The organism is Youhaiella tibetensis (assembly GCF_008000755.1).
Classification (GTDB): Bacteria; Pseudomonadota; Alphaproteobacteria; order Rhizobiales; family Devosiaceae; genus Paradevosia; species Paradevosia tibetensis.
In genome coordinates, this window is the sequence record NZ_CP041690.1 from 1 (window position 1) to 56853 (window position 56853).

At 66.7% G+C, this 56853-nt stretch carries 51 protein-coding genes (1 of these 51 only partly in view); 31 read left to right on the forward strand and 20 right to left on the reverse strand.

The annotated features are described in order from the left end of the window. Nucleotides 1-124: 124 nt before the first annotated feature. The 4 genes from dnaA (at nt 125) to gyrB (ending at nt 6541) form a co-directional block, all read left to right on the forward strand. Complete coding sequence (gene dnaA, locus FNA67_RS00005; RefSeq protein WP_049707141.1) at nt 125-1600, forward strand: chromosomal replication initiator protein DnaA; 1476 nt, start codon at nt 125-127, stop codon at nt 1598-1600. A gap of 135 nt (nt 1601-1735) precedes the next feature. Beyond that, a complete protein-coding gene (gene dnaN, locus FNA67_RS00010; protein WP_049707142.1) occupies nt 1736-2854 on the forward strand; it encodes a DNA polymerase III subunit beta in 1119 nt (372 codons plus the stop codon). 18 nt (nt 2855-2872) lie between these two features. Then, nucleotides 2873-3988 (forward strand): DNA replication/repair protein RecF, encoded by a 1116-nt coding sequence (gene recF, locus FNA67_RS00015; RefSeq protein ID WP_049707143.1) that lies wholly within the window; start codon nt 2873-2875, stop codon nt 3986-3988. Between the two features lie 99 nt (nt 3989-4087). After that, complete coding sequence (gene gyrB, locus FNA67_RS00020; RefSeq protein ID WP_049707144.1) at nt 4088-6541, forward strand: DNA topoisomerase (ATP-hydrolyzing) subunit B; 2454 nt, start codon at nt 4088-4090, stop codon at nt 6539-6541. Between the two features lie 705 nt (nt 6542-7246). Here the strand turns inward: gyrB and FNA67_RS00025 are convergent. Continuing rightward, on the reverse strand, nt 7247-7621 hold the full coding sequence (locus FNA67_RS00025) for a YybH family protein (protein WP_244616421.1): 375 nt from the start codon (nt 7619-7621) through the stop codon (nt 7247-7249). 233 nt (nt 7622-7854) lie between these two features. Between FNA67_RS00025 and FNA67_RS00030 the strand changes: the two genes are divergently transcribed. After that, on the forward strand, nt 7855-10239 hold the full coding sequence (locus tag FNA67_RS00030; protein ID WP_145976830.1) for a transglycosylase domain-containing protein: 2385 nt from the start codon (nt 7855-7857) through the stop codon (nt 10237-10239). Between the two features lie 23 nt (nt 10240-10262). On the opposite strand, the gene FNA67_RS00035 is transcribed toward FNA67_RS00030, so the two are convergent. Both FNA67_RS00035 and FNA67_RS00040 read right to left on the reverse strand, forming a co-directional pair. Further along, complete coding sequence (locus FNA67_RS00035; protein ID WP_049707145.1) at nt 10263-10991, reverse strand: M48 family metallopeptidase; 729 nt, start codon at nt 10989-10991, stop codon at nt 10263-10265. Between the two features lie 113 nt (nt 10992-11104). Continuing rightward, a complete protein-coding gene (locus tag FNA67_RS00040) occupies nt 11105-11557 on the reverse strand; it encodes a DUF2852 domain-containing protein (protein WP_147654630.1) in 453 nt (150 codons plus the stop codon). Nucleotides 11558-11696: 139 nt separating this feature from the next. On the opposite strand from FNA67_RS00040, the gene FNA67_RS00045 reads away from it, so the two are divergent. Genes FNA67_RS00045 through FNA67_RS00055 form a run of 3 tightly spaced genes read left to right on the forward strand, consistent with a single transcriptional unit; the run spans nt 11697 to nt 15299 of the window. Continuing rightward, the gene (locus FNA67_RS00045; RefSeq protein ID WP_082202322.1) at nt 11697-12998 is read left to right on the forward strand and encodes an ActS/PrrB/RegB family redox-sensitive histidine kinase; all 1302 of its coding nucleotides are present in this window, start codon (nt 11697-11699) and stop codon (nt 12996-12998) included. 46 nt (nt 12999-13044) lie between these two features. Next, a complete protein-coding gene (locus FNA67_RS00050; RefSeq protein ID WP_049707147.1) occupies nt 13045-13596 on the forward strand; it encodes an ActR/PrrA/RegA family redox response regulator transcription factor in 552 nt (183 codons plus the stop codon). A 44-nt stretch (nt 13597-13640) separates the two neighbouring features. Next, on the forward strand, nt 13641-15299 hold the full coding sequence (locus tag FNA67_RS00055) for an MBL fold metallo-hydrolase RNA specificity domain-containing protein (RefSeq protein WP_082202323.1): 1659 nt from the start codon (nt 13641-13643) through the stop codon (nt 15297-15299). 11 nt (nt 15300-15310) lie between these two features. On the opposite strand, the gene FNA67_RS00060 is transcribed toward FNA67_RS00055, so the two are convergent. The 4 genes from FNA67_RS00060 to FNA67_RS00075 all read right to left on the reverse strand — a co-directional run bounded on the left by FNA67_RS00060 (nt 15311) and on the right by FNA67_RS00075 (nt 19138). After that, entirely contained in the window at nt 15311-15772 is a 462-nt protein-coding gene (locus tag FNA67_RS00060) for an MmcB family DNA repair protein (RefSeq protein ID WP_049707148.1), read from the reverse strand. Nucleotides 15773-15774: 2 nt separating this feature from the next. After that, on the reverse strand, nt 15775-16968 hold the full coding sequence (locus FNA67_RS00065) for an MFS transporter (protein WP_147654631.1): 1194 nt from the start codon (nt 16966-16968) through the stop codon (nt 15775-15777). A 42-nt stretch (nt 16969-17010) separates the two neighbouring features. Then, the gene (locus tag FNA67_RS00070; RefSeq protein WP_147654632.1) at nt 17011-18180 is read right to left on the reverse strand and encodes an MFS transporter; all 1170 of its coding nucleotides are present in this window, start codon (nt 18178-18180) and stop codon (nt 17011-17013) included. An 88-nt stretch (nt 18181-18268) separates the two neighbouring features. Beyond that, nucleotides 18269-19138, reverse strand: coding sequence for a LysR family transcriptional regulator (locus FNA67_RS00075; RefSeq protein WP_147654633.1), 870 nt, complete (start codon nt 19136-19138; stop codon nt 18269-18271). 146 nt (nt 19139-19284) lie between these two features. Here FNA67_RS00075 and FNA67_RS00080 point away from each other — a divergent pair, with 146 nt between their 5' ends. The 4 genes from FNA67_RS00080 (at nt 19285) to FNA67_RS00095 (ending at nt 22554) form a co-directional block, all read left to right on the forward strand. Continuing rightward, nucleotides 19285-19443 (forward strand): DUF1127 domain-containing protein, encoded by a 159-nt coding sequence (locus FNA67_RS00080; RefSeq protein ID WP_147654634.1) that lies wholly within the window; start codon nt 19285-19287, stop codon nt 19441-19443. Nucleotides 19444-19452: 9 nt separating this feature from the next. Further along, nucleotides 19453-20475, forward strand: coding sequence for an aldo/keto reductase (locus FNA67_RS00085; protein WP_147654635.1), 1023 nt, complete (start codon nt 19453-19455; stop codon nt 20473-20475). 58 nt (nt 20476-20533) lie between these two features. Continuing rightward, nucleotides 20534-21253 (forward strand): helix-turn-helix transcriptional regulator, encoded by a 720-nt coding sequence (locus FNA67_RS00090; RefSeq protein ID WP_049707152.1) that lies wholly within the window; start codon nt 20534-20536, stop codon nt 21251-21253. Nucleotides 21254-21330: 77 nt separating this feature from the next. Further along, on the forward strand, nt 21331-22554 hold the full coding sequence (locus FNA67_RS00095; RefSeq protein WP_210246413.1) for an epoxide hydrolase family protein: 1224 nt from the start codon (nt 21331-21333) through the stop codon (nt 22552-22554). Between the two features lie 38 nt (nt 22555-22592). On the opposite strand, the gene FNA67_RS00100 is transcribed toward FNA67_RS00095, so the two are convergent. Next, entirely contained in the window at nt 22593-24023 is a 1431-nt protein-coding gene (locus FNA67_RS00100) for an MFS transporter (RefSeq protein WP_049707153.1), read from the reverse strand. A 91-nt stretch (nt 24024-24114) separates the two neighbouring features. Between FNA67_RS00100 and FNA67_RS00105 the strand changes: the two genes are divergently transcribed. Beyond that, nucleotides 24115-24744, forward strand: a complete 630-nt coding sequence (locus tag FNA67_RS00105; RefSeq protein ID WP_174851662.1) for a helix-turn-helix transcriptional regulator — start codon at nt 24115-24117, stop codon at nt 24742-24744. Here the strand turns inward: FNA67_RS00105 and FNA67_RS00110 are convergent. Beyond that, nucleotides 24741-25082 (reverse strand): chlorophyllide reductase, encoded by a 342-nt coding sequence (locus FNA67_RS00110; protein WP_147654637.1) that lies wholly within the window; start codon nt 25080-25082, stop codon nt 24741-24743. The two genes, FNA67_RS00105 and FNA67_RS00110, sit on opposite strands and share 4 nt — an antisense overlap. 108 nt (nt 25083-25190) lie before the next feature. Here FNA67_RS00110 and FNA67_RS00115 point away from each other — a divergent pair, with 108 nt between their 5' ends. Beyond that, the gene (locus tag FNA67_RS00115) at nt 25191-25763 is read left to right on the forward strand and encodes a DUF2975 domain-containing protein (RefSeq protein WP_147654638.1); all 573 of its coding nucleotides are present in this window, start codon (nt 25191-25193) and stop codon (nt 25761-25763) included. A gap of 3 nt (nt 25764-25766) precedes the next feature. After that, nucleotides 25767-25988, forward strand: a complete 222-nt coding sequence (locus FNA67_RS00120; protein WP_147654639.1) for a helix-turn-helix domain-containing protein — start codon at nt 25767-25769, stop codon at nt 25986-25988. Here FNA67_RS00120 and FNA67_RS00125 read toward each other — a convergent pair. Further along, nucleotides 25958-27193: a GGDEF domain-containing protein gene (locus FNA67_RS00125; RefSeq protein WP_147654640.1), complete on the reverse strand. Its 1236-nt coding sequence runs from the start codon at nt 27191-27193 to the stop codon at nt 25958-25960. The two genes, FNA67_RS00120 and FNA67_RS00125, sit on opposite strands and share 31 nt — an antisense overlap. Before the next feature lie 369 nt (nt 27194-27562). Between FNA67_RS00125 and cfa the strand changes: the two genes are divergently transcribed. Continuing rightward, on the forward strand, nt 27563-28681 hold the full coding sequence (gene cfa, locus FNA67_RS00130) for a cyclopropane fatty acyl phospholipid synthase (protein WP_049707159.1): 1119 nt from the start codon (nt 27563-27565) through the stop codon (nt 28679-28681). Between the two features lie 48 nt (nt 28682-28729). Here the strand turns inward: cfa and FNA67_RS00135 are convergent, their stop codons facing one another. Then, nucleotides 28730-29299, reverse strand: a complete 570-nt coding sequence (locus FNA67_RS00135; protein ID WP_049707160.1) for a nucleoside 2-deoxyribosyltransferase — start codon at nt 29297-29299, stop codon at nt 28730-28732. A gap of 2 nt (nt 29300-29301) precedes the next feature. Next, the gene (locus FNA67_RS00140) at nt 29302-31164 is read right to left on the reverse strand and encodes an adenine deaminase (protein ID WP_147654641.1); all 1863 of its coding nucleotides are present in this window, start codon (nt 31162-31164) and stop codon (nt 29302-29304) included. Between the two features lie 144 nt (nt 31165-31308). On the opposite strand from FNA67_RS00140, the gene guaD reads away from it, so the two are divergent. Then, nucleotides 31309-32655 carry a guanine deaminase gene (gene guaD, locus FNA67_RS00145; protein ID WP_147654642.1) on the forward strand — a complete coding sequence of 449 codons (1347 nt, stop codon included), beginning with the start codon at nt 31309-31311 and terminating at the stop codon, nt 32653-32655. On the opposite strand, the gene FNA67_RS00150 is transcribed toward guaD, so the two are convergent. Continuing rightward, nucleotides 32652-33122 carry an NUDIX hydrolase gene (locus tag FNA67_RS00150; RefSeq protein ID WP_147654643.1) on the reverse strand — a complete coding sequence of 157 codons (471 nt, stop codon included), beginning with the start codon at nt 33120-33122 and terminating at the stop codon, nt 32652-32654. The genes guaD and FNA67_RS00150 overlap by 4 nt on opposite strands. 156 nt (nt 33123-33278) lie before the next feature. Here FNA67_RS00150 and FNA67_RS00155 point away from each other — a divergent pair, with 156 nt between their 5' ends. Both FNA67_RS00155 and FNA67_RS22135 read left to right on the forward strand, forming a co-directional pair. After that, the gene (locus FNA67_RS00155) at nt 33279-34538 is read left to right on the forward strand and encodes a D-amino acid dehydrogenase (RefSeq protein WP_147654644.1); all 1260 of its coding nucleotides are present in this window, start codon (nt 33279-33281) and stop codon (nt 34536-34538) included. 185 nt (nt 34539-34723) lie between these two features. Beyond that, nucleotides 34724-37141 (forward strand): methyl-accepting chemotaxis protein, encoded by a 2418-nt coding sequence (locus tag FNA67_RS22135; RefSeq protein WP_147654645.1) that lies wholly within the window; start codon nt 34724-34726, stop codon nt 37139-37141. A gap of 65 nt (nt 37142-37206) precedes the next feature. Here FNA67_RS22135 and FNA67_RS00165 read toward each other — a convergent pair whose 3' ends face one another. The 6 genes from FNA67_RS00165 to FNA67_RS00190 form a co-directional block, all read right to left on the reverse strand. Further along, entirely contained in the window at nt 37207-38616 is a 1410-nt protein-coding gene (locus FNA67_RS00165; RefSeq protein WP_147654646.1) for an aldehyde dehydrogenase family protein, read from the reverse strand. Between the two features lie 26 nt (nt 38617-38642). Then, nucleotides 38643-40235, reverse strand: coding sequence for an ABC transporter ATP-binding protein (locus FNA67_RS00170; RefSeq protein ID WP_147654647.1), 1593 nt, complete (start codon nt 40233-40235; stop codon nt 38643-38645). Next, a complete protein-coding gene (locus FNA67_RS00175; RefSeq protein WP_049707167.1) occupies nt 40232-41041 on the reverse strand; it encodes an ABC transporter permease in 810 nt (269 codons plus the stop codon). Before FNA67_RS00175 ends, FNA67_RS00170 begins: the two co-directional genes overlap by 4 nt. 3 nt (nt 41042-41044) lie before the next feature. Continuing rightward, complete coding sequence (locus tag FNA67_RS00180) at nt 41045-42025, reverse strand: ABC transporter permease (RefSeq protein ID WP_049707168.1); 981 nt, start codon at nt 42023-42025, stop codon at nt 41045-41047. Between the two features lie 21 nt (nt 42026-42046). Further along, the gene (locus FNA67_RS00185; protein ID WP_147654648.1) at nt 42047-43591 is read right to left on the reverse strand and encodes an ABC transporter substrate-binding protein; all 1545 of its coding nucleotides are present in this window, start codon (nt 43589-43591) and stop codon (nt 42047-42049) included. A gap of 151 nt (nt 43592-43742) precedes the next feature. Continuing rightward, nucleotides 43743-44513: a FadR/GntR family transcriptional regulator gene (locus FNA67_RS00190; RefSeq protein WP_049707170.1), complete on the reverse strand. Its 771-nt coding sequence runs from the start codon at nt 44511-44513 to the stop codon at nt 43743-43745. 169 nt (nt 44514-44682) lie between these two features. On the opposite strand from FNA67_RS00190, the gene FNA67_RS00195 reads away from it, so the two are divergent. From FNA67_RS00195 to FNA67_RS00245, 11 genes are read left to right on the forward strand one after another with little or no spacing between them, the layout of a single operon-like run. Next, nucleotides 44683-46122, forward strand: a complete 1440-nt coding sequence (locus FNA67_RS00195; RefSeq protein ID WP_371874369.1) for an NAD-dependent succinate-semialdehyde dehydrogenase — start codon at nt 44683-44685, stop codon at nt 46120-46122. Between the two features lie 11 nt (nt 46123-46133). Further along, the gene (locus FNA67_RS00200) at nt 46134-47387 is read left to right on the forward strand and encodes an amidohydrolase family protein (RefSeq protein WP_049707171.1); all 1254 of its coding nucleotides are present in this window, start codon (nt 46134-46136) and stop codon (nt 47385-47387) included. Between the two features lie 12 nt (nt 47388-47399). Next, nucleotides 47400-47699, forward strand: a complete 300-nt coding sequence (locus FNA67_RS00205) for a hypothetical protein (RefSeq protein ID WP_053168118.1) — start codon at nt 47400-47402, stop codon at nt 47697-47699. Beyond that, nucleotides 47696-48103 (forward strand): Rieske (2Fe-2S) protein, encoded by a 408-nt coding sequence (locus tag FNA67_RS00210; protein WP_210246414.1) that lies wholly within the window; start codon nt 47696-47698, stop codon nt 48101-48103. Before FNA67_RS00205 ends, FNA67_RS00210 begins: the two co-directional genes overlap by 4 nt. Continuing rightward, nucleotides 48100-49749 (forward strand): FAD-dependent oxidoreductase, encoded by a 1650-nt coding sequence (locus tag FNA67_RS00215; protein WP_147654649.1) that lies wholly within the window; start codon nt 48100-48102, stop codon nt 49747-49749. Before FNA67_RS00210 ends, FNA67_RS00215 begins: the two co-directional genes overlap by 4 nt. Nucleotides 49750-49792: 43 nt before the next feature. Then, on the forward strand, nt 49793-50818 hold the full coding sequence (locus FNA67_RS00220) for an amidohydrolase family protein (RefSeq protein WP_049707174.1): 1026 nt from the start codon (nt 49793-49795) through the stop codon (nt 50816-50818). Nucleotides 50819-50875: 57 nt separating this feature from the next. Next, the gene (locus tag FNA67_RS00225) at nt 50876-51889 is read left to right on the forward strand and encodes a DODA-type extradiol aromatic ring-opening family dioxygenase (protein WP_049707175.1); all 1014 of its coding nucleotides are present in this window, start codon (nt 50876-50878) and stop codon (nt 51887-51889) included. Beyond that, the gene (locus tag FNA67_RS00230; RefSeq protein WP_147654650.1) at nt 51886-52548 is read left to right on the forward strand and encodes an RraA family protein; all 663 of its coding nucleotides are present in this window, start codon (nt 51886-51888) and stop codon (nt 52546-52548) included. Before FNA67_RS00225 ends, FNA67_RS00230 begins: the two co-directional genes overlap by 4 nt. Next, nucleotides 52545-53201, forward strand: coding sequence for an RraA family protein (locus FNA67_RS00235; RefSeq protein WP_147654651.1), 657 nt, complete (start codon nt 52545-52547; stop codon nt 53199-53201). Before FNA67_RS00230 ends, FNA67_RS00235 begins: the two co-directional genes overlap by 4 nt. Then, nucleotides 53198-53869, forward strand: a complete 672-nt coding sequence (locus FNA67_RS00240) for a 4-carboxy-4-hydroxy-2-oxoadipate aldolase/oxaloacetate decarboxylase (protein WP_147654652.1) — start codon at nt 53198-53200, stop codon at nt 53867-53869. Before FNA67_RS00235 ends, FNA67_RS00240 begins: the two co-directional genes overlap by 4 nt. A gap of 42 nt (nt 53870-53911) precedes the next feature. Then, the gene (locus FNA67_RS00245; protein WP_147654653.1) at nt 53912-55087 is read left to right on the forward strand and encodes a 4-hydroxybenzoate 3-monooxygenase; all 1176 of its coding nucleotides are present in this window, start codon (nt 53912-53914) and stop codon (nt 55085-55087) included. 102 nt (nt 55088-55189) lie between these two features. Here the strand turns inward: FNA67_RS00245 and FNA67_RS00250 are convergent, their stop codons facing one another. After that, a complete protein-coding gene (locus tag FNA67_RS00250) occupies nt 55190-56374 on the reverse strand; it encodes an amino acid aminotransferase (protein ID WP_147654654.1) in 1185 nt (394 codons plus the stop codon). Nucleotides 56375-56591: 217 nt separating this feature from the next. Here FNA67_RS00250 and FNA67_RS00255 point away from each other — a divergent pair, with 217 nt between their 5' ends. Further along, on the forward strand, nt 56592-56853 hold the 5' portion of the coding sequence (locus FNA67_RS00255; RefSeq protein WP_147654655.1) for a thiamine pyrophosphate-binding protein. The gene runs 1421 nt beyond the window's last position; 262 of the gene's 1683 nt are visible here — the first part of the coding sequence; it begins with the start codon at nt 56592-56594; the stop codon falls past the right edge of the window.

Here is a 56853-nt window from a genome sequence, read left to right on the forward strand (position 1 = left end):
TCCGGGCAGGGCGGCGAAGAGGGCACCAAACATGAGCAACGAAGCGACAGTCGGGCGCGTAGTTTGGCGTGAGAACAACAACAGAGTTCCTGGCCATTGGGCAGGAAAGAACGAGGCGCACACGATGGCTGAAGACCAAGCTGGCAATTCCACCGAGCAACGCGAGCTTTTCGCGCGGGTGAGGGCCAGGTTGAGGGCAGCCGTAGGGGAGGATGTCTTCACCTCCTGGTTCGCGCGTCTGGAGCTTGAAGAGCTGGTCGATGACCTTGCGCACCTCTCGGTGCCGACCCGCTTCCTCTGCTCCTGGATCCAGTCCAATTATGCCGAGCGCATCCTCGAAGCCTTCCAGGGCGAGAGCCAGGCCATCGGCCGCCTGCACTTTACGGTGCGCGTCAACGGTCAGGCCCGTCCGCGCCTGGCCCCGGTGGTCGAGGCCAGTGCTCCCGAGCAATCGGCGAGCGCCGCGGCACCCAAACCGATCGAGGTCGTCCAGCCCGCCGCCCCGCGTCTCATTCGCGACACGCCGGCAGCAGCCGCAGCCAAGGCCGATGCCCTTTCCGGCAGCGCGCTCGATCCGCGCCAGACCTTTGAAACCTTCGTTCCGGGCTCGGCCAACGAGATCGCCCTTGGCGTCGCCAAGCAGGTGGCCCATGCCGTGGTCAACAACACGGTGAGCTTCAACCCGGTCTATATCCATTCCACCGTTGGCCTGGGCAAGTCGCACCTGCTCAATGCCATCGCCTGGGCGGCTGGCGCCAACGAGCCGGGCCGCAACATCGTCTATCTGACGGCCGACCATTTCATGTACCACTTCATCACCGCCGTGCAGCGCCAGTCCGCGCTCGGTTTCAAGGAGTGGCTCCGTCGCGTCGACCTGCTCCTGATCGATGACATGCAATTCCTTCAGGGCAAGTCCGCCACCGAATTCGGCCATACGCTCGGAGCGCTGCTGACCGGCGCCAAGCAGGTGGTCGTGGCCGGCGACGCCGCCCCACGCGACCTCGAAATGCTCGATGAGCGCGTCCGTTCGCGCCTCTCGGGTGGTCTGGTCGTTCCGATCATGACCTTCGATGGCGATCTGCGCCGCTCCATCGTCATGAAGCGCGCCGAACAGGCTGCGGCCCGCTTTGCCGGCGTCACCTTCCCGCCCGCCGTCATCGATTATGTCGCCCGCGTCGTCGTTTCCCATGGCCGCGACCTCGATGGCGCCGTCAACCGCCTCGTCGCTGCCAACCAGCTTACCGGCGAGCCCATCACGGTGGCTCTTGCCGAAAAGACGCTGGCCGACCTCATCCGGGCCCGCGAGGCCCGCCGGGTGCGCATCGAGGACATCCTGCGCATCGTCTCGCGTCACTATAAGGTGCCGCGCAACGACCTGCTTTCCTCGCGCCGCTCGCGCGACGTCGTCCGTCCGCGCCAGATCGCCATGTACCTGGCCAAGTCGCTCACCTCGCGCTCCCTGCCCGAGATTGGCCGCCGCTTTGGCGGGCGCGACCACACCACCGTCCTTCACTCGGTCCGCAAGGTCGAGCAGATGATGAAGGACGATGGTGATCTCTGCCAGGAAATCGAACTCTTGAAGCGCATGCTCGAAGAGTGAAGAACGGTGCAAGACGGGCCGGTTTTTCCGCCCCGACTCTTGCCTTTTCGCCCCCCTTGCGCAAAGGTTCGAGGCCCCGGTTCGCCGGGGCTTTTGCTGTCCCGCGAGAGGGCAGGTCAATAGGGGTATGGTGTCATGCTGGTAACGCTCGAACGCAATCATCTGCTTAAATCGCTCGGTCACGTGCACCGGGTGGTGGAGCGGCGCAACACCTATCCGATCTTGGCCAACGTCCTGCTCAAGGCCACGCCCGAAGGCCTCGACCTGCGCGCCACCGACCTCGATATCGAAGTCACCGAGACCGTGCCCGCCATGGTCGGCACGCCTGGCACCACCACGGTTCCGGCCCACACCCTTTACGAAATCGTCCGCAAGCTCGCCGACGGCGCTGAAGTGCGGCTCGAGACTTCGGGGGCCGAGCAGATGCTCCTGACCTCCGGTCGCTCGCGCTTCCATCTGGCCTGCATCTCGCCCGACAGCTTCCCCGACCTCAAGTCGGGCACTTTCGCCCATTCCTTCTCGATCCCTGCCGCGACCCTGCGCGAGTTGATCGAGCGCACCCAGTTCGCCATCTCCAACGAGGAGACGCGCTACTATCTCAACGGCATTTACCTCCACACGCTGGAGGTCAACGGCCACCCGACCCTGCGCGCCGTCGCCACCGACGGGCACCGCATGGCGCGCGCCGAGACCGATGCGCCGGCCGGCGCCGCCGGCATGCCGGGCGTCATCGTGCCCAAGAAGACCGTGGGTGAAGTCCAGAAGCTTCTCGACGGCGCCGAAGGCGACGTGGCCGTGGAAGTCTCGGACACCAAGATCCGCTTCACGCTCGGCGGCGTGGTGCTGCTCTCCAAGCTGATCGAGGGAACCTTCCCCGATTACGATCGCGTCACGCCTAAGAACAATGACAAGGAAATGAACGTCGACCGCGCCGCCTTCGCCACCGCCGTCGATCGCGTTTCCACCATCGCCTCCGAGCGCGGCGGCAAGGCCGTCAAGCTCTCGCTCAACCAGGGCCAGCTCGAGCTCTCGGTCACCAATCCCGACCACGGCACCGCTTCGGAGGAACTGCCGGTCGAGTTCGAGACCGACAATTTCGAGATCGGCTTCAACGCCCGCTATCTCCTCGACATCGTCGGCCAGATCCGCTCGGACAACGCCGTCTTCCTCTTCAACGATGCCGGCTCTCCGACGCTCGTGCGTGAGGAAGGCGAAGCCAAGGCGCTTTACGTCCTCATGCCGATGCGCGTCTAAGGGCAACGCGCCGGGTTCATGCGCTACATCTCCCGCCTTCGCCTCACCGCCTTCCGCAACTACGCGTCGGCGGCGCTGGACCTCGATTCGCGCCACGTGGTGCTGATCGGGCCGAACGGGGCCGGCAAGACGAACCTCCTCGAAGCCATATCGATGCTCTCGCCGGGCCGGGGCCTGCGGCGGGCGCCCTTCGAAAGCCTCGCCAGCCAGGGCAGCGACCTGCCCTGGGCGGTGGCGGCGACGGTCGAGACCGATAACGGTCCGGTCGATATCGGCACCGGCGCCAGTCCCGGCGATGGCCCGCGGCGCGTGCGCATCAATGGCGCCAACGCCCGCAGCGTCGAGGACATGAGCGCCTACCTGCGCCTCCTCTGGCTGACCCCGGCCATGGACGGCCTCTTCTCGGGTCCTGCCAGCGATCGCCGACGCTTCCTCGACCGGCTGGTCACCACTCTCATCCCTGGTCATTCGGCCGCCGTCTCCGACTTCGACAAGGCCATGCGCCAGCGTAACCGCCTTCTCGAAGAGAACGCCGATCCGCTCTGGATTGCAGCCGTCGAGGCGCAGATGGCCGAAGGCGCCGCGGCCATCCATTTCGCCCGCGCCGATAGTCTGGGGCACCTCCAGGCGCTGATCGGAGAAAGCGTCGACGACGGGTCCTTCCCCAAGGCGACGCTGGCGCTGACCCCGCTCTTCGAGGATGGCAGTGAGCCGGGGTCATCAAGCGCGCTCGAAGCCGCCCTCAAGGCGGCCTGGCAGCGCTCCCGCGCCCTTGATCGCGCCGCCGGACGCACCACATTAGGACCTCACCGCGTCGATCTCGAAGTCTTCCATGCGCAAAAGCAGATGCCAGCCGCTCTCGGCTCGACCGGCGAGCAGAAGGCGCTTCTCATCGGGCTGGTCCTGGCTCAGGCCAAGCTCGTCTCGCGCATGACCGGCATCACCCCGTTCCTGCTGCTCGACGAGATCGCCGCACATCTCGATTCCGGCCGTCGCGCCTCGCTTTTCGCCGCGTTCGACAGCCTCGGGACCCAGTGCTTCATGACGGGAACGGACCCGGTCCTCTTCGAAGCCCTCGGTCCTCGCGCCCAGGTCGTCGCCGTCAAGGACGGCAGGCTTGCACCCAGTCCGTAATCCCCTCCAAAACCGGCCAAAATCGGCCATTTTGCTTGGGGATAAGCACCCCATCCGCTAGAAACGGATAACTCCCAAAATTTCCTGATTCGGGATCCCATGACCGACGAAACCAACCACGATTCCTCCGAGTACGGCGCCGACTCCATCAAGGTCCTCAAGGGCCTGGATGCGGTGCGCAAGCGCCCGGGCATGTATATCGGGGATACCGACGACGGTTCGGGCCTGCATCACATGGTCTACGAGGCTGTCGATAACGCCATCGACGAGGCTCTGGCCGGTCACGCTGACCTGGTGACGGTGATCCTCAATGCCGATGGCTCGGCGTCCATCATCGACAATGGCCGCGGCATGCCCACCGGCATCCACAAGGAAGAGGGTGTCTCGGCGGCCGAGGTCATCATGACCCAGCTCCATGCCGGCGGTAAGTTCGACCAGAATTCCTATAAGGTTTCCGGTGGCCTGCACGGCGTCGGCATCTCGGTGGTGAACGCGCTTTCCACCTGGCTGCGCCTGAAAATCCGTCGCGATGGCGAGATTCACGAGATGGGCTTCACCCATGGCGAGCCCGATGCGCCGCTGGCCGTCACCGGCACCTACGAGCAGAACAAGACCCCGGGCACCTATGAGGGCCGCTCGGGCACCGAGGTCAGCTTCCTGCCCTCGCCGCAGACCTTCACCCAGGTCGAGTTCGACTTCAAGACGCTCGAACACCGCCTGCGCGAGCTGGCTTTCCTCAATTCGGGCGTGCGCATCATCCTCTCGGATCGCCGCCACCCCGAGCCGGTCGATGTCGAGCTGCACTATGAGGGCGGCCTCGAAGCCTTCGTGAAATATCTCGACAAGGCCAAGCAGCCGATCATGGAATCGCCCATCTCGTTCACGCACGAGAAAGACGGCATTACCGTCGAGGTCGCGCTGCAGTGGAACGACAGCTACCACGAGAACGTGCTCTGCTTTACCAACAACATCCCGCAGCGCGATGGCGGCACGCACCTGGCGGGCCTGCGCGCCGCGCTGACGCGCCAGATCACCAGCTATGCCGAGACCAGCGGCATCCTCAAGCGCGAGAAGGTGCAGCTTTCCGGTGAAGACGCCCGCGAGGGGCTGACCTGCGTGCTCTCGGTCAAGGTGCCGGACCCCAAATTCTCCTCCCAGACCAAGGACAAGCTGGTTTCCTCCGAGGTGCGCCCGGCCGTCGAGAATGTCGTCAACGACAAGCTCGGCCAATGGTTCGAGGAGCATCCCTCCGAGGCCAAGAACGTGGTCGGCAAGGTCGCCGAGGCCGCTGCTGCCCGCGAAGCGGCCCGCAAGGCGCGCGAACTCACCCGCCGCAAGTCGGCCCTTGAGATCTCCTCGCTCCCCGGCAAGCTCGCCGACTGCCAGGAGAAGGATCCGGCCAAGTCCGAGATCTTCCTGGTGGAGGGTGACTCCGCTGGTGGCTCGGCCAAGCAGGGGCGCGATCGCGCCACCCAGGCGGTGCTGCCGCTCAAGGGCAAGATCCTCAATGTCGAGCGCGCGCGCTTCGACCGCATGATTTCGTCCGAGCAGGTGGGCACGCTCATCACCGCGCTCGGCACCGGGATCGGGCGCGAGGAATTCAACGCCGACAAGCTCCGTTATCACAAGATCATCATCATGACGGACGCCGATGTCGACGGCGCCCACATCCGCACGCTGCTGCTGACGTTCTTCTACCGGCAGACCCCCGAACTGCTCGAGCGCGGCCACATCTATATCGCCCAGCCGCCGCTCTATAAGATCAAGCGCGGTTCCTCCGAGCAGTATCTCAAGGACGAGAAGGCCCTAGAGGACTACCTCATCTCTGGCGGTGTCGACGACGCGGTCTTCACCACGCGCAAGGGCACGACCCATGCGGGCGCCGATCTTCTCGACATCGTCAACCAGGCCCGTGACCTCGTGCATGGCATCGAGAGCCTCAACACCCGCTACAACCGCTCCATCGTCGAGCAGGCCGCCATCGTCGGCGGGCTGGATCCCGAGGCGGTGGCCGATCCTGCCCGCTCGGGCGAAGTCATGCAGCGCGTCGCCAACCGGCTCGATCGCATCACCGACGAGTACGAACGCGGCTGGAAAGGCGAGGTCACCGACGAGGACGGCCTCAATTTCAGCCGCACCGTGCGCGGCGTGACCGAGAGCCACCTCATCGACAAGGCCCTGCTCAACAGCGCCGACGCCCGCAAGCTGCGCCAGATCACCGGCAAGCTCGACGACCTGTACGGCGGCGTCGCCAAGCTGGTGCGCAAGGGCGAGGAAACCCCGATCTACGGCCCGTCCTCGCTGTTCAAGGCGATCACCGATGCCGGCCGCAAGGGCATTTCCCTCCAGCGCTACAAGGGCCTGGGCGAGATGAACCCCGAGCAGCTCTGGGAAACCACGCTCGATCCCAATGTGCGCACCCTGCTCAAGGTCGAGGTCAAGGAGAGCGACGAAGCCGACCTGACCTTCACCCAGCTCATGGGCGACCTGGTCGAGCCGCGCCGCGACTTCATCCAGGACAATGCCCTCAGCGTCGCCAATCTCGACGTCTAGCTGCTGATTTCGGCAAGGGGCCGCCTCCGGGCGGCCCTTTTCGTTTAGGCATCCCGAAACGCCGGCTCGGATCGCTCCGGTCGGTTGCGGGGTGGTTCATTGGCGGCTCGGGGCGAGGTTTGCCTCAAGTCGATGGATGCTAGCGATAGTGCGAGGCATCGCCTCGCCCCTTGAGCGTTTGGGGTTTCTACAAGCCCGTCCACGCAAGTTGCCCGCGAGCGCACTCCGGGCCGGTCACGTCACACTTAGGCCGTAAGCCCAGGCGCCCCCGGACTTCCCCCAACTCCCAGATCCTGGCGGCAGAGCAAGATGCAGGCTGTCGACTTTCCTGCACCCAGTCCTGACGCCAGCCGCCGCAGCACCGCGTACCGTGCCTCGCCGTTGGCGGAGGGATCGGGAAAGTATGCGGGAGGGGTGGTGTGCGGGGATAAGTGTTTTTGGAGCTTTGTCGAGATTGGGGTGGCACGCGCTCTCTCCGCCCATTCCCCGGCGCAGTTTCCCCGCTCTGGGGCGGGGATAGATTTCCTGGGCCCGACCACAAGGGGGAGGGAGGCGATGGGGTTGGGGCGGTGGAAACACGCGGGGCAGTGGTGGCGCGGTTGTCTGGAGTTGGTCACGCCTTCCGCGGGGGCCACTTCTGAGGCCGAAACGGTTGGAAAACACCGATCAGCCCGTCGGGGTGGCGCGCCGGCGATTCCCCGCTACCTACGCTTCCCGGCTCAAATGCTCGTGAACGATTTTCCAGCCGGCGGGTTCGCGGCGCAGGACCGTTGTGCCGCGGCCGTGGCCCTGGGTGGGGGCGCCGTTGATCTCGCCGCGCCAGTTGAAGCGGTAGATGCAGCTGGCGGCATCGGGGCCAAGCGCGATCCAGCGCAATTCGTCGAGCCAGTAATGCTCGTCGCGGACCAGATCCCAGGTGCGCTCGAAGGCCTGGCGGATGGTGGGGCCGGTAAACGAACCCTCCGAGAACCAGAAACTGGCCTCCTCCGAGATCAGCGGCGCCAGCTCGTCGAACCGGTGCCTGTTGATACGCTCGCCATAGAGCGCCATGACCGCCTCGGGCCCGTCGGTCGCGTCCAAAATCGTCCTCCCCGGCGCAAAAAGTGATGTTACCGGACGGCAACAACCCTTGGCAGGCCGGCCTCCGTCACATAAACCGGCCACATTTGCTGGCGATAGCGTAGCGTGCCGCCAAGCGCAGGGGAAAGGGTTTTGTCGCCCGACCCGTTAGCTGCTAAAGCTTGGCTTTCAAGGCATTGAATGGCTTGCGCCGCCAGGGCGCAAAGCTCGAGATTGGCCCCGGGGCTCGGTTCATGGAATTTCGCATCTCTCCTGAAGATCGGGTCGGCGCACAGCCGGCCGCCAAGCGTGGTCGCAAGACCGCTGCCAAGCGCACCGGTTGGGGAGCCAAGAAGGTAGAACCCTCCATGGGAGCGGCCGCCGTCGGCAGCTTCGTGGACGACGAACGCTCCGGTGGCGCCCCGCCGCCCAAGAAGCCGCAGCGCGGCAAGGCCAAGCCCGCCAAGGCCAAGCGGAGCCGCAAGCGCAACACCGCTGGCGGCTTCCTGATGCGGCTCTTCTACTGGGTCTTCATCCTCGCCATCTGGGGCGGCATCGCCGTAGCCGGCATCGTGGTCTATTTCGCCGCGCAACTGCCCGCGTCCGACACCTGGGCCGTGCCCGACCGGCCGCCCAATATCCGCATCCTCGCCGCCGATGGCCAGCTGATCTCCAACCGCGGCAAGACCGGCGGCGAAGCCGTCTCGATCCGCGAGCTGCCCTATTACGTGCCGGCCGCCTTCATCGCCATCGAAGACCGCCGCTTCATGAGCCATTTCGGCATCGATCCGATCGGCCTGGCTGCCGTGGCGCTCGAAAGCCTCAAGGCCGGCGGGGTTACCCGTGGCGCTTCGACCATCACCCAGCAGGTCGCCAAGAATCTCTTCCTCTCGCCGGACCAGACCCTGGGCCGCAAGGTGCAGGAAGCGGTGCTGGCCCTCTGGCTGGAGCGCAACTATTCCAAGGACCAGATCCTCGAGCTCTATCTCAACCGCATGTTCTTCGGCCACAATTCCTACGGCATCGAAGCGGCGGCGCAGACCTATTTCGGCGTCTCGGCGCGCAACCTGTCTCTGGCCCAGGCGGCCATGCTGGCGGGCGTGCTCAAGGCACCCTCGACCTACAATCCCAAGTCCAACCCCGAACGTGCCGCCCAGCGCCAGAAACTGGTGCTCCAGGCCATGGCCGAGGAAGGCTACATCACCCAGGACGAGGCCAAGGCGGCCGCGATCGATCCGGGTCAGCCCATCCGCACCAAGGTGGCCGGCGCCGAATCCTACGTCGCAGACTGGGTCGAAAGCCTCATGCAGGCCTATATCGGGGACATCAAGGAAGACGTGGTCGTGCAGACCACCATCAACTGGGATCTCCAGAAGCAGGCCGAGTTCATCGTCAAGGAAGCGGTCGCCAAGGAAGGGCCCAAGCGCGGCTTCTCCCAGGGCGCGCTGGTCGCCATGGAGCCCGACGGCACCGTGCGCGCCATGGTGGGCGGGGTGGACTACGCCAAGAGCCAGTACAACCGCGCCGTGACCGCGCGCCGCCAGCCCGGCTCGGCCTTCAAGCCCTTCGTCTACCTGGCAGCCATGGAAAAGGGCTATACGCCCGACACCGTGGCCGATGACGCCCCCTTCACCTATGAGGGCTGGAGCCCGGAAAACGCCTCGCGCAAGTATAATGGTCCGGTGACGCTTCGCACGGGCCTGGCCTATTCGCTCAATACCATCGCTGCGCGCCTGGCCATCGACGTCACCCCGCAAGTGGTGGTCGAGACAGCCATGCGCATGGGCATTTCCTCCCACATGGATGCGGTGCCCTCGATTGCGCTGGGCACCTCGGAAGTCTCCCTGCTCGAGCTGACCGCGGCCTATGCGCCCTTCGCCAATGGCGGCAACGGGGTCATTGCCAACGTCATCACCCATATCGAGACCGCCAGCGGCAAGACGCTCTATGACGCCGTGCCCGCCGGCCCCGGACAGGTGATTGCCCCGCCCATCCTCGCCGAGATGAACGACATGCTCCAGACCGCCGTCCAGGTCGGTACGGGCAAGGGCGCCCATCTCAACGGCTGGCCGATCGGCGGCAAGACCGGTACGTCCCAGAAGGCGCGCGACGCGCTCTTCGTGGGCTATACGTCCCACATGGTGACCGGCGTCTGGCTCGGGAACGACGACGAGAAGAAGACCTCGCTCTCGGGCGGCAACGTGCCGGCGCAGATCTGGACCGAGTTCATGAACAAGGCGCACCAGGGCCTGACGGTCGCCGCCATTCCGGGCGGGGTCACCCAGCCGACCACCGCCGACCTGCCCATGCAGCCCATGATGGATGCCAACGGCAACCCCGTGCTCACCCCCGATGGCGAGCAGGTCTACGAGGCCGTGCCCCAGCAATATCTCCAGCCCGCCCAGGAGGCGCCGGCCGGCGATGTGCTCGGCCAGCCCCAGACGCTGCCGCCGGAGGGCCAGCTCGGCGACATCAACGGCATCCAGCCGACCCAGCTCGAGCCCCAGGCCCAGCAGCAGGTCTACATGCAGCCGCCCGCCGACGTGCCCCAGCAGCAGCAACCGCAGCCGATCCAGCAGGTCGAGCCGCAGAAGAAGACCACGGTGGTCGACATCATCAACGGTATCTTCGGGAACTAGCGGCCCGGCGAGTTTCGCCGGGCTCAGGCCTCGATGCCATAGGCCATGAGCTCGCGCCCATGCGCCTTGAGCCAGGCCTTGCCGCGCTCCATGTCGGGCAGCGTGCGCCTGACCGTCGCCCAGAAGGCCGGGGAGTGGTTCATCTCGACCAGGTGCGCCACTTCGTGGGCCGCCACGTAGTCGAGCACGAAATCGGGCGCCAGCACCAGCCGCCAGTTGAAGTTGAGGCGTCCCGCGCTCGAGCACGAGCCCCAGCGCGTGGACTGGCTGCGCATGCTGATCGACTTGACCTTGACGTTCAGATTGGCGGCGTGGATCGCCACGCGTGCCTCGAGGTCGCGCTGCGCCTCGGCCTTGAACCAGTCGGTGAGGCGTCGGGAATGGTGCTGCGGCTCTCCCGGCACGAAGAGCGATGGCCCCTCGGCCACCAGCAGCGCCTCGACCCGCCCGCGCACCTTGCCCGTGCCCACTATGCGGTGGCGCACGCCGCGCACCGGTACCTCGGCGCCTTCGGCGAAGGGCAGGGGCCCGGCGCTGCGCTTGAGGCGCGCCGCGAGCCAGGCCGTCTGCCGGTTGAGAAAGGCCTCGGCCTCCGACCAGCGCCCGTGCCGCGGCACCGTCAGCACCGGACCGCCCTGATGGGGAATCGAGAGCCGATAGCTGCGTGCACGCGCGCTCACCCGCACCGCGATCTGGACGGGCTGGCCGTCGACGCGGGCCTGGGTGGAAGCGGGAAACTTGGGTTCGAACAATCGCAGCATCCTGGCGATAAGAGCCGATTCGCCCGGTACAGTTCCACAGACAAAAGACGCCCCTTGCGGGGCGTCAGGTAGCAACTTCACTCAAAGTTGCGTCAGGAGGAGACCTAGACCTGTGTCGGGTTGTCGTCCGAGGACGGCTGGCCGTAATTGGGCCGGTTCCCGTTGCGGTTACGCATGAAGCGATCGAACTCTTCGCGATCCTTGGCCATGCGCAGGTTGCGCATGTACTCGTGGAACTCGTTGATCTCTTCGTCGAGCCGGCGGCGTTCCTCTTCGAGGCGCTTGAGCTGCTCGTCGCGATATTCGTCGAACGCGGCATTGCCGCTGCCGAAGCTGTTGCGGGCAAAGCCGCGCGGGCCGCAGCCCCAGCTCCGGTTGGCCCAGGCCTTCTGCTTGTTGACCCAGGCGTCGGCACGTTCGGCCGAACCGCCGAACTTCTCGCCCCAGATGATATAGGCCAGCATCGCCAGGCCGAGCGGCCAGAACACGATGAAGCCCAGCACCATCAGGGCGATGGTGAGCGGTGACCATTGCGGTTTGATAATGGCAGTGTGCATTGCGGTACTCCCAGTCACGAACAAGGCTGATTTGGTCCCGTCCAGCCGGCGATCAACGGGACGCATGGGGTTTTTTGCCCTTGAAAAGCCGGTTAACCCTACCTATCGCGGTACGATATCGGCGGGCGAGGAGACCCAAATGACTATCATGGAGCCATCCGGCGCCCTCCAGCAGGCGGCGACCTTCAGGCCTATAAGGCTTGAGACCCTGGTCTGGTTGCGCTGGCTGGCCGTCGGCGGCCAGACGGTCGCCGTGCTCTTCGTCGAATTCGTCCTCGGCTACCCCACTCCACTCGCCCCATGCCTCGCCCTTATCGGGCTTTCGGTGGTGATGAATCTGGTCTTCATCTTCCGCCACCGCGCCGGCGACCGCCTGCGCCCCGAAGTCGCCGCCGTCCAGCTCGCCTATGACTGCCTCCAGCTCGGCGCCCTGCTGGCGCTGACCGGCGGGCTGCAGAACCCGTTCTCGATCCTGCTTCTGGCTCCCATCTCGGTTTCGGCCACGACCCTTCCCCAGCGCGCCACCGTTTACCTCGTGCTGCTGGTGGCGGTCATCGCCTCGGGCCTGTCGGTCTGGCACATGCCGCTGCCCTGGAAGCCGGATACCCGGCTCGTCTTCGATCGCCTCTATGTGGTGGGAATCTGGGTTTCGCTGCTCTGCGGGGTGGTCTTCATCGCCACCTATATCAACCGCGTCGCCCACGAGGCGCGCCAGCTCGCCGACGCGCTCAACGCCACCGAGCTGGCGCTCTCGCGCCACGAGCAGCTCAACGCCCTCGATGGCCTGGCCGCCGCTGCCGCGCACGAACTGGGCACGCCCCTCTCGACCATCGCGCTCGTCGCCAAGGAGATGCGCAACGAAGTGCCGCCCGGTCCCCTGGCCGAGGACGTGGACCTGCTCATCGAGCAGTCCCAGCGCTGCGGCTCGATTCTGGCCAAGCTGCGCGACCTGGGGGCCGAGCGCGGCGATCCCTTCGCCGCCGCCCCCCTGGGCGATATCCTGGCCGAGGTTGCCAGCCCCCACCAGAAGCGCAGGACCATCCGCCTGCAATCGGAGGGCGATGCCGAAACCGCCCCGACCGTCCACCGCAATGCCGGCCTGCTCTATGGGCTGGGCAATCTTATCGAGAACGCCACCGAGTTCGCCCGCGAGGCGGTGACCGTGCGCGCCGCCTGGGACGCCTCGACGGTGACCGTGACCATTACCGATGACGGCCCGGGCTTCCCGCCCGAGCTCATGGCACGCCTGGGCGAGCCCTATCTCACCACCCGGGCCCGAGTCGCGGGCGCCGATTCCGGCGGGCTGGGACTGGGCATCTTCATCGCCAAGACGCTGCTCGAACGCACCGGGGCGCAACTGCGCTTCCAGAATGTGCATCCGGATCGCTTCGCCCAGGTACAGGTCACCTGGCCGCGCAAGGTCATCGAACAGTCCGTATAGGCCGAGTTCTTTTGACGTTTGGGCCGCAAGGTCTTATGTGAAGGCCATGAGTAACTTTGACGAACTTTTGCAGTCCGACCGGACTTTGCTGCTCGTTGACGACGACAAGGTCTTCCTGACGCGCCTCGAGCGCGCCATGGTCAAGCGGGGCTTTGAGGTGCGCATTGCCGACACGGTTGCCGACGGCGTCGCCGCCGTCAATGCCGAGCCTCCCGCCTTCGCGGTCGTCGATCTGCGCCTCGAGGACGGCAATGGCCTGCAGGTCCTCTCGACCCTGCACGAAAAACGCCCCGACGCCCGCGCCGTGGTCCTCACCGGCTATGGCAACATCGCCACCGCCGTGACCGCGGTCAAGTTGGGCGCCGTCGACTACCTGGCCAAGCCCGCCGATGCCGACGACGTCATCAACGCCCTCCTGGCCAATGGCGAGGAGCATCCCGAGCCGCCCGAGAACCCGATGTCGGCCGACCGCGTCCGTTGGGAACATATCCAGCGCGTCTACGAACTGTGCGACCGCAACGTCTCGGAAACGGCAAGGCGCCTCAACATGCACAGGCGCACCCTCCAGCGCATCCTGGCCAAGCGCGCGCCGCGCTAGCGGCCCCAAGGCTGCTCGTCCCCCCGGAACCACAAGGAGAAGACATGACCGTCACGCTTGAGTTCCACGGGGCGGCCGGCACCGTGACCGGCTCGTGCTACCGGGTGCTGCATCCGCACGGCCAGTTCCTGGTCGATTGCGGCCTCTTCCAGGGCAACAGGACGGTGCGCGAGCTCAACTACAAGCCGACCCCGTTCGATCCGAAAAAGATCGACTTCGTGCTGCTCACCCACGCCCATATCGACCATTGTGGCCTACTGCCCAAGCTCTACCACCAGGGCTTTTCCGGGCCGATGTGGATGACCGCCCCGACGGCGGGCCTGCTCGAATATCTCCTGCTCGATGCCGCCGGCATCCAGGAGAGCGAGACCGAGCAGGAAAACCGCAAGCTCGCGCGCAAGAACGAACCGCTCCTCCAGCCCCTCTACACCATCGAGGACGCCCAGGAGACCCTCAAGCACCGCCAGACCACCGACTACCAGGCCTGGATCTCGCCCGGTCCGGGCGTGCGTGCCCGCTTCTGGAATGCCGGCCATATCCTGGGTTCGGCCTCCATCGAGGTGGAAGTGGCCGACAATGACGGCTCGACCATCACCCTGCTGTTCTCGGGCGATATCGGCCCGGACGAGAAGGTCTTCTACAAGGAGCCCGAGGCCCCGGCCGGGTTCGACTACATCCTGTGCGAGAGCACCTATGGCGGGCGCGAGCGCGACGACTATACGCTGGTCCAGCGCCGCGAGGCCCTCAAGCACGAGATCAACGAAGCGCTCGGGCGCGGCGGCAACCTCGTGATCCCGGCCTTCGCGGTGGAGCGCAGCCAGGAACTGCTCCACGACATCGGCGTGCTCATCAAGGAGGGGCAGATCAACCCCACCCTGGTGTTCCTCGATAGTCCCCTGGCGAGCAAGGTTACCGGCGTCTACAAGAAATACGCCTCCATGTTCGAGGATACCGATCTCACGGCCGACGAACTCTTCAACGACCCGCGCTTCCGCATCGTGGAGTCGGTGGAGGAGAGCAAGGCGATCAATTCGATCCGCGGCGGCGCCATCATCCTTTCTGCCTCGGGCATGGCCGATGCCGGGCGTATCAAGCACCACCTGCGCAACAACCTGCCGCGCGCCAACGCCACCGTGCTGTTCGTGGGTTACCAGGCGCCCGGCACGCTCGGCCAGATCATCCAGTCCGGCGCGCGCGAAGTGCGCATCCACGGCGAAGTGGTGACGGTGCGCGCCCGGGTGCGCAGCCTCGGCAATTACTCCGCCCATGCCGACCATTCCGAGCTCATGGCCTGGATCCGCGAGCGCCTGCCCGCCCATGGCGCCATCTTCCTCACCCATGGCGAGGACGAGGAGCGCGCCGCCCTGCGGGCCGCGCTGGTCACGTCGGGGATCGGGGGCGATCAGGTGGTGCTGCCCATGCTCGACGACGCCTTCGAGTTGCGGGCCTCGGGCGTGGCGGGGGTGACGCGCCCGGAAGTGCAGCGCATCGATCCGGCCCAGCTTCATACCGACTGGCACATGGCCTATGCCCAGTTCCTGATCGGGCTGGGTGACATCATCAAGGGCGCCGACAGCGATGCGCGGCGGCTGGCGGTGATGAACGCCCTCCAAAAGCAATTAAACTCCCTCAACGCTCCCGTCACCACCCCGGTCATGCCCACGGTCACCGAAACCGTCCACGCCGAGCCGGGCGGGGAATAGGAGCCCGGGCGCTAGAGTTCGCCCGGATCCATCAGCGTATGGATGCGGTCGGCGCCCAGCCGCGCCAGCTTGAGCGTCAGCGCCTTGCGGCGCGCGCCGGGCAGGGGATCATCCTTGGCCGCGCGCAATATGGCTGCGTCATGGGCATCGGCCACGATCAGCCCCTCGTCCTGGGGAAAGATGTCCGGATCGAGCTCGGGCGGCTTGGCGAAATAGAAGCGGTCGCAGAATTCCTTGTAGTGGTGCCACTTGGCATCGACCTGGAAGTCGATGAGGCTCGACTTGATCTCGACGATCCAGATTTCGCCCCTGGGCCCCACCCCCAATATGTCGGCGCGTCGGCCGTTGGCCAGCGGCACCTCGGCAAAGCAGCAGACATCGTGCTGGCCGCGCAGGAACCGCATCACCCCGCGCTGGACGCGCAGGGCAGTGGGCGATTGGCGCAGGTCCACGATCTGGGGCAGGTCGGCCATTGCTATCCGTGCGGCGAAGTCGGAACGGGCGGCGTGGCGCCGGGGCGGGGCAGGCCGCGCCGTGCCGGCAGCGATCGTACCAAAGCCAGGGCGGCAAAGACCAGCGGCAGGCACACCAGGTAGGAATCGCGGATGCCCATGTACTGGGCCACGAAGCCGAGCAGTGGCGGGGCAAGGAAGAAGACCACGAACGTCACCTGCCCCATGGCCGCGACGTTGACCGCCGAGGGGCGGTCGGTGCGCTGGGCGGCCGCCGAGACCGCCAGCGGATAGACCGCGCTGGCGCCCAGCCCCAGCAGCGAGAACCCGAGCAGCGCCACCGCCGTCGAGGGCGCGAAGGCCACCGCGATCAACCCCGCCGCGCTCGCCGAAAGCAGGACGGTGGCCACCAGGCGCGCCCCAAGCCGATCGACCACCGGGTCGATGAAGAGGCGCGCCCCCGCCATGAAGGCGGTAAAGAGCGTCAGCCCCATGCCGCCGATGAAGGGCTCGGCCTCGAAGACGTCGCGCATGTAGATGGTCGACCAGTCAACGCCCGCGCCTTCCACCAGGAACGCCGCCATGCCGATGATGCAGAGCGGCAGCAGTCCCCAGGTGGGGAAGGCGATGCGGTGGATCTGGTCGTCGGCCGCCGTATGGACGCGCGTCGGGGCTTCCTCGAGCTGCCAGATGATCGCCGCGCCCGCCACCAGCACCAGGACGAGGACCGCCCCGACATGCACCTGGATGGAGACGCCCGCCTGCCGGATGGCGGCGCTGATGAGCGAGGTGACGAAAAAGCCCAGGCTCCAGAAGCCGTGGGCGCGGCTCATGATGCCGCGGCCCAGTTCGGCCTCGCGCCGGTCGAGCTGGACATTGAGGTTGATCTCGAGCGCCCCGGCGAGCAGGCCCGCCGCCACCAGGGCGCAGAAGGCCAGCGGCGCCCAGCCGATGAAGGCGACGCTGCAATAGAGCGCTGCTGTCCCCAGCACCGTCACCAGCGCCGTCCGGCGTGCGCCGAACCGCTCGATGATGGGACTGGCGAAGGTGAGCGAAATCAGCGAGCCGATGGCCATGCCGATAAGGGTGAGGCCGAGCTGGCTCTCGGTGACGCCCAGGTTGTGCTGCACGTCGGGCAGGCGCGACAGCACCGCCCCCGTGGCCACCGCGAACAGGAAGAAGCAGGAATAGAGACGGTGATGTTGCGCCAGGCGCATCGGAGACTCCGAGAGGCGCCTTTTCCGGGGCGCGTTGCGTACTTATTCTACCTCGTGCGGTATAGGCTTTTTGCCCAATGCGCCAGCCGTCAAAAGGCTGACGATCACCAGCGGAATGCCGATACCGAACGACCAGCGGATGCCGAAATGTTCGGCCACGAAGCCAAGGAGCGGCGGCCCGAGCAGGAAGGCCACGAACGAGATCTGGGCGAGGGCGGCCACGTTGACCGCCGAGTGGCGGTCGGTGCGCTGCGCCGCTGCCGACATGGCCAGCGGGAAGATGGCGCTGGTGCCCACGCCCATGAGCGCAAAGCCGAGCAGCGCCGCCCAGGGGGCGGGAGCGAAGAAGACGAGGACCGCCCCGACGCCCAGGATCGAGAGCAGCGTCCGGGCAACGGCGGTCGGGCTGAAACGCTCGACGAAATGGTCCGCGACAAGACGGGTCAGCGCCTGGGTGAGGGCGCCGATGGCGACCGCGAAGCCGGAAATGAAGGGCGAAACCGCGAATTCCTTGCGCATGTAGATGGCCGACCAGTCGGCTCCCGCGCCCTCGAGGATCATCGCCGACATGGTGACGGCGACGAGCACGAAGATGGCCAGGGTCGGGCGGGCGAAGCGCGGGGCCGGATCGGTGGAGGCGCCGGTGCGGTGCGGCGCCGGGTCGAACCGGCCGAGCACCAGCACCGTACCCACCGCGATCACCGGGATCATCAGCCAGAGATGGGTGCGGAAATCGATGCCCATCTGGGCAATGAAGGCGCCCAGCAGGCCCGACGAGAAGAAGCCCAGGCTCCAGAAGCCGTGCGCCCGGTTCATGATGCGGTGGCCGATGGCATGCTCGGTGCGGTCTGCCTCGAGATTGACGATGATCTCGATGGCCCCGATGCACAGGCCCACCGGGATGAGCATGATGAAGAGGAGCGCCGGCGCCGGGGCGAGCACCGCCACGGCATAGAACACCGAGAGCAGCGGGATCAGCACCAGGATGGCCCGGCGATAGCCGATGCGTTCGAGCAGTGGGCCGGCAAAGGTGAGCGAGATCAGCGTGCCCACGGCCGTGCCGATCAGGGCCAGGCCCAGCGCACCCTCGGCCACGCCCATGGCGTGCTGCAGGTCAGGCAGGCGCGGGAACAGGCTTCCCATGCAGAAGGAATAGAGCAGGAACGCGCCGTACACCCGCCATTGCGGGGGCAGCTCAAGGCCGAATCGCATCAATTTCGAAAGCTCGCAAACGAAGGTCAGGGACGTTACCCAAAGCGGTTTGGGTGCACAAGCGCCCGCGCGTGAATGCATTTTCGCGCTAGGAGCGCGGCGTCTCTCCGCGCATCAGGGCGCCGTTGCGGGCCATGAGCTCGGCCAGGCGCCCCGCCACAAGCCGGATGGGCGCGGCATGGCGCTCGTCCTGATGGGTGACGATCCATTGCTCGGCGAAGAGCTCGGGGATGGGCGGGGCGGTGCGCACCAGCCGCGCGTCGCTGTCCCCGATGAAGCAGGGCATGACCGACAGACCCGCCCCTGCCGCTACCAGGTCGACGACGGTGCGCGCATCGTTGCCGCGCACCCCGATCCGGTCGCCATGATGGGCATGGAGCCAGCGCGCCGACTGCGTGGAGGCCGCTTCCCCCGCTACCCCCACGAAGAGTCCGGCGGCAATGCCGTTGATGAGATGGCGCCCCGAATAGATGGCATAGGCCGTCCTCCCGGTGAGGCGACCGGCCAGCCACTGCTCTGTCGGGCGCTGGTTGCGGATGCCGATATCGGCGTTGCGCCGGCCGATATCGACCTTGGCATTGGCGGTGACAAGTTCGATCCGGATGCCATCCTCGACCCGCCAGATCTCCCCGATATGGGCGGCCAGGAATGCCGAGGTCCACGGTCCGGCCGAAATGCGCACCACCCGGTCCCCCACCGCGCCTTCGCGCCAGCGGTTGAGCGCCAGCATGGCCGCTTCCACGTCCTCGGCGCGCCCGAGCAGTTCCTCGCCGGCGTCGGTGAGCTTATAGCCGCTCTGCGAGCGTACGAAGAGCGGCTCGCCGATCTGCCGCTCGAGCGCCGCAACGCGTCGGCCGAGCGTGGCCGGGCTCAGCCCGGTCGTCTCGCGCGCCGCCGACAGTCCGCCCAGCCGCGCCACGTCGAGAAACAGCCGCAGATCGTCCCAGCTCAGGTTCATTTTTCATTCCTGAAAAGCCTCTTGCGAAGCTTGGTGTAGCGCCCGCCTGCTTTCCTGCGCAAGGATAGGGCATTCAGAAATTCCCGCTTCACCCAGTGCCGGCCGCCTGGCCGGAATGGTGTTTCATTTTCGAAAGGAGGCCGAAAATGCCGGTCACCCACACATTGAGCCAGCGCATCCATGCCTGGTGGCGCTATCGGCGCGCCCTCATGCGGCTCGAGGCGGTCGACGACCGCCTGCTCGAGGACATGGGCATCGAGCGCGACGCCCTGCGCCGGCGTCTCAAGAACGGATTTGAGGATTAGGAGGAAACCATGGATACCAGGGAACTCAACGCCACTCGCCACCCCGAGGCCAGCATCGCCCTGTGGGACGGCCGCCGCGCCGCCCGTATCGGGGTCGGCTGCTGGGCCATCGGGGGACCGTTCCTGCTCGATGGCAAGCCGGATGGCTGGGGCGATATCGACGACGCCCAGTCGGTGCGGGCTCTCGAGCTGGCAGCGGACCTCGGCGCCACCATCTTCGACACCGCCGACGTCTACGGCACGGGCCACAGCGAAACCGTTCTCGGACGCGCCTTTGCCGGCAAGCGCGACCGCGTGGTCATCGCCACCAAGTTCGGCTACCGGTACGAGGAGGCACGCAAAAGCGTTTCCGGCGCCGACGTCTCGCCCGCCTATATCCGCAGCGCCGTCGCCGCCTCGCTCAGGCGCCTGGGCACCGACTATATCGATCTCTACCAGATCCATGTCGGAGGTCTCGATGAGGATGCCGCCGAGGCGGCCGCCGGAGCGCTCGAGGAACTGGCCGAAGCCGGCGCCATCCGGGCCTGGGGCTGGAGCACCGACGATGCGCGCGCTGCCGCCCGTATGACCGTCTACCCGCACTTCGTGGCCGTCCAGCAGGAGCTGAGTGTCTTCTGCGACGGACCCGACATGCTCGCGCTCTGCCAAGGCAAGGGCCTCATCAGCCTCAATCGTTCGCCGCTCGCCATGGGGTTCCTCACCGGCAAGTTCGGCCCCAACACCCTTATGGCCGCCAGCGACGTGCGCGGCGCCGGCCACAGCTGGGTGCGCTTCTTCAAAGATGGCCGGCCGCTCCCCGAATTCCTCGCCCGGCTCGACGCGGTGCGCGAGGTGCTCCAGAGCGGCGGGCGCACCCTGGCCCAGGGCGCGCTCGGCTGGAACCTGGCCCGCTCTCCCACCACGATCCCCATTCCCGGCTTCAAGAGCGAGGCGCAGATCCGCAACAATTTGGGCGCGCTCCAGAAGGGACCGCTTTCCTCCGATGCCATGGCCGAGATCGACCGGCTGCTTTCGCTCGGCGAGGATGCCTGAACCCGTCACGCCATGATCGCCCATTGGCGCTTGTCGGGTCGCGCACTATGCTCGCCCGATGGACAAGACCGAGCGCCTCTTTTCGATCATGGACACCCTGCGCCGCCACCGCCAGCCGGTGACGGCCGCCGCCCTGGCCGAGGAGCAGGGCGTTTCGGTGCGCACGCTCTACCGGGACGTCCAGACCCTGATCGGCCTGGGCGCGCCCATCGATGGCGAGGCCGGGGTGGGCTACGTCCTGCGCCCCGGCTTCTTCCTGCCCCCGCTGATGTTCAGCCCCGAGGAACTGGAGGCGCTGGTGCTCGGCGCACGCTGGGTGCAGGGACGCCCCGACGAGAGCCTGTCGCTGGCCGCCACCAAGGCACTGGGCAAGATCGCCACCGCCAGTCCGGACGACCTGCGCGACCGCATCGAGACCACCGGCCTCTGGGCCGCCCAGGGCACCTGGAGCCAGGACAAGGAGCCGCTGCTCTCGGTCATCCGCCAGGCCATGCGGGCCGAAAAGGTCCTCACCATTTCCTATGCCGATGAGGCCGGGCGCGTCAGCGAGCGCCCGATCTGGCCGGTGACGCTCGCCTATTACGAGGAAAAGCAGATCGTGGGCGCCTGGTGCACGCTGCGCCAGGCTTTCCGCAATTTCCGCGTCGACCGCATCCGCGAGGCGGCGCAGGGCGAGGACCGCTTCGGCAAGCGCCGCGCCATCCTGCTCAAGGAGTGGGAGCGCGTCTGGGCAGCGGAGGCCGAGCAGCGCCGCGGGCTCGCCCCCTCACCGTCCTGACACAGGCTGTCAGCAGGCCTGATCCACTCTCCTTGTCACCGGCAGGGCAATGACGCCCGCCGCCCAAGGAGAGACAGATGACCATCGATCGCCGCAATTTTCTCGCCCTGGCGGGCGCCGCGGCCCTCTCCCCCCGCTTGCTCGACCAGGCCCAAGGAGAGGACCAGATGACCGACACCGCCATCACCCCGTTCAGGATCGCCATCACCGACGCCCAGATCGCCGACCTCAAGGAGCGCCTGACCATGGCGCGCTGGCCCGGATCGATCGCGGAGGACTGGAGCCACGGCCAGCCCGTCGCCTTCGTCAGGGAGCTGGCCGACCAGTGGCTGCACCATTTCGACTGGCGCATCCACGAGGCCCGGCTCAACGCCTACCCGCAGTTCACCACCGTCATCGACGGGCAGACCATCCATTTCCTGCACGTGAAATCGCCCGAGATGAACGCCTTCCCGCTGATCCTGACGCATGGCTGGCCCTCTTCGGTCGCCGAGTTCCTCGACGTCATCGGGCCACTGACCGATCCGCGCCGCCACGGGCTCGACCCGTCCCTGGCCTTCGACCTCGTGATCCCCTCGCTCCCCGGCTATGGCTGGTCGACCCCGCTTTCGGGGCCCGGCTGGGAGGCCAGCCGGGTTGCGGCGGCCTGGGACACGCTCATGAAGCGCCTCGGCTACCAGCGCTATGGCGCGCAGGGCGGCGACGGCGGCGCGCTGGTGGGGCGCGAACTGGGGATCCTGGCGCCCGAGGGGCTGGCCGGCACCCACCTCCAGCAGATCTTCGCCTTTCCCAGCGGCGCACCCGGCGAGATGGAAAAGGTGACGCCCTTCGAGATGGCCGGCTTCGCCAATCTCGAGAAGTTCCAGAAGTATTCGGGCTATGCCGATATCCAGTCCAAGCGCCCCGCGACCATGGGCTATGGCCTCGTCGATTCCCCGGTGGCGCTCCTGGCCTGGAACGCCGAACTCTTCTTCGGCTTCGAGGGCGACCAGGACTATGACCGCGATCGCTACCTGGCCCAGCTTTCCATCTACTGGTTCACCGCCACCGGCAGCTCGGCCGCCGAATTCTACTTCGAGAATGCCAGGACCGGGGCGGGCTATCGCGAACTGCCCAACACCGTACCCACGGCTGTGGCGGTCTTCCCCGACGACTTCCGCTCGGTACGCGCCTTCGCCGAGCGTTCGACGCCCAATATCGTGCAATGGACCGAAATGCCCCGGGGTGGGCATTTCGCGGCGACCGACGCGCCCGAGCTCCTGGTCGAGGACATGCGGCGCTTCTTCGCGCAGGTACGCTGAAAAGCGAAAGGGCGGGGTTGCTTCCCCGCCCTCTTTCTTCACTCGGCGGCCGCGAAGGCCGAGGTGTTGGTCGAGCGGGCCATCAGGCCCGTCATGCGCAGCGAAGCCAGGAACGCGCACCCGGCGATCACCGCCCCCAGGATGAAGACCGGCACGATGGCCTGGTGGATCTGGTCGGCGGTGGTGGCGCTGGCATAGCCGGCCGAATTGGCTGCCACGCCGGCCAGCGCCGCGCCGATCGCGTTGCCCGCCGATTGCGTGGTGGGCAGGAGCGCCGAGGTGCGGTCGCGTTCTTCGTCCGAGGCCGCTTCCATCATCGACAGGTTGAGATAGCCGTTCGAGATGCCGAAGCCGGCGCCGATGGCGAGCTGGGCCACGATCACGATGGCCAGCTGCTCGCTGAGCAGGCCGGCGAGAAGCCCGGCAAGCCCCAGCGTCACCAGCGCCGGGCCGGAGCGCATGAGATATTTGCGCGTGCCGCGCTGCACATTGGCCACGGTAATGGCCGAAGCGCTCCACGCCACCGCCATCACCGCCCCGATGCCGCCAGCCACCGTCGGGCCGTAACCCCAGAGCTGCTGCATGAGCAGGATGAGATAGACCGCGGCTCCCGCCTGGGCAACGGGCATGAGCAGGGCGACGATCAGCCCGCTCCCCACCACCGAACCGGGCCAATAAGCGCCCAAAGGCATCAGCCGGATGCGCGAGCGCCGGTCGAGCAGCACAGCGCCCACCAGCAGCACGGCGGCGCCGACCAGCAGGGCAGCGGCTTCGAGCGGCGGGGTGATGCCGGCGAGAGCCACCAGCATGATCCCTGCGCCGATGGCCAGCAGCCGGATGCCCGGAAATCCGACCGCGACCGGGGCCGCATCGCGGTTCTTGCCGGGCACGACGAAGAGTACGCCGGCCACGAAAATGGCCACCAGCGGCACGTTGACGAGGAAGGCGGCGCGCCAGGAGACGAGTTCGGTCAGAAGACCCGCTCCCACCGGTCCGCCAAAGGCGGCCACGGCCCAGACCACGGCCTGCATGCCGAAGACCTTGGGCACCAGCCGGGAGGGAAACAGCTCGGGAATGAGCGCAAAGCAGATGGCGGCCATGATGCCTTCGCCCAGGCCCTGGACGGCGCGGCCCACCAACACCTCGGCCATGCTCGAGGCAGTGGCGGCGATGAGGGTGCCGGCGATGAAGAGGCCCGCCGAGACCAGGAGCGCCGTGCGCGAACCCAGCCGCTGCTTGAGCAGCGCCGCGCCCGCCCCGCCCATGATGGCGAAGACCAGGTAAAGCGTGAGCGCCCAGGAAATGAGGGCGATGCCGCCCAGTTGCTGGACGGCTGTGGGCAGCGCCACCGAGGCCAGGAAGGCGTTGAAGGCGAACAGTGCCACGCCCAGGCACAGGATCAGGGTGACGGTCGCATAGCGAGGCGTGAAGATTTCCGCCCAGCTTCCGCCGCTGGAAGAATCAGACATTTACGAACCCATGCAATTAAATTAGGCTTGCCTTGTTATATCCGAGGAATTTAGAAAGCAATTGCTTTTCTTATTCGAAAGGACCGTAGGCTTGAACCAGGACCGTGCCGCCGATCGCTTGCTCTATGCGCTCAAATCCAGCGGACCGCAAACTGCAACCACCTTGGCCGAGCAATTGCAGGTCACCGCTGTTGCGGTTCGGCAAACGCTCGAGCGCCTCGAGGCGGATGGCCTGGTCGATTTCGAGGACAAGCGCGTCTCGGTGGGGCGCCCCAAGCGCCACTGGCGTCTGACCGGCGCCGGCCATGCCCGCTTCCCCGATCGCCACTCGGCGCTGTCGCTCGAGATCATCAACGCCACGATCGCCGTCTTCGGCGAGGAAGGGCTCGACAGGCTCATCGGCCATCGCGAGGCCCGCACCCAGGCCCAGTACGGCCAGGCGCTGGCTGGACTGAGCCTGGATCAGAAGGTGCGGCGGCTGGCCGAGCTGCGCAGCGCCGAGGGCTACATGGCCGAGGCGCGCGACGAGGACGGGGACCTGCTGCTGGTCGAGAACCACTGCCCCATCTGCATCGCTGCCACCCGCTGCCAGAATTTCTGCCGCTCCGAACTGGCCGTGTTTGAGGCCGCCCTCGGCCCGGGCGTCGCGGTAGAGCGCATTGACCATATCGTCTCGGGCGCCCGCCGCTGCGCCTACCGCATCACCCGCAAGGCCGCCTAGCGGCACCCTCCACGCGCCACGAGATCGGCCACGATAATGGGCGTGGCCGGCGTCTGCGACCAGCGCGAGGCATCGGGCGCGCCCGCCTCGAGGGCACTAGCCACCAGATCGATATCGAGGTTCAGGCTCTTGCTGCACTTTGCAAGCAGGCCCGCGGTTTCCCCCACGCCCGCCAGATAGGCCACCAGCAACTGGCGGGCCTGCGGCTTGCTCGGGGCCGCTTCGAGCATTTCACGTACCTGGGCGACCGAAATCTGCCCCCGATCCGTCGAGGGGGCGGCAAGGACCGACTGCGTCAAGCAGGCGGCGAGGGTAAGGCAGACAAAGAATCGGCGCATGGGATATCTCCGTGTTTTGCGACGAAGATGCATGTATAGCAGAAAATTATTATTGTAAAACAATAAGAATATGGGTATGCCTCAGTCATCGCAACGGAGATTTTCAAAATGAGCGTGGATGCCTTTCCCTCTCCAGAACCGGTGAGAGCAGACCGGGCCCGGCGGATCGCCCGCCTGAGCCGCCTGATGACGGTGGCCGTGCAGGCGACCACCGTTGTCTTGCCCATCGGCGTGGCGCTCTATTGGCTGGGAGCGCCTGTCGCCATGCTGGCGCGCGATGCGCGCATTCCCGTCGAATGGTTGGCCGAGTTCAGTCTGCCGCAGCGCCTGCTGGCCCTGATGGCGAGCCTGATCCCCGTGGCGGCGCTCCTGTGGGGCCTGGCCCAGGTCCGCGCTTGCCTTGCAGCCTTTTCGCGCGGCCAGCTCTTCGGGCATGAAGCCGCCCACGGCCTGCGCAAACTGGCACTGGCCATGGCCGGGACCGCCGCCATCGGCCCCATCGCGGGCGCGGCCATCAGCGTCATCCTGAGCTGGGGCGCGCCGGCAGGCCAGAAGCAGATCGCCCTCTCGCTCGGTTCGGATCAGCTCCTGATGCTGCTCTTCGCCGGCATGCTGGCGCTGGTCTCCTGGACCATGCTCGAGGCGGCCGAGATCGCCCAGGAAAATGCGGAGTTCGTCTGAGCGATGCCGATCAAGGTCACGCTCAACGTCGTCCTGGCCGAGCGCAACGTCAAATCCAAGGACCTGGCCAGCCACATCGGCATAACCGAGGCCAACCTGAGCCTGCTCAAGCAGGGCAAGGTCAAGGGCATGCGCTTTGAGACGCTCGATGCCATCTGCCGGTACCTGGAATGCCAGCCCGGCGATATCCTGCGCTACGCTCCCGAGGCGGACCTGGCCGAATAGCGCGGCTGGAGGGAGCGGCGGGGGCGGTCGCCCTGGCGCAGGCGCGGCCAAACCCGGTTGCGCCCGTCGCGCTTGGCGGCATAGAGCGCCGCATCGGCGGCTGCCACCAGGTCTTCCGGCTCGGTCTGCGGGTTGCCGAACGAACTCGCGGCCCCCAGGCTTGCCGTCACCACGCCCATCGGGATGGCCCGATGGGGGATGCGCGCCTTTTCGATGGCGGCGCGGATACGCTCGGCCACCAGCAGGGCGTTGGCCAGGTTCTCGCGCCGCATCAGCACCAGGAATTCCTCGCCTCCGAAGCGGAAGGCGGCATCGGTGCCGTCATGGAGTTCGGCCGAGATGATGTCGGCGATCTGCTTGAGGCAGGCGTCGCCCGCCTGGTGCCCCTGGCTGTCGTTGTAGATCTTGAAATGGTCGATATCGAGCAGCAGCACCGCCACCTCCGGTTCCCCGCGCAGTGCCTCGAACGCCTCATCGAGGCTGCGCCGGTTGCCCAGCCCGGTCAGCGGATCGCTGCGGCTGATGGTTTCGAGCTCGCTATTGGTGATGCGGTCGCGCAGGCCGAGGAGATAAGCCAGGCGCTGCTCGTGCTCGAGATTGTAGGAAGCCACCAGCGAGAAGATCACCCCGCCCGCGAACACCATGTTGTAGGAGAGCGCCGGTGGTGCGGCGATGCCGGGAAGGTTGGCCAGGGTCGCGATATAGATCCCTTCGATGGCGATCACCGCCACCAGCACGTACCAGAAGCGGATGCGCTGGATCATGGTGGCGAACATCACCACCAGCAGGATGCCGTGATGGCCGGCTTCGCGCCACGGGCGTTCGCTGGTGAGGATCAGCACCGGCGGGATCATCGAGGCCATGACCACGATCGCCGCCTGCACGCCCTCGCGGAAGACCGGCGGCGGATTGAGCGCGGTGATCACCAGCAGCATGAGGGCCAGCGGGGTGACGATCCCCAGCCGCATCAGCATGGCGCTGCCGAACGTATCGGGCATCAGCGCCCAGTCAGAAAGTAGGAAGACGTTAAAGAGCGCCAGCCCGAGGAGGCTGCGCACGATCAGTTCGCGGCTGCGGGCCGGGCCGGTATCGGCCTCGAAACGCCGTTCGAGCGAGCGGGGAAAGCGCATGAAACGAAACCCGCCCGCAATGGTGCGGTCGATCAGGCCGATGCTGCTATCGGTACCCGCCTCTGCTGGCTGCACAACGCTTTCCGCTTTGAACCCGATGCCCCCGCATCGTCCTGGCAGCCAACCTAGAGGTGAAATTTTAACAATAGGTTGGAAGCGTTTGCCTTGGGCGGCGACTCGGGCCTAGAAATAGCGTTCCAGGTCGGCCGAGCCGACCGCGAGACGACGATCGCCCGATCCCCCGCCTCTTTGCGCCGGGTCGCCGAGCGCCTGTCCCGAGCCACGATCTGGGCCGGTGATCCGGCCCGGCCGGGCGGAGGCATCCCCCGTCCGTATACGCATTTGTCCCAGGTTTTGCTGCCGGCCGCGAGGCCGACGCGGCGGCAATTACGTCGCCCCCCGCACACCGACCCTTTCAATGCATTGCTCGATAGACCCTCAAAAATGCCAAACACAAAATCAAAAGCCTTCGTGACCGACCTTTTGTCACGCTCCAATGTCTCCCTGGATGGTTCCAACCCCTGGGACATCCACGTCCATGACGACCGCTTCTACGACCGCGTGCTCAGCCAGGGCACGCTTGGGGTCGGCGAGGCCTACATGGACGGCTGGTGGGATGCCGACAATCTCGACGAGACCCTCTATCGGGGCCTGGTCGGAGACATCCCTTCCAGCCTCCCCCTCGATCCCGGCCTCATCTGGAGCATCGTGCGCGGCAAGCTCTTCAACATGCAGCGCGCCCGCGTCTCCGAAGTCGGCGAGAAGCACTACGACATCGGCAACGACCTTTATTCACGCATGCTCGACAAGCGCATGATCTATTCCTGCGCCTATTGGGAGCATGCCACCACGCTCGACGCCGCCCAGGAGGCCAAGCTCGATCTCATCTGCCGCAAGGTCGGGCTGATGCCGGGCATGCGCATCCTCGATATCGGCTCGGGCTGGGGCGGGTTCCTCAAGTTCGCCGCCGAACGCTATGGCGTGGAAGGGGTGGGTGTAACCGTCTCCAAGGAACAGGCCGCCTATGCCAACGCCAACCGCGACGGATTGCCGATCGAAACCAAGCTGATGGACTACCAGGCGCTCGAGGGCCAGTTCGACCGCATCATCTCGATCGGCATGTTCGAGCATGTCGGCTACAAGAACTACCGCCCGTTCATGGAAAAGGCCAAAAGCCTGCTGCGTCCGGGCGGCCTGCTGCTGCTCCACACCATCGGGGGCAACATCTCGACCACCCATGGCGACCCCTGGACCGAAAAGTACATCTTCCCCAACGGCATGCTGCCTTCGGCCAAGCAGATCGCGGCGGCCAGCGAGGGCCTGTTCGTGATGGAGGACTGGCACAATTTCGGCGCCTATTACGACAAGACGCTGATGGCTTGGCATGCCAATTTCGAGGCCGCCTGGCCCGAACTCGAGGACAAGTACGGCGAGCGCTTCCACCGCATGTGGCGCTATTACCTGCTCCTGTGCGCGGCCCTCTTCCGGTCCCGCAAGATCCAGCTCTGGCAGGTGGTGTTCTCGCCCAACGGCGTGCCGGGCGGCTATCGCAGCGTGCGCTGAGACGAACGGGGCTTCCCCGGCCGCTGCCGGGGAAGTCGGGCCTTGGGCCTAAAGCAGCTTGGCCGCCGCGATGGCCAGCACCTCCCTGAAACCGGTGAGATCGGTATAGAGCGCGTCCCCGGCGGCATCGTGAACCACCACCGCGCCGTCGCGGCGCTCGACCCCGCCATGGAGCATGAGGTTGTCGATCATCTCGAAATCTTCCACCGAAAGCCCGTCGGGCCCGCGGTGGCGGCCCTCGGCATCGGCGACCACGGCGCCCTCGTAATAGGTATGGATGCGCGCCCCGTGGTCCGCCGCCACGTTGGTATAGGCGAAGGCATGCTTGCCGCGTCCGCACATGAAGCCGAGCTCATAGGCCGTGCCCACATCGGCGGCGATGCCGCGGAAGGGCGTGAGATTGGCGATGATGGCGTCGGCCTCCAGCATCATCTGCTCGTCGATCTCGCTGATCGAAAGTCCCAACCCCTTCTTGGTCGGCGCCGGCGGGATTTCGAGGTCGCCCGGCGAGAGCGGCACGAACCCGGCCTGCCGGGCGAGCTCGGCCTTGGCGTCGAGGATTTCACGGGCATTGGCCAGGAACACTTCGGGCCCGGCCAGATAGACTTTGATGGACATGCTTACCAAACGACCTTGTGGGTTTCCCCGGTTTGAACGTTCACGAACCCTTCGGGCGCCAGCTCGGAAGGGGCCACCAGCACCCAGCGCCACGGCGAGCAGGTGAGGGTGGCAAAGATCAGGAACTCCGGAAAACCGGGTTTCCACAGATTGAGCGCGGAAGGCTTATACATCCAGGTGACCTTTTCGGCTGCCCGGTAAAACGCCTGCATTTCCGCATCGAGCGCTTGCGCCGTCCGCGCCGTCATGAGCCCGCCCACCTCGTAGCGCACTTCGCCCACCACTTCGCCGTGATGCACCAGCACCCAGCCGCCCCCGATCTCCTGGAGGCGATTGACGGCCATGGCCATGGCCGCGTCGTCCGAGCCGATGACCCACACATTGTGGCTGTCATGGGCCACCGAGCAGGCGAGCGCGGTCTCCTCGTCCTGCGGTCCGCACCCTGTCCAGAACATCCTGGCCACCGCCCCGTCGCCGCGATAGCGGTCGACCAGCGCCCATTTGGTGATGAAGCGGGCGGCGTCGCGCTGCACGAGCCCGTCGGCGACGGGCAGTTCCTCGACCAGAAAGTCCTCGTTCCAGTGGAAGGGGCGCAGCACCGCCGCGTTCATGCTGGTACGGCCGGGCAGGGCTGGGATGGCGAAATCGGCGGCCGAAAGCGTCCGTCCCACATTCATGGTCTGGGTCGCCCAGCCCGGCCAGGCGATGGCCGGCAATTCACCGACGAAGGTTTCCCCGTTCGAGACCAGGGCGCCATCGGCATAGACATGGGCGATCGCCAGGCTTTCCAGGTCCGAAAGCAGAACTATGTCGGCATAGCGCCCCGGCGTGATCGAGCCCACCCACTGGTCGATGCGCATGTGGCGGGCCGGATTGATGGTGGCGCACTGGATGGCGATCTCGGGCGCCAGACCATGCGCGATGGCGAAGCGGACGTTGTGGTCGCTCGCGCCCTTTTCGAGCGTCTCGGAGGCCGAGCGGTCATCGGTGGTGAAGGCGACATTGGACCAGTCGGCCAACCCGCGCTCGATGAGCCCGGGAATTATGACGTCATAGGAGAACGGGCGCAGCTCGACGAAGATGCCGCGCTGCAGGCGATCCCAGGCTTCGTCCAGCGCCCAGACCTCGTGGTCGGACGAGAGCCCGGCTGCGGCGAAGGCGGAGATGTCGTGCGGATCGGTGAGGCCCGATCCATGGCCCTCCACGACCCCCCGCATCTCGAACGTCGCCCCGATCATGCCCCACATGCGCACATAGGAGGGGTTTTCCGGGTTCCAGACGGCGGGCCAGTCCATGACCTCGTCGAGGCTGGTCACCGAAAGATCACGGGCGAGAAAGGCCTTCTGCTCCTCATAGCCGTAATAGCCCCCGCTCTCTTCCCAGGCGCTGGGCGGCACGGCCGAGCCGGGCTGGATGAAGACCTTGAGCTGGGAGCCGGCCTCGCGGGCCTTCTGCCAGAATTCGGTATTGCGCGCGCCGTTGACATTGGCGAATTCGTGGCTGGCCTCGCATGTCCAGGTATTGCCGCGCGGCAGCACCAGCGCAGCCTCGAATTCGGGGGTCAGGTGCGTGGATTCGATGTGCTTGTGCACCTCGCCGAACCCGGGCACGGCCGAAAGACCGTGATAGCTGACGCGCGCCTTGACCGTGCCCTTGTAGCTGCCGCGCTGCCCGACATAGGCGATGCGGCGCCCCGCCACGATGATCTCCTGGTCTTCGAGCCACTGGCGCGAATGCACGGCGAGGAGCCGGCCCACCTCGATGGCGAGGTCGGCGGGCGCCTTGCCCAGCGCGACCAGGGTCAGGTTCTGGCGGATGGCCACCTCGTCGGCGGCATCCAGGATCAGGTCGTCGGGCAGGGCCATGCGGGCGCTCCAGGGGGCAGATCGCGAAACCGGATTAGTAAACCGATTTACCACGAGAGATCGCGCCGGCCAAGTGCGCTCGTGGCCGCGCTGTCATTGTCAGCCCGCGGCTGCTAGCGTCGCCTCAGAATCAAAGGGGTTTCCATGAGCGACATCGTCGGCAGGACCATCCACGCCACCTTCTTCCACGCGCCCACGCCCGAAGCCCTCCAGTGCCTCGAGGCCGTGCTGGCCGTGGGCGCGGACGGGCGCATTGAGAGCGTCGTGCGTGCGGACGAAGCCGGGTTCGCCCAGGCCTGCGAGGAGGCCGATCTCACCCTGCCCGAAGGGTGCTGCGTGCTTCCCGGCTTTGTCGACTGCCACGTTCACGCCCCCCAATACCCCCAGCTCGGCCAGGCGCTCGACGTGCCGCTCGAAGTCTGGCTGCAGAAATATACCTTCCCGCTCGAGGCCCGCTACCAGGACCTCGATTTCGCCCGCACGAGCTATACGGCGCTGGTCGAGGACCTTCTCGCCTCGGGCACGACCACCGCGCTCTATTTCGCCACGGTGCACCAGGAAGCCACCAGGCTCCTCGTCGACATCTGCCTCGAAAAGGGCCAGCGGGCGCTGGTGGGCAAGGTGGCGATGGACGATCCCCAATCGTGCCCGCAATACTATCGCGATGCTTCGCCCGAAGAGGCCGTGGCCGGCACGCGCGCCCTCATCGACTACGTCCGCGCCCATCCGGCCAACCAGGACAACCGCGTCCTCCCCGTGGTGACGCCGCGCTTCATACCGTCTTGCACCGATGCGGCGCTCGAGGGCCTGGGCCGGCTCGCCGCCGAGTGCGGCTGCCACGTCCAGACCCATTGCTCGGAAAGCGACTGGGCCCATGGCTACGTCCTCGACCGGCACGGGGTCACGGACGCCGAAAGCCTCGACCGCTTCGGGCTCCTCGGCCGGCGCTCCATCCTGGCCCATTCCAATTTCCTCACCGAGGACGACATGGACCGGCTGGCGGCCCGCGGGGCAGGCGTCGCCCATTGCGCGCTCTCGAACGCCTATTTCGCCAACTCGGTCTTTCCGCTGCGCGCCGCGCTCGCCCGGGGCGTCCATGTGGGGCTGGGCACCGATATTTCCGGTGGTCCGTCCGGCTCGATGTTCGAGGCCGCGCGCATGACCATCGCCGCTTCGCGCATGCTCGAGACCGGCGTCAATCCGGCGCTCCCCGCCGAGCGGCGCGGCCGGCCCGGCTCGCGCGTCGATTTCGTCACCGCTTTCCACCTGGCGACAGCCGGCGGCGGCCAAGCGCTCGACCTGCCCATCGGCCGGTTCGAGCCGGGGTGCCTCTTCGATGCCATGGTCATCGACACGCGCCTCCGCGAGGGTGGCATCCGCCTCCTGGCGCCCGCGAGCCCGTCCGATATCCTCGAAAAGATCCTCTACACCGCCAACCGGGCCAATATTTCCAGGGTCTGGGTGGGCGGCCGCGCCGTTGCGGGCCGCTAGGCGTCCTGCATCGGGCGCGCGGTGGCCAGCAGCATCTGGCAGGTGGCCTCGCACAGCAGCCGGCGCAGATGCGGCTCGTGGATCAGCGCCTGGGCTTCATCGAGCCGCAGCCAGCGCCGTTCGCGCTCGGAGACTTCCGGCCAGTCCTCCAGTTCCTGGAGCACGTCCATGGCATAGACCGTCACCGTGCAAGGCAGGAGCGTGCCGTCCTTGAGCAGCTTCTCGTACCGATAGCTGCCGAAGGGAACCACATTGGCCTCCCCGCGGACGCCCGCTTCCTCGAAGGCTTCCTGGAGCGCCGCTTCGGCCGGGGTCTTGCCCGCGATCGGCCAACCCTTGGGGATCAGCCAGCGCCGCGAGGTGCGCGAGGTGATCAGCAGCACTTCCACCTCGCCCGTCCCACAGCGTCGCCAGGGCAGGGCCGCGACCTGCTGGGCGTGCTGGCGGATGGGTTCGGGCGACGTCATGGCTGGAGCGCCTTTGCGATCAGATACGAGTTATGGCCCCATACCATCTTCCGCCCGCAATGGTTAACGAATAGTTGCAATGCTTAGGTCGCACTTCCCCGCCCCGGCCGGGCATGGCAGGTTGCCGGCAAATCAGTCTCCGGGGTTACTCACGCAATGAAAGTCTTGGTTTTGGGTGGCGGCGTCATTGGTGTGACGAGCGCCTGGTATCTGGCGCAGGCCGGGCACGAGGTGGAAGTCATCGAGCGCCAGCCCGGGCCCGCCCTCGAAACCAGCTTCGCCAATGCCGGCGAGATCTCGCCCGGCTATGCCTCGCCCTGGGCCGGGCCGGGCGTGCCGCGCAAGGCGATCAAATGGCTGCTCATGCGCCATGGCCCGCTGGTGGTGCGCCCCCGGTTCGATCCGCATCAATGGGTGTGGATGCTCCAGATGCTGCGCAACTGCACCTCGGCACGCTATGCGCGCAACAAGGCGCGCATGGTGCCCATCGCCGAATATTCGCGCGATTGCCTCAAGGACCTGCGCGCCACCACCGGCATCGCCTATGACGATCGCGCCATGGGCACGCTCCAGGTCTTCCGCACCCAAAAGCAGCTCGACGACGCCCACAAGGATACCGAGGTGCTCGCCCAGTTCGGCGTGCCCTATGAAACGCTCGATGCCGCCGGCTGTGCAGGCGCCGAGCCGGCCCTGGGCGCGGTGCGCGAAAAGATCGTGGGCGGCCTGCGCCTTCCGGGCGACGAGACCGGCGACTGCCAGATGTTCACCGAGCGCCTCGCCGAGATGGCCAGGGCCAAGGGCGTCGTCTTCCATTTCGGCGAGACCATTTCGGCCATTCGCGCCGAAGGCGGCCGCATCGTCGGGGTGACAACCAGCGCCGGCGAGCGCCGGGCCGACGCCTATGTAGTGGCCCTGGGCAGCTATTCGCCCCAGGCCGTGCGCCCGCTCGGCATTTCCCTGCCGGTCTATCCGGTCAAGGGCTATTCGATCACCGTTCCGATCGCCGAAGAGGCGCGCGCGCCGGTGTCCACGGTGATGGACGAGAGCTACAAGATCGCCATCACCCGCCTCGGGAGTCGCATCCGCGTCGGCGGCACCGCCGAGGTCGCCGGGTTCGACCTCAAGCTGCGCCAGCCGCGCAAGGACGCGCTCGTCCATTCGGTGACCGACCTCTTCCCGGGCGGCGGCGATATCGAAAAGGCCACCTTCTGGTGTGGCCTGCGCCCGATGACGCCCGATGGTCCCCCGGTCGTGGGCGCCACCCCTTACGCCAACCTTTTCCTCAATACCGGGCACGGCACGCTGGGCTGGACCATGAGCTGCGGCTCGGGCCGGGTCCTCGCCGATCTCGTGAGCGGCGCCAAGCCCGATATCGACCCGGCCGACGTCTCGCTCGCGCGCTATCGCGCCGCCTGACGGGGGCGGCTCTGAAACCGGCGCAGGCGCCCGTCACACGGGCGCTTGCAGCCCCGGCGGATCAGGGAAAATTCTCCCGCCGCCGCTACCGTTTCCTTAACCAAATCGCAGGGTTGTCGCGCGCCTAGTGACCTCAGGCCGTCCAGGAGGGATTGGCTGTTGCATCCCTAGACGTGGAGGCGTCGGTGCGTATCAAATCTCTACCGGTCAAGGTGTCCTTGTTTGCCGGAATCGCCTTGGCCGCGGTCTTTGCCGTCGGCATGACCGTGCTGGTCCAGCGTGTCGGAACGACCGTGGAAAGCCAGACCCTCAAACTCCAGGACGAAACGACCAGCAATGTCTCGGCCGAGGTCTCCTCGCGCCTGCAGGCGGCGGCCCGGATCGCCCAGAACATCGCTTCGACCATGTCCGGCCTGCGCGAGAGCGGGGTCACAGACCGCGCCGCCTATGATGCGCTGCTCGAAAAGCTTCTCGCCGACAGCCCGGCGATCCTGGCCACCTGGTCGGCCTGGCAGCCCAACGCGCTTGACGGGCGCGACGCCGAATTCGCCGGCCAGTCCCCCTGGGACGCCACCGGCCGCTACGTGCCCTACTGGAACCGCGGCTCGGGCAAGATCATCGAGGAAATGCTCGCCGACTACGATACGCCCGGCCCGGGCGACTATGCGCTGCTGCCCAAGAACCTGGACCGCGCCGTCGCCATCGAACCCTATCCCTATATGGTCGCCGGCCAGAACCTGCTCATCACCTCCTTCGGCGTGCCGATCAAGGTCGACGGCAAATATGCCGGCACCGCGGGCATCGATCTGGCGCTGGCCGACGTCAACCAGGTCGTTTCGGCCTTCCATCCCTTCGATACCGGCCGCGTCATGCTGATCTCGGGCACCGGCATCGCCGTGTCCCACCCCGATCCGGCCGTCATCGGCCAGAAGCTTCCCGATAGCGATCCCATCGCGGCCATCGCCAAACAGGCCATCGCCAGCGGCAACCGCGCCCAGGGCGAAGCCACCGGTGCCGATGGCGCCGTCTGGCGCTTCATGGCCGCCCCCATCAATGCCGGTGGCACCGAGGACAAGTGGGCCGTCGTCTCGATGGTTCCGGCCGCCACGCTTTCCGCCGCCGTCAACGAGGCGCGCTGGACGATCGTGGCGCTCTCGGCGCTGTGCGTGCTCGCCGCCGCCGCCATCGTCTTCGGGCTGATGAAGGTGCTGGTGGGCAAGCCGCTCAACCGGCTGGGCGATACCGTCGAGGTCATGGCCGCCGGCAATTACGAGGTGACCGTGCCCGGCACCGAGCGGATCGACGAGATCGGCACGCTTTCGCGCGCCGTCGAAGTCTTCCGCGAGAACGGGCTCAAGGTGGCGCAGATGACCGAGGCGGAAGCCGTGCGCATCATCGCCGACAAGGAGGCCCGCACCCGCATGATGGGCGAGCTCCGCGACGCCTTCGGCAACGTTGTGAACGCGGCGGTGGAAGGCGACTTCACCCGCCGGGTCGACGCCAGCTTCCCCGATGCCGAACTCAACGACATCGCCTCCTCGATCAACAACCTGGTCACCACGGTCGATCGCGGCCTTTCGGAGACCGGCGAAGTGCTCTCGGCCCTGGCCGAAACCAACCTCACCCGCCGTGTCGAGGGTCAGTACCAGGGCGCCTTCGCACGCCTCAAGGGCGACACCAATGCGGTGGCCGACAAGCTCACCGAGATCGTCGGGCAGCTCAAGGCCACCTCCCAGGCGCTCAAGACCGCCACCGGAGAAATCCTCTCGGGCGCCAACGATCTCTCCGAACGCACCACCAAGCAGGCGGCCACCATCGAAGAGACTTCGGCGGCCATGGAGCAATTGGCCACGACGGTCCTGCAGAACGCCAACCGCGCCAAGGACGCCAGCGACAACGCCGCCGACGTGACCCGCACGGCCGAGCAGGGTGGTCAGGTCATGGGCCAGGCCAATGAGGCCATGGAGCGCATCGAGACCTCCTCGTCCAAGATCTCCAACATCATCGGCATGATCGACGACATCGCCTTCCAGACCAATCTGCTGGCCCTCAACGCTTCGGTCGAAGCGGCACGCGCCGGCGAGGCCGGCAAGGGCTTTGCGGTGGTCGCCGTCGAAGTGCGTCGCCTGGCGCAATCGGCCGCTGAGGCCTCGGCCGAGGTCAAGGCCCTCATCGAGCAGAGCGCCATCGAGGTGCAGGGTGGCACCAAGCTCGTCGCCGACGCGGCGGCCAAGCTTGCGGCCATGCTCGAAGGCGTGCGCGCCAACAATAGCCTCATGGACGGGATTGCCCGCGAAAGCCGCGAGCAGGCGTCGGCCATCGAGGAGGTCACCACCGCCGTCCGCCAGATGGACGAGATGACCCAGCACAATGCCGCGCTCGTCGAAGAGATCAACGCGGCCATCGAGCAGACCGAATCCCAGGCCACCGAGCTCGACGGGATCGTCACCGTGTTCACGCTCACCGATGGCGAGCGCACCCGGTTCGAGCCCGCCGCGCGCGCCACCGCGCCCCGCGCCCTGCCCGGCAAGCTCAAGCAGGCCGCCAAGTCCTATCTCTCCAATGGCAACGCTGCCATTTCGGCGGACTGGGACGAGTTCTGATCCAAAAGCAAAGCGAGGAGCCGGGGTTCCGGCTCCTCGCTCAAGACTTGCGGGGAAAAAATCGGTTAGCGCGCGATGCGCACGGTCTGGACCTGCATGTATTCTTCCAGCCCCCAATGACCGAATTCGACGCCGATGCCTGACTGCTTGGCGCCGCCGAACGGGGCTGCCGGGGAGATCGATGAGTGGTCGTTGACCCAGGCGGTGCCGCAATCGAGGCGCCGGGCCAGGGCTTCGGCACGCTTGATGTCGCTCGACCAGATCGATCCGCCCAGCCCGTTTTCGCTGGCATTGGCGCGCGCCAGGGCATCCTCGACATCGCTGTAGCGGATGATGGGGAGGATCGGGCCGAATTGCTCCTCATCCACGATGCGCATGCCGTCGCTGACTTCGGTGACCACGGTCAGCGGGAAGAAATAGCCCTTCTCCCCGTTCGCGGCGCCACCGGCGAGGAACTTGCCGCCCTGGGCCCGGGCATCGTCGGCCAGTTCGCGCACGAGGTCGAACTGCGCCTTGTTCTGGAGCGGCCCGAACTGGCTCTCAGGATCGCTCGCCGGGCCCACACGGGCGGCGCGCGCCAGCGCGGCCAGCTTCTCGGCCAGGGCGTCATGGAGGCTTTCGTGCACATAGAGGCGCTTGAGCGCCGCGCAGGTCTGCCCGGAATTGCCGAAGGACTTCGCAAAGATCACCGGGGCGATGGCATCGACATCGGCATCGGGCAGCACGATGGCCGCGTCGTTCCCACCCAACTCGAGCGTCAGGCGCTTGAGCGTGTTGGCGGCGTTGGACATGATGTTGCGGCCCGTCGGGGTCGAGCCGGTGAAGACGACCTTGTCGATGCCCGGATGGCCGGTCATGGCGCGGCCGAGCCCGCCTTCCCCCGTCACCGAATTGAGGACGCCGGGGGGCAGGTGGGCGTTGGCCAGTTCCACCAGCCGCAGGGTCGAGAGCGGGGTGAAGGAAGAGGGTTTGACCACCACGCAATTGCCGGCCATGAGCGCGGGCATGATGTGCCAGGTGGCGATCAGCACCGGATGGTTCCAGGGCGTGATCGAAGCGACGACGCCCAGGGGTTTGCGATGCACCTCGATGCGCAGCTTGTCGTCGTCCTGGATGACCTCGACGGGCGGGCGCAGGGCGGCGGTGGCGCGCATCCAGCCGATGGCGGCGCCGATTTCGCCCAGGGCGCTGGCGCGGGGCTTGCCCTGCTCGCTCGAAAGCAGGACGGCCAGCGCCTCCTTGTCTGCCTCGACCGCGTCCGCGATGCGGTTGAGCCGCTCGGCGCGCTCATCGAGCGATGCGGCCGCCCAGGCCGGGAACGCGCGGCGCGCCGCCGCAACCGCGGCATCCAGATGCGCCGGGGTGGCGGCCGGGCAGCGCGCGAAGGGCTCGCCGCGTGCCGGGTCGATCACCTCGAAGGTCTCGGCGATGGCGACCTTCTCGCCATCGATGATCACCGATTGAGCCTCGTCCAATTTCGTCTCCTCCAACAGTCTTGCCGTCAGCCGGCGGCGCGCGAGACGCCGTCGAGCCAGCCTTCGCGCAATTGCGGCACGGCGCCGATGAGCCGGCGCGTATAGTCCGATTGCGGGGTTTCGAAAACCGCGCGGGTCGGCCCGTATTCGAGTATCTGCCCCGATTGCATCACCGCCGTCTCGTGCGAGAAACGCAGCGCCAGCCCCAGATTATGGGTGATGAAGAGAATGCTCAGCGCTTCCTCTTCGATGAGCTTGGTCAGCAGGCGTATGATGCTCTCCTCGACCAGGGGGTCGAGCGCCGAGGTGATCTCGTCGCAGATGAGGATGTCGGGCTTTGCCGCGAGCGAACGCGCGATGCAGATGCGCTGTTTCTGGCCGCCCGACAGCGAGGCCGGATAGCGGTCGAGATAGTCCGCCGGCAGCTCGATGGCCTCCATCAGCTCCCTTAGCCGCGCGTCGGCGGCGGCGCCCTTGATGCCGTGGAAGAAGGCCAGCGGCCGGCCGACGATCTCGCGGATGGTCTGCCGCCCGTTGAGGGCCAGATCGGGCAATTGGTGGATGTACTGGACGAGGCGCCGCTGATCGAAGGTGCGACGTTCAACGAGCGGGGCCAGGGTTTCCCCGCGCATGCGTACCGCGCCGGTGCGCACCGGCTGCAGGCCGGCGATGGCGCGGGCGAGCGTGGTCTTGCCGCTGCCTGATTCCCCCACCAGCGCCAGGACCGAACCGGCCCCGAGCGCGATCGAGGCGTCCTTGACCGCCGTGAGCGCGCCGTAGCCCACATCGACATGGGAGACCTCGAGCAGCGTCTGGGCATTGTCGTTGCCCGCCGCATAGGTGCCTTCGCCCTGGTTGGCGACGAGCCGCTGGGCGTACTCGGTCTGCGGGTTGTCGACCAGCTGCCGGGTCGGGCCCTGTTCGACCATCCTGCCGTTGCGCATCACCACGATGCGGTCCGCCATCTGCGAGACCACCGCCAGGTCGTGGGAGATGTAGAGCGCGGCGCAGTTATGCGTGCGCGTCACCTTGCGGATGAGGCGCAACACCTCGATCTGGGTGGTGACGTCGAGGGCGGTCGTCGGCTCGTCGAAGATGATAAGGTCGGGCTGGTTGATCAGCGCCATGGCGATCATGGCGCGCTGGAGCTGGCCGCCCGAAACCTGGTGCGGATAGCGCCGCCCGAAGTTTTCGGGATCGGGGAGCTGCAACTCCTCGAAAAGCGCGGCCGCCATGCGGTGGCGTTCGGCGCGGCTGAGATGCCCGCGCATCGCCGGCACTTCGGTCACCTGGTCCTCGAGCCGGTAGAACGGATTGAAAGCGGCCGCCGCGCTCTGGGCCACATAGGCGGCCTTGGTGCGTCGCACCGTATCGAGGCCGGCCGCGTCGAGTTCGAGCAGCGACTGCCCGCTCAGCGTGATCGAGCCCCCGGTCGGCTGGCAGCCGGAGCGGAAGAGGGCGATGGCGCCCAGCGCCAGCGTGCTCTTGCCGGCCCCCGATTCCCCGATGAGCCCGAGCACCTCGCCGCGGTCGACATGGATCGAGACGTCGTCGAGCAGCAGGTTCGGACCCGCTTCGACCTTGAGATTGCTGATGGTCAGAACGCGCGTATCGGTCATCTTGCCTCCGGTCGGTCCGAGTAGCGCCCGACGAGCCAGTCGACGACGCCGTTGACGCTCAGGCAGAAGGCGGCGATGCACATGGCCGGCACCAGCGGCGTCCAGCGCCCCGCCGCCAGGGCGAGGGCGTTCTCGCGCACCAGTCCGCCCAGGTCCGCCGCCGGCGGCTGGATGCCGATGCCCAGGAAGCTGAGCGAGGAGATGAAGAGGGCCGCCGAGGACAGGCCAAGCCCGAACTGGGCCAGCAGCGAGGGGATCATGTTGGGCAGGATCTCGCGGAAGAGATACCAGGAAAGTCCCTCCCCGCGCAGGCGCGCCACCTCGACATATTCCATGGCCGCCAGGTCGCCGGCGATGGGCCGGGTGACGCGGAAATAGGTGCTCGACTGCAGCACCGCCATGGTGGCGATCAGGGTATAGAGCGACACCCCGCTGATGGCGAGGATGATCAGCGCGAAGATGATCTGGGGCACCGACATCAGGATGTCGACGGCGCGCCCGATCACGATGTCCACCCAGCCCTTGTTGAGGGCCGCGATCATGGCCAGCGTCACCCCGATCGCACCGGCCAGCGAGGTGGCGACGATGGTGACGAGGAAGGTGTAGCGCATGCCGAAGAGGATGCGCGAGAAGAGGTCGCGCCCGAGCCCGTCGGAGCCGAGCAGGCCCGCTTCGCCGGGCGGCTGGAAGGCGGTGAACACCATCTCGTTGGGCGGATAGGCTGCAAGCAGCGGGGCGAAGATGGCGCCCAGCGCCATCAGCACCAGCACGCCGATCGAGATGAAAAGGGTAAGCTTGCTCCACATGGCTCAGTTCCCCTTCCTGGGCAGGCGCTGGCGCGGATTGATCAGCATGGCCAGCAGGTCGGCGAGGAAATTGAGCGCCACGAAGATGGTCGAGAACAGCACGCCGCAGGCCTGGACGATGGGGATGTCGCGATAGGCGACGGCATCGACCATGAGCTTGCCCATGCCCGGATAGTTGAACACCGCCTCGATCACCACCACGTCCACGATCATGTAGGCCACGCTCATCATGCAGATCGAGACGATGGGCGAGAGGGCGTTGGGGAGGGCATGCCGGAAGAAGATGGTGTTGCGCGGGATGCCCTTGGTCTGGGCCATCATGATGTAGTCCGTGCTCATTACGCCCAGCACCGCCGCGCGCGTGAGCTTGATGATATGGGCCTGGGCGACGAGCACCAGGGTCAGCACCGGCAGCGCCAGCGCGATCATCCAGGCGGTCAGGCTCGAGCTGGCGCGCACCATCGAGAGCGAGGGCAGGATGCCCAGCTGCACCGCGAAGATGAAGACCACCAGATACCCGATCAGAAACGAGGGCATCGACAGAAAGAGCGAGGAAACCGATCCGATCACCGTGTCGGCGACCTTGCCGCGATGCATGGCGGCGACGAGGCCGATGCCGACCGCGAGCGGCACCACGATGACGGCGGCCGAGGACGCCAGGATCAGCGAATTGACGAGGCGCGGGGCGAGCAGGCTCGTGACCTGCTGCCCGTTCGAGAGCGAGGTGCCGAAATCTCCCTGCAGGGCGTTGCCCAGCCAGGCGAGGTAGCGCAGCACCAGCGGGCGATCGAGCCCGAGGACCTCGCGCAGGGCAAGGACGGTTTCCGGGGTGGCGTTCTGCCCGAGCAACGCGTTGGCCGCGTCACCGGGCAGAAGCGCCGTGCCCAGGAAAACCAGGATCGATATGAAGAAGATCGACACGAGGCCTGAAGCCAATCTGGCCAAGACAAACGAACGAACTGGACTATTGGCGAAGGCACTCATGTCGATCTGGAGCTCGAGGACTCAGGAGAACCAGACGTTCTCGATAGCGCGGTAGCCGGCCATCTGCTGGGCGGACGGCACGAAGCCGTCGATGTCCGAGCTGGTGCCGTCGACCGTGCCGGAGATGAACGGAATGATGGTCCCGCCATCCTCGCTGCAGATGCGCTGGGCTTCCTCATAGAAGGCCTTGCGCTTTTCGAGGTCCGGTTCGGCGCGGGCCGCGAGCACGGCGGCGTCGAAGTCCTTGTTGACCCACTTGCACTCGTTGTTGCCCGAGGTGGACAGGAACGCCACCGAGAGGATCGCGTCCGCGGTCGGACGGTCCGAACGGGCCGAGACGTGGAACGGGGTCTGCCCGACAATGGTCTCCCAGTAGCCGTCGGCCGGCTCGCGCTTGACCTCGATCGGGATGCCCGCCTTGTTGGCATGCTCCTGGAAGATCACCGCCATATCCACGGCGCGTGAGGAGATGGCCTCGGACGTCTGGAGCACCAGCGGGCCGCTGTAGCCGACGCTGTCGAACAGCTCCTTGGCGCGCTTGGGATCGTAGACGTGCTGGGGGACGTCCTTGGAATACATCGGGTCGCTCGGGGCCACCGGATGGTCATTGCCCAGGGCGCCGACGGTGGGGGAGACGCGGCGGATCATGTCTTCGCGGTCGATGGCCAGCTTGAGGGCCAGGCGCATGTTCGGGTTGTCGAACGGGGCCATGTCGGTGCGCATGTTAAAGCAGATGAAGCCGCGCCCGGGGTTCGAGTAGATCTTCAGGTTCGGCATCTGGCTCAGGAGCGGCGCGGTGCGCTCGTCGAGCAGCGTCGCCACGTTGATCTGGCCGGACTGGAAGGCGCTGTTGAGCGCGGAAGGATCGTTGACGGCGAGGTATTCGACGCTATCGACCCAGGCCGCGTCCTTGCGGAAGTAGTTCTCGTTGCGCTCGGCCTCGAGCACTTCGCCCGGGGCGAAGCGGGTGACCTTGTAGGGGCCGGTGCCGACGCCGTCACGGCCGTCCGAGCCCTCCGGGATGATGCCGAGCGGGAACCCGCTCAGGATCGCCGGGAACACGTAGTTGGCTTCGGGCATCTCGATGATGACGCGGTTGGGGCCATCGGCGCGGATGCCGGCCAGGCCCGAGATGACGCTGCGCACGTTCGAGCGCGAATCCTCGGCGGCATGGCGCTGGAGCGAATAGACCACGTCCGCGCTGGTCAGCGTCTTGCCGTTATGGAAGGTCACGTCCTGCTCCAGATCGAAGATCCAGGACTTGCCGTCCGCGGAGGCTTCCCAGCTCTTGGCCAGGGCCGGGCGCAGTTCCATGCCCAGGCCGTGCACTTCGACCAGGCCGTTATAGGGGATGCCCGAAATCACCGACGTATAGGCCGATCCGAACGTGCGCGGATCGAGCGAGTCGCCGGTCGAGGCGCCGCCGCTGGCAACCACCAGGTGGCCACCGCGCTTGGGCGCGCCGCCCTGTGCCCGGGCCCCGCCCATCGGCAGGGCGGCCATCAGGCCCGACGCGGCCGAAATCTTGAGCAGACTTCTCCTGGAAATCTTGAATGGGCTCGACATAAGTTCCTTCTCCCTTGTCGACCTGTACCGCCAGCTCCTCAATTGTGGCGTTTGACAGGCATTTCATCGCGCAACCCGACCGGCAGCGCTCGAAGGTGTTCAAACCTCCGCGCGTGTTCCACCCTCTGCCAGGTTCCGAATTCCTCCGCCGCTAGCGGTTCGCCAGTTCGCCGAGCTGGCGAGACCTGATGAACTGCAAGCGTCCGTAAACCAGATTGCGCGCCGCGTCCGGGTCGCGCGCCTCGATACAGGCGATCAGCGCGCGTTGGAACGCCATGGCGCGCTGCGCCACCTCGGGCGAGGACGAGCCGCGCACATAGAGCGGCATCAGCACATGACTGAGCGCCCGGAACTGGGCGATCAGCACCCGGTTGTGCGAAGCGGCGACCACGCTCCCGTGAAAGTTAATCGCGGCCCAGGTGAACTCCTCGGGATTGTCCACCAGCCCCTCGACCTCGGCCAGCGCGCCGCGCAGCATGGCGATGTCGTCCTCGTCCGCGTTGCTGGCCGCCAGGCCAGCGGCCATCACCTCGATGGCCATCTGACTGTCGAGCACTTCCTCGGCGTCGATCCCGATGAGCTTGAGCTGGATGGCCAGCGTCTCGGCCAGGCGGTCCGAATTGCCCTCGGCCACGAAGATCCCGCCCTTGATGCCCACGCGGATGTCGATGACGCCCGAGGCATGAAGCGAACGCAGCGCGTCGCGCATGGTCATGCGGCTCACGCCGAACTGGAGGGCCAGCGAGGCCTCCGAACCCAGGCGCTCGCCCGGGGTCAGGCGACCGGCAAAGAGCGCCGCCCGCAGTTGGTTGATCACCTGGGCCGAGAGCGTGCCCTGCTTGCTCGAGGACCACAGCCGCGGCTCGGCTGGACCGAGGATCTGGCCCGTCTCGTCTTTTTCGGCATCCGGCGCTTTATGCATGTGAGCCTGCTTTTGATAGCATGTTTAGGGAATAGATAACATGTTAAGTATCATTTCAAGCCCAAAAATCGCCCATCTGAGCCCGATTTTTTCCAAACTATCATATCTTTTCAAAAATCGGAGCGATAACTTTCCTCACCCAGGCATTTTCCAGCCACTCGAGTGAACGATGACCAACAAGGATCAAATGGACCGCGTCCTGCGGATCGGCCCGGAGCGCATCGGCGCCGCGGACCGTGAGGCGCTCGCGCTCGTCAATCCGGCCAACGGGCAGACCGTGGGGCAAATCCCCGTCGCCACCACCGCCGATCTCGATGACGCGCTGGCCGCAGCCGACATGGCGTTCAAATCCTGGCGCAAGGTCTCCGCCTATGATCGCGCCGCCATTCTCCATCGCGCCGCCGCGCTCCTGCGCGAAAGGGCGCAGTCCATCGCCCATTTCATGACCCTCGAGCAGGGCAAGCCGGTCGCCGACTCGGTGCTCGAGGTCAACGGCGCCGCCGACATCTTCGATTGGTTCGCCGAAGAGGGCCGGCGCGCCTATGGGCGCATCATTCCGGCGCGCACGCCCGGCGTGCGCAACATGGTCTTCCGCGAGCCGATCGGCCCGGTGGCGCTCTTCACGCCCTGGAACTTCCCGGTCACCATTCCGGCGCGCAAGATCGCCGCGGCCCTCGCCGCCGGCTGTTCGTGCATCGCCAAGCCGGCCGAGGAAACCCCCTCGCCGACCCTGGCCATTGCCCAGGCGCTCGCCGACGCGGGACTGCCCGACGGCGTGCTCAACATCGTCATGGGCGTGCCAGACGACATCTCGACCCACCTCATCGCGTCCCCGGTGATCCGCAAGATCTCCTTCACCGGCTCGACCCGGGTCGGCAAGCACCTTGCCGGACTCGCGGCGGCGGGCGTCAAGCCGGCGACGCTCGAGCTGGGCGGGCACGCGCCCACCATCGTCTTTGCCGATGCCGATATCGAGAAGGCCGCCACCATGACGGCGCGCTCGAAATACCGCAATGCCGGCCAGATCTGCATCGCGCCCACGCGCTTCTACCTCCACGATTCCATCCATGACCGCTTCGTCGCCCGCTTCCGCGAGGTCGCCGCTTCGCTGCGCGTCGGGGACGGGCTCGACCCCGCCACCCAGATGGGTCCGCTCGCCAATGTGCGCCGCATCGGGGCCATGGAGGAGCTGGTCGCCGATGCCCGCGGCGCCGGCGCCGGGCTCGAGCTGGGCGGGGAGCGCCTGGGGAACCAGGGCTATTTCTGGCAGCCCACCATCCTCACCGATGTCCCCAACCAGGCCCGCATCATGAACGAGGAGCCCTTCGGCCCCGTGGCCGTGACGCACCGCTTCAGCGGGTTCGACGAGGTCGTGGAACAAGCCAACCGCCTGCCCTTCGGGCTGTCCGCCTACGCCTTCACCAGCGATGGCGCCACGGCGGCACGGATCGGGGAGGCACTGGAATCCGGGATGGTCGGGGTCAACCACATGGTCCTCACCACGCCCGAAACCCCGTTCGGCGGGGTCAAGGAGAGCGGCTACGGGTCCGAAGGCGGATCCGAGGGCCTGGACAGCTACCTGGTCACCAAGTTCGTGACCCAGGGTTGAGGCGTAACGAGATGAACGAGACCAAGATTCCCAATTTCCGCGAGCTGGGCGAGATCACCGGCTCCACCGACTCGCGTGACGTGCTTTCGCACGCCACCCGCCAGGCGGCCAAGAACTTCGATGACTACCTGATCGTGGACGTCGACGCCCACGTCTCGGAGGATCATTTCTGGTCCGAGATCATCGACCTGATCGACAACGACGTGCTGCGCCAGATCGGCCAGCAGCAGGTCAAGGGCTTTGCCGGCCCCAATGCGCTGCTCAACATCTCCCCGGGCCTTTCGCTCCAGAGCGTGGGCGGCCGCATCGGCCACCAGGGTCGGCGCGAGCCGGTGCAGGACGACAGCGTCCACCGCTTCATCTCGACGGCGCGCCGCAGCATGGATGCGATGGGGCTCGACTACCAGGTGGTGTTCCCCAGCGCCATGCTGCTGCTGGGCATGCACCCCCAGGACGAGATCGAGGTGGCCCTCGCCAAGGCCTTCAACCGCTGGATGATCGAGCGCATCCTGCCCATCGATACCCGCATGAAGGGCCTGCTCTACCTGCCCTTCAACACGCCCGAGGCCTGCGAGGAACTCGTGGCCCAGTACGGCGCCACCGAAGGCATCATCGGCTTCACCGTCTGCTCGACCCGCAACAAGCCGGTCCACCACGACTGCTACATGCGGCTCTATTCCATGATCCAGGAACTGGGAAAGCCGCTGGCCTTCCACTCGGGCTACCACTGGGGCGATCCCTCCTTCGCCCAGCTCAACCGCTTCCTTTCGATGCATGCGCTCTCGTTCACGCACTACAACCAGATCCACCTCACCAACTGGATCGTGAACGCCATGCCCGAGCGCTTCCCCAAGCTCGACATGCTCTGGGTGGAGAGCGGCCTGGCCTGGATCCCCTTCCTCATGCAGCGCCTCGACCATGAAGTGATGATGCGCCCGAGCGAAGCCCCCGGCCTCAAGCGCCTGCCCAGCGAATACATGCGCGACATGTATTACACCAGCCAGCCGCTCGAACGCGGCAACATGAAGCTGCTCCAGACCACCATGGAAGCCATGAACGCGGAGACGCAGCTGCTCTATTCCTCGGACTGGCCGCACTGGGACTGGGATTCGCCGGCCACCATCGATTCCATTCCGTTCCTCTCCGAGCAGGCCAAGCGCAACATTCTCGGGCTCAACGCCGCGCGCCTCTTCAAGCTCGATACCACCCGCCGCAAGCCGCTGGCCGAAGACGTGCTCGCCACCCGTCCCAAATCCGCTTCCTAGTGAGCCCAGAACATGACGACTACCGATAATGGCGCCGCTTTCGGCGCAGCCTCCGCCACCATCGCCAGGGCCGTCGAGGACATCATCGCCACCCGCGATCTCGATGCGGTCGGCGAGGCCGATATCGCCAACGCCATCGCCGCGCTCGGCAAGCTCTATGCGGCCAAGGTCGAGCGGATGGACAAGGTCTTCCCGCCCGTCACCACCGATGCCCTGACCGCCACCCAGACGGTGATCCTGGTGAGTGAATTGCTGCGCGCCGCAGACCTCAACGTGTTCGACCTGGCCATGTGGTTCCGGAGGGCGTCGTGAGCGCTCCTGACATGACCGCGGGATCGCGCGAAGTGGTGCTCGGGCGCCACGAGGATCTCAAGTCGCGCCAGCGCATTGTCGTCGATGTCGATGGCACGGGCGTCGGCGTCTACTTCGTCGGTGACGAGGTCCGCGCCTATCTCAATATCTGCCCGCACATGGGCGGCCCCGTCTGCCAGGGCAAGATCATGCCGCGCACGCTCGAGCAGGTGGCCGAGAACGGCAAGAGCCTGGGCCTGGGCTTCTCCAAGGACCAACTGCATATCGTCTGCCCCTGGCACGGGTTCGAGTTCGACATGATGACCGGCCGTCACCCGATCAATCCCAACGTCAGGCTCAAGGCCATCCCCGTCCAGGTGCGTGACGGGCAGGTCGTGCTGACCCTGGAGGCCAACCCCTCATGACCGCCTTGCGCCAGACCGATGTCCTCATTGTCGGGGCCGGTCCCGTCGGGCTGACGCTGGGCATGGTCCTGGCCCAGCGCGGCGCCGCCGTCACCATTCTCGAAACCCGCCATCGGGGCGAGCCGCCCAACGTCAAGTGCAACCACGTCTCGGCCCGCTCGATGGAAATCCTGCGGCGCCTGGGCGTCGCCGCCGCCGTGCGCGATGCGGGTCTGCCGGCTGACTATCCCAACGATATCGCCTACCGCACCAGCATGCTGGGCAAGCCCATCACGCGCATCCCCATCCCCTGCCGGCGCGATCGCTTCACGGCGACCGGCGGGCCCGATACCGACTGGCCCACGCCCGAGCCGCCGCACCGGATTAACCAGCTCTTCCTCGAACCGATCCTCTTCGAGCATGCCGCCTCGATGCCCGGCATCACCGTGCTCAACCGCACCGAATACCTCTCCCACCGCCAGTCCGCCGACGGCGTCACCGTCACCGCGCGCGACATGGAGAGCGGCGTCGAATTCGAGATCGAGGCGCAGTATCTGGCCGGCTGCGACGGCAGCCGCTCCCAGGTGCGCCGCGATATCGGTGCCAAGCTCGTGGGCGATGCCGTGGTGCAGCGGGTGCAATCGACCTATCTGCGCGCACCGGACCTCATCGACCGGCTCAACGACGCGCCGGCCTGGGCGAGCTTCTCGCTCAATCCGCGCCGCAGCGGCAATGTCTATGCCATCGACGGCAGGGAAACCTGGCTGGTTCACAACTACTTGCGCGACGACGAGCCCGATTTCGACAGCGTCGACCGCGACTGGTCGATCCGGCAGATCCTGGGCGTGGACGACGACTTCGCCTACGAGGTCCTCTCCAACGAAGACTGGTACGGGCGCCGTCTGGTCGCCGACAGCTTCCGGTCCGGCCGCGTCTTCATCTGCGGCGACGCCGCCCACCTTTGGGTGCCCTATGCGGGCTACGGCATGAATGCCGGCATCGCCGATGCCGAATGCCTGGGCTGGCTGCTGGCGGCGCGCATCGCCGGCTGGGGCGGGGACGCGATCCTGGATGCCTATGCCGCCGAGCGGCAACCGATCACCGAGCAGGTCTCGGTCTTCGCCATGAACCATGCCCACGCCATGGCCAAGGAGCGCCGGGTCATCCCGGCCGACATCGAGGACGACACTGCCCAGGGCGCCAGCGCGCGCGAAACTTTCGGGCGCACGCTCTACGATCTCAACGTCCAGCAATATTGCTGCGGCGGGCTCAATTTCGGCTACTACTACGATGCCTCCCCCATCATCGCCTATGACGGGGAATCCCAGCCTGCCTATTCGATGGCCGGTTTCACGCCCTCGACGGTCCCCGGCTGCCGCACGCCCCATGTGTGGATGGCCGGCCATCGCTCCCTCTACGACGCCATGGGCCCGGACTTCACGCTCCTGCGCCTCGATCCGGGCCGCGACGCCTCCGCGCTTCTCAACGCGGCGCGCCTGCGTGGCATCCCCATGCAACTGCTCGATGTCGAACCCGAGGACCGGGAGCTTTATGGCGAAGCCTTCGTGCTCTCGCGTCCCGACCGCCACGTGGCCTGGCGCGGCGATGCCTGCCCGCAGGACCCCGATGCGCTGCTCGACGTCCTGACCGGCGTCGCGGCGCGATGAGGTCTTCCATGCCCAACCGTTCACCCACCACCCGGAGCGAGAGATGAAGATCATCGATTGCCACGCCCACATGGCGGTGCCGCACCAATTGCCGGCCTACAAGGCCTCGATACTCTCCCATCGCGGCGCCCATGGCCGCAAGGCGCCGCCGGTTTCCAACGAGGCGCTCGAGCAGGCCTTCAATCGTGTCGAGATGGCCCCGGTCGGGCACCTCGAATGCCTCGACCAGGCCGGGGTGGACGTCCAGCTCCTCTCCCCGCGCCCCTTCCAGCTCATGCATTCGGAAGAGCCCAAGAAGCTCGTCCACTGGTATGTCGAATACGCAAACGACATCATCGCCCAGGAATGCGCGCTCTATCCCGAGCGCTTCTATGGCGTGGCCGGCCTGCCCCAGACCGGGGACAGCCCGATCACCGAGGCGCTGCCCGAGCTCGAGCGTTGCGTCAAGGACCACGGTTTCCGCGGCTGCCTGATCAACCCCGATCCCTTCGAGAACAACGGGCGCATGGCCCCGCCCATGGGCGACCGTTACTGGTATCCGCTCTACGAAAAGCTCTGCGAGCTCGACGTGGTCGGCCACATCCACTCGGCCAGCTCCCGCGCACCGGAGCGCGAGCCCTATTCGCTCCATTTCATCAACGAGGAGACCACCGCCGTCTATGGGCTGTGCAAGTCGACCGTCCTCGATGACTTCCCGGACCTCAAGATCCTGGTGAGCCATGGCGGCGGAGCCATCCCCTACCAGCTCGGCCGGTTCGACGCGACCACCGTGCCGCGCAACGGCATGCAGTCCTCGGGCGTGCGGTTCCGCGACCGGCTGCGCAAGCTCTATTTCGACACCGTGCTCTATTCGCGCGACGCCATCGAGCTGCTCGTCAAGGTCGTCGGGCCCAGCCAGTGCCTCTATGGCGCCGAGATGCCCGGCGTCGGCTCCTCGATCGACCCGGAGACCGGGGAGACCTTCGACACCATCATTCCGCACATCAGGGGCCTCGATTTCCTGAGCGAAGACGAGCGCAACGCAATCCTGGGCGGCAATGCCGCCCGGCTCTTCAACATTCCGGCCTGATCCGAACAAAAGGCGCGAAGCGGTCGCCTGGCGGCCGAGCAAGGGAGGACATTTTCGATGGCGAACATCGTCGGCTTCATCTGCACGGCCCACGGGCCGCAACTGCACACCACCCCGGACAAATGGCTGCTGCGCGTCCAGTCGGACCGCACCCGCCAGCACCCGTTCCGAGGCGGGGTCTATTCGTTCGACCAGCTGTGCGAAATGCGCAAGGACGAGAACCTTGCCGAGCGCAGCACCATGGAGGCGATGACCGCCAATTACGAAAAGTGCCACGCGGCGAGCGAAGCCCTGGCCGATGCCTTCGAGGCCATGAACGCCGACGTGGCGGTGATCTTCGGCAACGACCAGCATGAGATCTATGGCGAGGACCTCAGCCCCCCCTACATGATCTATTACGGCGACAAGATCCGCCATCATCCCGCCTCCGAAGAGGGCCGCCGGCTGATGCCGCCGGGCGTCGCCGAGGGCGAAGCCGGCCACGCGCCCGAAGAATACCGCGAGTACGACACGGTTCCCGACCTTGCCAGGCACATCATTGGCAACCTCGTCGAAGCCGAGTTCGACATCACCGTCTCTCCCAAGCTGCCGACCCACAATCCGCGCACGACCGGCATCAGCCACGCCTTCGGCCACATCTACCGCCAGGTGATGCGCGACAAGGTCGTTCCCAACGTGCCGATCTACCAGAACACCTTCTTCCCGCCCAACCAGCCCACGGCGCGCCGCTCCTACAAGTTCGGCCAGGTGGTGGGCCAGGCCATCCGCTCCTGGAAGAGCGATGCGCGCGTGGTGGTTTTCGGCTCGGGCGGCATGAGCCATTTCGTCATCGACGAGGAATGGGACGCCCGCTTCATGCAGGCCATGCGTGCCAAGGACGCCGAGTTCCTCAAGAACATCCCGCTCTCCGAACTGCAGTCCGGCACCTCCGAGATGAAGAGCTGGATCACCACAGCCGGGGTGATGGAAGCCTACGACACCGAGTTCCACGAAGTAGCCTACGTGCCCTGCTACCGCTCGGCGGCCGGCACCGGCACCGCCCAGGGCATGTACTGGTGGGGTGTCAAATGAGCGCCAGCCTCGTTGAACGCTTGCGCCGGCTCGATGCCTGCTGCGTTTCCGACGCTCTCGATGCCCTCGCCATGAACGGCGCCGTGACCGGCATTCCCCGCCGGTCCGGGGCGGGCACCGTGGCCGGCCGGGCCGTTACCGTCACCCTCGCGGCGGGACCGGCTCCGGCCGGCACCCCCAAGGTGCATCTGGGCGCCCGCGCCATCGAGGCCGGCGACGCCGACAGCGTCATCGTCGTCTCGCACCCCGGCAACGATGCCGGCGGCTGGGGCGGCGTGCTGACCCAGGCCGCCCGCTGCGCCGGCATCCAGGGCGTGATCGTCGACGGCCCGCTGCGCGACATGGACGAGGCCAACGGTCTCGACTTTCCGATCTTTGCCCGCGCCACGACCGTCCGCACGGCGCGCGCCCGCGTCCATGAAGTGGCGACCAACGCTCCCATCGAAGTGGCGTCCGTCGCCATCGCGCCGGGCGATTACGTCATCGCCGACGGCTCGGGCGCCGTGTTCATCCCCGCCGCCGAGGCCGAACGCGTGATCGCCACCGCCGAACGCATCGCCGCCAAGGAGCGGCTGATGGTCGAGGCTCTCAAGGCCGGCAAGCCGGTCTCCCAGGTGCTTGGCGCCGACTACGAAGACATGCTCGAGGCAATGCAATGAACGACCAGGCCGTAGACCGCGCCGGCAAGCACGACTGCGCCACCCTTTCGGACGCCATGGACCGTCTGGGCATCGAAGGCGTCTGCCGGGGCATCAAGCCGCGCGACCATGCCTTCCGCCTGTGCGGACGCGCCTTCACCGTGCGCTACATCCCCATCGATGTGCTCGCCCCCGGCAATGTCGGCGACTTCGTCGACGACCTGCCGGCCGGCACCGTCGTCGTGCTCGACAATCGCGGCCGGGAGGACTGCACGGTCTGGGGCGATATCATGACCCAGCTCGCCAGCCACAAGGGCCTCGCCGGCACCGTCATCGACGGAGCCTGCCGCGATGTCGATCTCTGCCTCAAGCTCGGCTACCCCATCTATTCGCGCAGCTATTCGATGAAGACCGGCAAGGACCGCGTCCAGGTCGATGCCACCGGCGTTACCGTCGAGATCGGCGGCGCCCTGGTGCGTCCGGGCGATATCCTGGTCGGGGACGCCGACGGTGTCGTCGTCATTCCGAGCGAGCGGGCCGATGAGGTCCTGGCCCTCGCCGACGAGATCGCCACCGCCGAGAATGCCATCCGCGAGGCCATCTCGCAGGGCATGTCGCTGCGCGATGCCCGCGCCAAGTTCCGCTACCACTCCCTGCAGACCCGCCGCCCATGACCAAGGTTTTCCGCACTATCGAACGCGCCGACGGCGCTACGATCGACCGGCTGGCCAGGGCCGGCGTCGCCACCTGCCACGAGGCCTTCGGGCGCACGGGGCTGATGAGTTCGCGCATGCGCCCCATCTATCCGGGCGCCGCCATTGCCGGCAGCGCCATCACCGTGCTGGTGCCGCCGGGCGACAACTGGATGATCCATGTCGCCATCGAACTGATCCAGCCCGGCGACCTGCTGGTCGTCGCCCCGTTCTCGCCTTCGGACGCAGGCTATTTCGGCGACCTCCTGGCCACCTCGGTCAAGGCGCGGGGCGGCATCGGCCTCGTTATCGATGCCGGTGTGCGCGACGTGCGCGATCTGACGCAGATGGGCTTTCCGGTCTGGTCGAGCGCCATCTGCGCCCAGGGCACCGTCAAGGAGACGCTGGGTTCGGTCAACGTGCCCATCTCCTGCGCTGGAGCGGTGGTCAACCCGGGCGACGTCGTCATTGCCGACGACGATGGCGTGGTGGTGATCCCGCGCGCCGAGGCCGCCCGCGTGGCGGACCTGGCCGAGCGGCGCATCGCCGACGAGGACGCCAAGCGCGCCGAGCTCGCCAGGGGCGTGCTCAGCCTCGACCTCTACAACCTGCGCGACCGACTCGCGGCCAAGGGTCTCCAGATCCTGTGACGCCTGCCACCTGACCCACCAGCTTTATCGAGAGGAATATCCATGAAAACTCAGGTCGGAATTATCGGCGCTGGGCCAGCCGGCCTGCTGGTGGCGCGCATCCTGCAGCTCAACGGCATCGAGGCGGTGGTGCTCGAGCGCCGCACCCGCCAATACGTGCTCGACCGCGTACGTGCCGGGGTGCTCGAATCGGGCACCGTCGAGACGCTGCGCACCTATGGCATGGGCGCCCGGCTCGACCGCGAAGGCATCCCGATGCGCTCCATGCAGCTCTGCTGGGACCGGCAGAAGGCCGATGTTTCGCTCGATGACGGCACCGGACGGCACCTGACCACCTATGGCCAGCAGAAGATCGTCGAGGACCTCATCACCCAGCGCGAACGCGATGGCCTGCCCATCATCTTCGAGGCCGCGGTCGACCGGCTCGAGGATATCGAGGGGGAGACCCCGCGCATCCACTATACCCACGAAGGCGAGCAAAAGGTCATCGAGTGCCAGTTCATCGCCGGCTGCGATGGCTATCACGGCGTCAGCCGCCGCCACATCCCCGGTTCGGACGAGCACGTCTTCCTTACCGAATATCCCTTCGCCTGGCTCGGCATCCTCGCACAGGCCGCCCCGCTCGCCGCCCGTCGCGGCTTTGCCCACAGCACCAGGGGCCTGGCGGTGGCCTCGGCCCGCTCGGCCACGGTCGGCCGGCTCTATCTCCAGGTCGAGCCCGATGCCGATCCCAACGCCATGAGCGACCAGGAGATCTGGGACGAACTCGACCTGCGGCTCGACGACGGCACCGATGCCCGGCTCAATCGCGGGCCCATCATCGAGCGCTCGGTGGCGCGGCTGCGCGGCTATGTATGCGAGAAGATGCGTCACGGGCGCCTCGCCATTGCCGGGGACGCCGCCCATATCGTGCCGCCCAGCGGCGGCAAGGGCCTCAACCTGGCGGTCGGGGACGCGCGCATCATGGCCGAGGCCATCCGGCGCCTCCTCAAGTCCAACGATACGGGCCTGCTCGATACCTATTCGGAAATGTGCCTGCGCCGCATCTGGCCGACCGTGCACTGGGCCTGCTCGATGTGCGAAGCCTTCCACATCTTCCCCGGCCAGACGAGCTTCGATACGCGCATGCAGTACCAGATGCTCAACCACTGGGGGAACACCGAGATCGGCCAGCAGCGCCTGCGCAAGGCCCAGCTCGGCCTGCCCTACGAAATCTGAGCGATCCCGGCGATCCGGGCCCGGCCCGGATCGCCTCTCCAATGCAAGAAGGGCGGCGCTCCGGTCCGGAACGCCGCCCTTGTATTTTTCCAGTCCGGCAGATCAGCCGCAGACGGCCGCGATGGCGTTGGCGACGTGCCCGACATTGCCGTCGGTCAGGCCCGCCACATTGACGCGACCCGAGCTGGTGATGTGGACATGGTGCTCGGTGCGCAGCCGCTCGGCATCGGCCGGGGTGATGCCGAGGAGCGCGAACATGCCCCGCTGCTTGCCCAGGAAACCGAAATCGCGCGTCGTGCGCCCGTCGAGCGCCGCAACCAGCTTGGCGCGCATGCCGTTGATGCGGCCGCGCATCCCCGCCACATCCGCTTCCCAGGCCGCGCGCAGGGTGGCGTCGCCCAGGATATGGGCCACCACCGCCGCGCCGTGGTCGGGCGGCATGGAATAGTTGGTGCGCACCACCGGCAGCAGGTGCCCATGGGCGCGCGCCGCCGCCACATCGTCCTTGGCGAGGAGCGTGAGCGCCCCCACGCGTTCACGGTAGAGCGCGAAGTTCTTCGAGTAGGAACTGGCGATGAGCATTTCAGGCAGGCGCGCCGCCAGGATGCGGATGCCCTGCGCGTCCTTGTCGAGCCCGTCGCCGAACCCGAGATAGGCCAGGTCGATGAAGGGCGTGGCCCCGGTCTGGGCCAGCACCTCAGCGATCGCCGCCCACTGCTCGGGGTCGGGGTCGGCGCCCGCCGGGTTGTGGCAGCAGCCGTGGAACAGCACCAGGTCCCCCGGACGGGTGGCGCGCAGCGCCTCGAGCGTCTGGTCGAACTGCAGGGTTGCCGTGGCGATGTCGTAATAGGGGTAGCGCACCACTTCCAGGCCGGCGGCCGTCAGCAGCGCCTGGTGGTTGGCCCAGGTCGGATCGGGCAGGAACACCCGGCAGCCCGGATTGAGCCGCCGCGCGAAGTCGCCGGCGATGCGCAGTGCCCCGGTCCCGCCCGGCGTCTGGATGGCCTGCGAGCGGGCGAGCAGGCCCTTGTCCTGACCCAGGATCAGCTCACGCGTCAGTCGGTTGTAATCGACGTTCCCCGCCGAGGAGAGATACCCCTTGGACCCTTGCGTCTCAACCAGCCAGTTTTCCGCCTGCTTGACGGTGGCCAGCACCGGGGCGTTGCCGTGCTCGTCCTTATAGATACCGATGCCCAGATCGACCTTGTCGGCGCTCGGATCATCGCGGAACGTCTGCATGAGGCCCAGCAGCGGATCGGGCGCCGGCGCAGTCAGATCTGAAAACATCGCATCCTCGTTAGTCTCGTATTGCGAGACTCTATCGCGTATTTTGCGCATGGTCAACGCTTACCCGATTGACGGGCGAGATTGTGTAACGCATTATGAGACGAAATTGCATTTCTTGATCCCGGTTCGCAGGGGAGGGGTGCCGCCGCGGGACGCATGAAGATCCCGGTGGTTCCTTGGGTTTTGCGGCCGGCAACTAAATCGGAGCAGAACCATCGTGAGCGCGAACTACCAGCCAGTCGAACGGACCGGAGGCCAGGCGCTGGTCGCCCAGCTGATCGAGGAGGGCGTCACCGACATCTTCGGCATTCCCGGCATTCAGCTCGATTGGGCCGTGGACGCCATCCGCGAGAACGCCGACAGGATCACCTATGTGATGCCGCGCCACGAACAGGCCACCTCCTACATGGCCGACGGCTATGCCCGCACCACCGGACGCGAGGGCGTGTGCATGATCGTGCCTGGCCCGGGCATGCTCA

What these genes read in the sequence shown, in the direction of transcription:
- dnaA (WP_049707141.1), top strand. Translation starts at nt 125, where the DNA reads ATGGCTGAAGACCAAGCTGGCAATTCCACCGAGCAACGCGAGCTTTTC.
- dnaN (WP_049707142.1), top strand. Translation starts at nt 1,736, where the DNA reads ATGCTGGTAACGCTCGAACGCAATCATCTGCTTAAATCGCTCGGTCAC.
- recF (WP_049707143.1), top strand. Translation starts at nt 2,873, where the DNA reads ATGCGCTACATCTCCCGCCTTCGCCTCACCGCCTTCCGCAACTACGCG.
- gyrB (WP_049707144.1), top strand. Translation starts at nt 4,088, where the DNA reads ATGACCGACGAAACCAACCACGATTCCTCCGAGTACGGCGCCGACTCC.
- FNA67_RS00030 (WP_145976830.1), top strand. Translation starts at nt 7,855, where the DNA reads ATGGAATTTCGCATCTCTCCTGAAGATCGGGTCGGCGCACAGCCGGCC.
- FNA67_RS00040 (WP_147654630.1), bottom strand. Translation starts at nt 11,557, where the DNA reads ATGCACACTGCCATTATCAAACCGCAATGGTCACCGCTCACCATCGCC.
- FNA67_RS00045 (WP_082202322.1), top strand. Translation starts at nt 11,697, where the DNA reads ATGACTATCATGGAGCCATCCGGCGCCCTCCAGCAGGCGGCGACCTTC.
- FNA67_RS00050 (WP_049707147.1), top strand. Translation starts at nt 13,045, where the DNA reads ATGAGTAACTTTGACGAACTTTTGCAGTCCGACCGGACTTTGCTGCTC.
- FNA67_RS00055 (WP_082202323.1), top strand. Translation starts at nt 13,641, where the DNA reads ATGACCGTCACGCTTGAGTTCCACGGGGCGGCCGGCACCGTGACCGGC.
- FNA67_RS00060 (WP_049707148.1), bottom strand. Translation starts at nt 15,772, where the DNA reads ATGGCCGACCTGCCCCAGATCGTGGACCTGCGCCAATCGCCCACTGCC.
- FNA67_RS00065 (WP_147654631.1), bottom strand. Translation starts at nt 16,968, where the DNA reads ATGCGCCTGGCGCAACATCACCGTCTCTATTCCTGCTTCTTCCTGTTC.
- FNA67_RS00070 (WP_147654632.1), bottom strand. Translation starts at nt 18,180, where the DNA reads ATGCGATTCGGCCTTGAGCTGCCCCCGCAATGGCGGGTGTACGGCGCG.
- FNA67_RS00075 (WP_147654633.1), bottom strand. Translation starts at nt 19,138, where the DNA reads ATGAACCTGAGCTGGGACGATCTGCGGCTGTTTCTCGACGTGGCGCGG.
- FNA67_RS00080 (WP_147654634.1), top strand. Translation starts at nt 19,285, where the DNA reads ATGCCGGTCACCCACACATTGAGCCAGCGCATCCATGCCTGGTGGCGC.
- FNA67_RS00085 (WP_147654635.1), top strand. Translation starts at nt 19,453, where the DNA reads ATGGATACCAGGGAACTCAACGCCACTCGCCACCCCGAGGCCAGCATC.
- FNA67_RS00090 (WP_049707152.1), top strand. Translation starts at nt 20,534, where the DNA reads ATGGACAAGACCGAGCGCCTCTTTTCGATCATGGACACCCTGCGCCGC.
- FNA67_RS00095 (WP_210246413.1), top strand. Translation starts at nt 21,331, where the DNA reads ATGACCATCGATCGCCGCAATTTTCTCGCCCTGGCGGGCGCCGCGGCC.
- FNA67_RS00100 (WP_049707153.1), bottom strand. Translation starts at nt 24,023, where the DNA reads ATGTCTGATTCTTCCAGCGGCGGAAGCTGGGCGGAAATCTTCACGCCT.
- FNA67_RS00110 (WP_147654637.1), bottom strand. Translation starts at nt 25,082, where the DNA reads ATGCGCCGATTCTTTGTCTGCCTTACCCTCGCCGCCTGCTTGACGCAG.
- FNA67_RS00115 (WP_147654638.1), top strand. Translation starts at nt 25,191, where the DNA reads ATGAGCGTGGATGCCTTTCCCTCTCCAGAACCGGTGAGAGCAGACCGG.
- FNA67_RS00120 (WP_147654639.1), top strand. Translation starts at nt 25,767, where the DNA reads ATGCCGATCAAGGTCACGCTCAACGTCGTCCTGGCCGAGCGCAACGTC.
- cfa (WP_049707159.1), top strand. Translation starts at nt 27,563, where the DNA reads ATGCCAAACACAAAATCAAAAGCCTTCGTGACCGACCTTTTGTCACGC.
- FNA67_RS00135 (WP_049707160.1), bottom strand. Translation starts at nt 29,299, where the DNA reads ATGTCCATCAAAGTCTATCTGGCCGGGCCCGAAGTGTTCCTGGCCAAT.
- FNA67_RS00140 (WP_147654641.1), bottom strand. Translation starts at nt 31,164, where the DNA reads ATGGCCCTGCCCGACGACCTGATCCTGGATGCCGCCGACGAGGTGGCC.
- guaD (WP_147654642.1), top strand. Translation starts at nt 31,309, where the DNA reads ATGAGCGACATCGTCGGCAGGACCATCCACGCCACCTTCTTCCACGCG.
- FNA67_RS00150 (WP_147654643.1), bottom strand. Translation starts at nt 33,122, where the DNA reads ATGACGTCGCCCGAACCCATCCGCCAGCACGCCCAGCAGGTCGCGGCC.
- FNA67_RS00155 (WP_147654644.1), top strand. Translation starts at nt 33,279, where the DNA reads ATGAAAGTCTTGGTTTTGGGTGGCGGCGTCATTGGTGTGACGAGCGCC.
- FNA67_RS00170 (WP_147654647.1), bottom strand. Translation starts at nt 40,235, where the DNA reads ATGACCGATACGCGCGTTCTGACCATCAGCAATCTCAAGGTCGAAGCG.
- FNA67_RS00175 (WP_049707167.1), bottom strand. Translation starts at nt 41,041, where the DNA reads ATGTGGAGCAAGCTTACCCTTTTCATCTCGATCGGCGTGCTGGTGCTG.
- FNA67_RS00180 (WP_049707168.1), bottom strand. Translation starts at nt 42,025, where the DNA reads ATGAGTGCCTTCGCCAATAGTCCAGTTCGTTCGTTTGTCTTGGCCAGA.
- FNA67_RS00185 (WP_147654648.1), bottom strand. Translation starts at nt 43,591, where the DNA reads ATGTCGAGCCCATTCAAGATTTCCAGGAGAAGTCTGCTCAAGATTTCG.
- FNA67_RS00190 (WP_049707170.1), bottom strand. Translation starts at nt 44,513, where the DNA reads ATGCATAAAGCGCCGGATGCCGAAAAAGACGAGACGGGCCAGATCCTC.
- FNA67_RS00195 (WP_371874369.1), top strand. Translation starts at nt 44,683, where the DNA reads ATGACCAACAAGGATCAAATGGACCGCGTCCTGCGGATCGGCCCGGAG.
- FNA67_RS00200 (WP_049707171.1), top strand. Translation starts at nt 46,134, where the DNA reads ATGAACGAGACCAAGATTCCCAATTTCCGCGAGCTGGGCGAGATCACC.
- FNA67_RS00205 (WP_053168118.1), top strand. Translation starts at nt 47,400, where the DNA reads ATGACGACTACCGATAATGGCGCCGCTTTCGGCGCAGCCTCCGCCACC.
- FNA67_RS00215 (WP_147654649.1), top strand. Translation starts at nt 48,100, where the DNA reads ATGACCGCCTTGCGCCAGACCGATGTCCTCATTGTCGGGGCCGGTCCC.
- FNA67_RS00220 (WP_049707174.1), top strand. Translation starts at nt 49,793, where the DNA reads ATGAAGATCATCGATTGCCACGCCCACATGGCGGTGCCGCACCAATTG.
- FNA67_RS00225 (WP_049707175.1), top strand. Translation starts at nt 50,876, where the DNA reads ATGGCGAACATCGTCGGCTTCATCTGCACGGCCCACGGGCCGCAACTG.
- FNA67_RS00230 (WP_147654650.1), top strand. Translation starts at nt 51,886, where the DNA reads ATGAGCGCCAGCCTCGTTGAACGCTTGCGCCGGCTCGATGCCTGCTGC.
- FNA67_RS00235 (WP_147654651.1), top strand. Translation starts at nt 52,545, where the DNA reads ATGAACGACCAGGCCGTAGACCGCGCCGGCAAGCACGACTGCGCCACC.
- FNA67_RS00240 (WP_147654652.1), top strand. Translation starts at nt 53,198, where the DNA reads ATGACCAAGGTTTTCCGCACTATCGAACGCGCCGACGGCGCTACGATC.
- FNA67_RS00245 (WP_147654653.1), top strand. Translation starts at nt 53,912, where the DNA reads ATGAAAACTCAGGTCGGAATTATCGGCGCTGGGCCAGCCGGCCTGCTG.
- FNA67_RS00250 (WP_147654654.1), bottom strand. Translation starts at nt 56,374, where the DNA reads ATGTTTTCAGATCTGACTGCGCCGGCGCCCGATCCGCTGCTGGGCCTC.